This is a genomic window from Burkholderia sp. BKH01 (genome assembly GCF_025685725.1).
GTDB classification, from domain to species: domain Bacteria; phylum Pseudomonadota; class Gammaproteobacteria; order Burkholderiales; family Burkholderiaceae; genus Burkholderia; species Burkholderia pyrrocinia_C.
The window spans coordinates 57464-115134 of the sequence record NZ_JAOTQT010000023.1; the positions used below are offsets into that span (position 1 = coordinate 57464).

The window sequence follows — 57671 nt, forward strand, 5'->3', positions numbered from 1 at the left end:
AGGTACGCGGCCCACATCGGGCTCGAATCGGGCCGGCGGCCGGCGTCGAGGTGGCAGCTCGCGCAGGTCAGCTTGTTGCCGACGTACTTGCCCGCGAACTCGGGGGTGTGCAGGAAGATCTGCTCGCCCAGCTTCACGGTTTTGCCGAAGTCGTCGGCGGGCATCGCGGATTCGGCGGGCGGCGTGAATGGTTTGGCCGCTGTCGCCGCGGTTGTGGCCGGTGCCGGTGTGGCCACGGGTGCGGATGCGGTAGTCGGCGCGTCCTGCGGCGCCGCCGCGAACGCGAGCGCGGGCATCCAGGCCGCGCCGAGCAGCGTGGCGCGTGCGCGGCGGATCAGCGTCGTGCGGTCGATCATCGCTTGTCTCCTTGTGCGGCGCCGCCGCGCGCATAGTAAGCGGCCACCGCGTCGATGTCGGTATCGGACAGCTTGCCGGCGATCATCGGCATCAGCGCCATCGGCCCGGGCGGGCGCGTGCCGTGTTTCCAGCCGTTCAACTGGCCGGCGATATACGCGGCAGGCTGCCCCGCGAGTGGCGGAAACGCGGTGCCGACGCCGAGGCCGCCGGGGCCGTGGCACTGCGCGCATGCAGGCAGGCCCTGCGACCAGCGCCCGCGCGTCGCGAGCCACGCGCCGGTGTTCGCGGGATCGATCGACGCGTCGTCGGGGGTGAAGACGCCGGCCGGTGCGGGCAGGCTCGCGAAGTACGCGGATACCGCGTCGCGTTCGTGCGGCGTCAGCAGTTTCGACAGCGGCTGCATGACGGGATTCTGGCGGCTGCCGTCCGCGAACGCGGCAAGCTGCGCGGACAGATACGCGGCGTTCATGCCCGCGAGGCGCGGGAAGCCGGCCGCCGCATTGCCTTCGCCGTGGCTGCCGTGGCAGCCGATGCACGCGGCGACGCCCGTCGCCGAGCCCTGTGTTGCGAGCGTCTTGCCGAGCGTCGCGTCGTCCGCGTGTGCGTGGCCGGCCAGCAGTGCCGCTGCGGCAATCAGCAGCGGTGCGATCCGGTATCGCCGTGTGTCGACCGTATCGTTCACGTGTCCCCTCCTTGTTGTATGTCGCGTGCGCGCCGCCACGCGGTCGGGCCTTTGCCGTCAGCCTGCGTCGGGCCGGTCCTGCCCCGGCGCGAGGTGCTGCACCGGGGTTGTCGCATCGTATCGGCCGAACCCATAGCGCTGGAATATCCGGAACGCTTCCGGCGACCGGATGAACGCGAGCCACGCGCGCGCGGCTTCCGGATGCGGCGCGTCCTTCACCATCGCGCCCGCATAGATCGCCGTCGTATTCTGCGCGGCCGGAATGTCGATGTGCATCAGCGGATGCCCGACCTGCTCCTGGAACGCCGCTTCGGATTGCCACAGCACGCCGGCGTCCGCGCGCCCCTGCATCAGGAACAGCGCGGTTTCCCGATGGTGGATGTGCGTGAGCTCGGTCGTGCCAGCGCGCACCTTGTCGTCGTAGACGGTGCGCGCGAGCGCGTCGCCGCCGGCCTTCGCGAGCGACGCGCGGATCTGCCGCGCGACGCCCTCGAATTCCGGGTTCGGCATCGCAAGCTTCACGTCGGGCCGCGCGAGATCGTTCAGCGACGCGATGCGCTTCGGATTGCCGGCGCGCACCATGATCGTCAACTGGTTCGTCACGTACGGCACCGCGGGGCCCGCGAGCGTGCCGTCCGCGATCAACCCGTCGATCTTGCCGAGCCCCGCGAAATACGCATCGGGCTTGACCGTCCACGTCATGTTGCCGACCGTGATCGTGCCGCCCGCGTGGATCTGCTTCACGAGCAGGCCGGGCGGGATCGTTTCCCAGTAGATGCGGCCGCGGTATTCGGGATGGTCTTCCTCGAACTTCGCGACGAGCGGCGCCATCGCGAAGAAGTAGTTGCCGCCGACGAACAGCACGAGCTTCGGCGCGGTGAGGTCGCCGTGGAAATCGGCGAGCACGTCGACCTGCGGCACCGTGAATTCGAGGCCACGATGAATCGCGTCGTTGTTGCGGCCGTCCTGCCAGGGCGGAAAGATGGTCGTGGCGGTGGCTGCTGTTGCGGTGGCTGCGGGCGCGGTGGCGGGCGCGGCGAACGAAAGCGCGGACGCGCAGCACAGCCACGCGGCCAGTGCGGCCAGCGCGGCGCGCAGCGTGCGCCGCCGGCGGCGCGATGGCGATTGCGGGGGGATCGAGGTCATCGTGGAGCTCATTTCGCGTACGTGAAACCGGCCTGCTGCAGTTCGGGCAGCGTGCCGACCGCGCCCGGCGTGACGATCGCCGACGGGATCACGTGGTTGGTCAGGTCGGCCGCGAGCGCGTCGAGCGGCAGCTTGTCGGGATTCGCGTTCGCGCCGTCGAGCCGTTCCGCGAGCTCCCAGATCGCGTTGTGGCACGACAGGAACACGACGCCGCGCTGCCGCAGCGCGGCGATGCTGTTGTCGTGCGACGAGAAGGCGCCGTCGGGCAACGCGTGATCCTGCGCGCCTTTCGATTGCGCGGGCTTCGCGTCGAGCAGCGTGTTGGTCGGGAAGGCGGCGCCGGCCAGTTTCGCGAGGCCGTACTTGTCCCACGCGGCCTGGTCGAACAGCGCGAGATGCGCGCTGCCGTGCGTGGCCGACACGACGAGGAAATCCGGATGACCGTACGACCAGATCTGCGCATTCAGCGAATTGCGCATCAGGTTCAGCCACGGGCCGCCGAGCTCGGTGTTGTCCCACACCTGCTTCGGGCCGCCGCGATAGCCGATCACTTCGGCGAGCGCCTCGTGATCCCACTGGTCGGGGCGATCGAGGATCATCGGCACCGTCTTGAAGTCGCGCCGTCTCGGCACGGCCGCGAGGCGGCGCGTGAGGTCGGCGAGGCGCGCGGCGGCGCCGGGCAGCAGCGCGCCGGTTTCGGGCGCCGCCGCGTGAACGTGGCGCGTGGCGGCGAGCAGTGCGGTGCCGGCCGCGAGGCCGAGTGTCTTGAGCGCGCCTCGGCGCGCATGCCGGTCGGACATGGCTTATCTCCCGGGATCGTTTTTGTGGGGGCGTGTCGCGTTGCCGTACGGCCGCGCAGCGTCGCCATCGCGTAGCCAGTCTAGGGGCGCGCGATCGATCCCGGAAATCGCGATATCGGATGGGAGATATTCGGGGGTCCGATGATTGGGCGGGAGGGGGCGACGCCGGCTGAAGCGGCGTCGCGTTGCGAATGTCGCGCGGCGGGCGTCAGTGCGCCGCGCGTTCGCGCAGGACTTCCGACGGCCGGCTGTTGCGCACGAATACGCCGGCCAGCACGGCGCCCGTCAGCGCGATCGCGCCGGCCAGCACGAACGCGGCCGCGAACGAGCCGCTGCGTTCGACGATGAAGCCGGTCACGGCCGGCCCGATCACGCCCGACAAGCTGCCCATGCAGTGCAGGAAGCCGCTCACGCCGCCGACGCGCGTCGGGTGCACGACATCCTGCACGATCGCCCAGTAGATCGCGCCGGTGACGTACAGGAAGAACAGCGACACGGACATCAGCGCAACCGCGCCTTGCGTCGACTGCACGGTACCCGCGATCGCCACGCATGCGCCCGCGCCGAGCAGGCAGGTGACGAGCACGATCCGGCGCGACAGCAGCAGGTTGCCGGTGAGCCGGTAGAGCGCATCCGAGATGGCACCGCCGCACGCGAGGCCGACCGTGCCGACGAGCCAGGGCACGACGGTGGCGATGCTCATCTCCTTGATGTTGAGGTGATGCGCGCGCACGAGATAGCTCGGGAACCAGCTCAGGAAGAAGAACAGCACGTAGTTGTAGCTGAAGAACGCGGCCGCCGTGGCGAGGATGCGCGGCTGGCGCACGTAGTGCGACAGCGTGCGCGCGGGTGCCGATGCGTCGTCGTCGCTCGCGCGGGCGGCGGCGGGCATGTTCGGCGCCTCGTTTGCCGGCGTGGCCGGACGGTCCGACGTCGACACCATCCACAGCACGACCCACGCGAGCCCGATCGCGCAGACGATCCAGAATGCCGGCCGCCAGCCGAACTGCGCGGCCAGCAGGCCGACGATCGGCCCGGCGATCGCGCCGCCGAGCGGCGAGCCCGCGCTGAGCAGGCCCATCGCGGTCGCGGCGCCATCGCGCGGCAGCCAGTTGTTGACCATCTTGTTCGCGGCCGAGCACAGCGGGCCTTCGGCCATGCCGAACAGCAACCGCACGATCAGCAGGCTCACGAAGCCGACGGTCAGCGCGGTCATCCCGCAGAAGATCGACCAGAGCCCGACCGCCAGCACGTACACGAGCTTCGGCCCGAGCCGGTCGGATGCGAGCCCGCCGATGAAATTGAACAGCGCGTAGCCGACGAAGAACGTGCTGAACACGATGCCCATCTGCGCGGCGTCGATGCCGAGATCGGTCTGAACGATCGGCGCGACGATCGACAGCGCGACGCGGTCGAGATAGTTGATGCCGTACACGATGAACAGCAGGAATACCGTGAACCATGCCTGCGACTTCTGCTTCATGTCTGTCTCCTTCGTGCCGGTGGGCCGGCCGTCATGTCTTTTCCATCGTTCGCCGCGTCGACACTGGCATCGACGGGCAGGGGTGTCACGCGGTTCGCGTCGGCGGGGGCAAACCGGCCGTACGGTCGGTCAGCGTGCGTGCAGCGGCGCGAGCAGCGCATCGGTGCCGTGCGCGCGCAGCGTCGACAGATGCGCGCCGACGCGCGCGACCAGCGCGTCGGGCCACGCGGCCGGGCCGGCGAGCGCGGCACTGGCGAGCGCCGCGCGCACCGCGCCGTTCGCGTCGCCGGCCGCGCCGAGCGTCTCGGCAAGCGCAGCCGCGCCCGGGTCGCTGATCGTCAGCGGCCGGCCGCAAGCGTCGCGCGCGGTGGTCAGGTAGTACAGCCAGAGCGCAAGCGCCCGCTCCAGATACGGGCGCTCGACGCCCGCCGCCGCGCTGTCGGCGAGCGCGGGCAGCCAGCGCAGCGGCACCTTCTGCGTGCCGTCCATCGCGATCTGCTCGGTGCGATGCGCGAGCGTCGGATTCCGGAAGCGCCGCACGAGCGTCGCGCAATAGTCGTGCGCGTCGAAGCCGGACGGCACGTCGACGGTCGCGAGCAGGTCGTGCGTCATCACGCCGTCGACGAACGCCGCGATCGCCGGATCGGCCATTGCGTCCGACACGGTCGCGCGGCCGCGCAGTTGTCCCGCATACGCGATCGCCGAATGCGAGCCGTTCAGCAGCCGCAGCTTCATCGTTTCGTAGGGCCGCACGTCGGCGACGAGGCGCGCGCCGGCGTCTTCCCAGCGCGGGCGCGGGCCGGCGAAGCGATCCTCGATCACCCATTGCGAGAACGGTTCGCAGACGATCGCGGCCGCGTCGCGCGCACCGAGGTGCGCTTGCGCCCAGTCGAGCGATTCGGGCGTCGCGGCCGGCACGATCCGGTCGACCATGCTGTTCGGGAATGCGACGTCGTCGCGGATGCGCCGCGCGAGCGCGCCGTCGTCGACGCATGCCGCGTAGTCGAGCAGCAGCGCGCGCAGCGTGTCGCCGTTCGACGTCATGTTGTCGCAGCAGACGACGGTGAGCGGCGCGCCGGCCGGCCGCTGCCGGAGGCCGGCGGCAATCACGCCGAGTGCGGTACGCGGCGTGTCGGGCGCGGCGAGGTCAGCGCGGAGGGCGGCATCGTCGGTGTCGAGGCCGCCGCCGGGACGGCGGCAATAGCCTTTCTCGGTCACGGTCAGGCTGACGATCGACACGCGCGGATCGGCGATCAGCGCGAGCAGCGCGGGCAGCGATTCCGGTGCGAACAGCGCGCCGTGCACGGCCCCGACGATCCGGGTGCGCGCGCCGTCGCCGTCGCGTTCAGTCACCGTGTACAGGTTGTCCTGCGCGGCGAGCAGGTCGACGGTATGGCGCCGCCGCAGCTCGACGCCGACGATCCCCCAGCGGAGATCGCCCTGTTCGAGCACCGTTTCCGTATGGATCGCCTGATGCGCGCGGTGGAACGCGCCGAGGCCGAGATGGACGATGCCCGTGCGGACCGCGCGCCGGTCATAGCGGGGGCGGCGCGTGCCGGGCGGCGCGGTGTGCAGGAAGTCGGGTGCGGGTGGCATGACGATCGGAAATGGGTTGTACCATGGTAGATATCGGGGTGAGTGAAGGTTATTGCGGGTTTTTGCCGGAAGTTATTGGTGTAAACGCCAGTTCTATCAATTTCCTTGGGTTGTGTACCATGGTAGTTATCGAAATCGAGTCAGATGCATCGGCAAACATGAGCGAAACGGCAGCATTTGAGGAAGACGTCGTCGTCACGGCGTTGCAGGGGTTCTCGCTGGACGAGAGCCGGTCTTATACGGAGCAGGTGCACGTGCTGCTGCGCCACGCGATCGTGCGGGGCGCGCTGCCGCCGCACACCGCGCTGTCCGAGGCCGTGATCTCGACGACGATCAAGGTCAGCCGCACGCCGGTGCGCGAAGCGTTCGCGCAACTGGCCGACGAGCGGCTCGTGCAGATTCACCGGAAGGTCGGCACGTTCGTCGCGCCGATTCCGATGTCGATCCTCGAGGAAGGGCGGTTCGCGCGCAGCACGCTCGAATGCGCGAACCACGTCGAGCTCGCACAGAAAATCACGGCGGAACAACTCGCGGAGCTGTCGCGGATCATCGACGCGCAGCGCGCCGCGGTGGCCGCGCACGATGTCGAGGCGTTCTTCGAACTGGACGAAGCGATGCACGGCCGGATGTTCGCGTTCGCGGGCCGGCCGCACGTGTGGGAAATGCTGCAGCCGATGAAGCGCCAGTTCGACCGCGTGCGCTGGCTGCTGCTCGACCGCGTCGAGGATCATGCACGCCGCGCGCTGCAGGAGCACGAGCAGATCCTCGCGCATATCGCGTCGCGCAACATGGCGTTGCTCGGCGCATCGGTCGCGACGCACGTCGACCGGATCGGCTCGCATCTGCCCGATGTGCGCAGTCGCGCGCCGCACTACTTTGTCGACTGAATCGCCTGCTGGAGGAGCGCAGTGAAAATCGAACGCTTGCAGACCATCGTCACGTGTCCGGGCCGGAACTTCGTGACGGTGAAGATCGTGACCGACGAAGGCGTCTACGGCCTCGGCGACGCGACGCTCAACGGGCGCGAGCTCGCCGTGCGCGCGTACCTGGAAGAGCATGTATTTCCTTGTCTCGTCGGCCGCGACCCGCGCAACATCGAGGACATCTGGCAATACCTGTATCGCGGCGCGTACTGGCGGCGCGGGCCCGTGACGATGACGGCGATCGCCGCGATCGACATGGCGTTGTGGGACATCTTGGGCAAGCTCGCGGGCATGCCGGTTTACCAGCTGCTCGGCGGCAAGAGCCGCGACGGCCTGATGGTGTACGGCCACGCGAACGGGCGCGACCACGAGGAAGCGGTCGACGCGGTGCGCGCGCATATCGAGGCAGGCTTCCGTGCGATCCGCGTGCAGTCGGGCGTGCCGGGGCTCGACAAGGTGTACGGCGTCGGCAAGACCGCGGGCGCGTACGAACCCGCCGAAAAGGGCCTGCCGCCTGAAGAGCCGTGGGATACCGCGCTTTATCTGCGCCATACGCCGGACCTGTTTCGCAAGGTGCGCGACGCGGTCGGCGATGCGCCGCACCTGCTGCACGACGCGCATCACCGGCTCACGCCGATCGAGGCCGCGCGGCTCGGCCGCGATCTCGAGCCGCATCGCCTCTTCTGGCTGGAAGATGCGACGCCCGCCGAGAACCAGGACGCATTCCGCCTGATCCGCCAGCACACGACGACGCCGCTCGCGGTCGGCGAAGTGTTCAACTCGATCTGGGATTGCAAGGACCTGATCCGCGATCAGCTGATCGACTACATCCGCGCGACGATCGTGCATGCGGGCGGGATCACGCACGTGCGCCGGATCGCCGACTACGCGGCGATGTACCAGGTGCGCACGGGCTTTCATGGCGCGACCGACCTGTCGCCGGTCTGCATGGCGGCGGCGGTCAACTTCGGATTGTGGGCGCCGAACTTCGGCATCCAGGAACTGATGCCGCACAGCCCGCTGACCGACGAAGTGTTTCCGCACAGCTACCGCTTCGAGGACGGTTATCTGGTGATGGACGACGTGCCGGGCCTCGGTGTCGACATCGACGAGACGCTGGCCGCGAAGTATCCGTACGAGCGCGCGTACCTGCCGGTCGCGCGGCTGCGCGACGGCTCGATGTGGAACTGGTGAGCGGCAAGGAACCGAAGGAGAGAACCGAAATGTTGAGCGTCGTTGTCGATCGCCCGAACAGCATGGGCGTGCGCGAAGTGCCGCTGCCCGTGCCCGCCGCCGGCGAAGTGCGCGTGAAGGTCCGCTATGCGGGCATCTGCGGGTCGGACCTGCACATCTTTCACGGCAAGAATCCGTTCGTGTCGTATCCGCGCATCATCGGCCACGAATTCGTCGGGACGATCGAGTCGGTCGGCGAGGGCGTCGACGCGGCGCGGCTCGGCGAGACCGTCGCGGTCGATCCCGTGATCAGCTGCGGGCATTGTCATGCGTGCTCGATCGGCCGGCGCAACGTCTGCCGGCACTTGACCGTGCTCGGCGTGCATCGCGACGGCGGCTTCAGTCAGTACACCTGTGTGCCGGCCGGCAATGCCTACCGGATTCCGGCGGAGATCGCCGATACCTGCGCGGCGATCGTCGAGCCGTTCGCGGTGGCCGCGAACGCGACGTCGCGCACCGGCGTGCTGCCGGGCGACGTTGCGCTGATCTATGGCGCAGGCACCGTCGGGCTGACGATCCTGCAGGTGCTCAAGCGCGTATACGGCATCCGCGCGTTCATCACCGACCGGCTCGACGCGCGCCTGCAACTCGCGCGCAAGTGCGGCGCGGCGGAGGACGAGATCATCAACACGAGCGTCGAGTCGTTGCCGGACGCGCTGGCGCAGCGCGGCGTCGACGGCGGCCCGACGCTGATCTTCGATGCGGTCTGCCATCCGTCGATTCTCGAGGAAGCCGTGCGGATCGCTGCGCCGGCGGGCCGGATCGGCGTGCTCGGCTTCTCGTCGGAGCCGTCCGCGATCGTACAGGCGGAACTGACGAAGAAGGAACTGACGCTCGCCGCGTCGCGGCTGAATTGCGCAATGTTCCCGCAGGTCATCGACTGGATCGGCCGCGGGCTGATTCAGCCGGAGCACATCGTCACGCACAAGGTGGGTTTCCGCGACGTCGCGCAAGCGTTCGAGATGGCCGAGCAGAGGCCTGCCGAGAGCTGCAAGATCCTGCTCGATTTCGCGGGCGGCTGATACCGGTTCGGGTCGCGAGCCGGGGCGGCGGCATCCGGTTCCGGATCGAACCGCACCACACCACAAGAACTTCAGGAGACAGGCAGGATGATCCGAATTCCGTTCGAGGAGTTGCAGGGCGCCATTTATCTCGCGCTCCTGAATGCGGGCATGAACGAGCACGACGCGGGCGTCTGCGCACGGGTTCATGCGGAGGCGACCTGCGACGGCGTCAATTCGCACGGCATCAATCGCGTCGCGCGCTTCGTCGACTACGTCCGCAAGGGCTGGGTGAATCTGCAAGGCGCCCCCACGCCGGTCAAGCGCTTCGGCGCGATCGAGATCCTGGACGGCAATCGCGGCCCGGGCATTCTCAATGCGTTGTCCGCGACCGAGCGCGCGATGGCGATCGCGGCCGAGCAGGGCGTCGGCATCGTCGCGCTGCGCAACACGACGCACTGGATGCGCGGCGGGACGTATGGCTGGCACGCGGCGGATCGTGGCTATATCGCGATCTGCTGGACGAATACCGAATCCTGCATGCCGGGTTGGGGCGGCAAGAAACCGCGCGTCGGCAACAACCCGTTCGTGATGGCGGTGCCGCGGGACAAGGGCCCTATCGTGCTCGACATGGCAATGTCGCAGTATTCGTACGGAAAACTGCAGGCCACCCGCCTCAAAGGGAAAAACATGCCGTTTCCCGCCGGTTTCGACAGCGAAGGGAAGCTGACCGTCGAGCCCGGCCCGATCGAGGCGTCGATGCGGATCCTGCCGATGGGTTACTGGAAGGGCTCGGGATTCGCGATCATGCTCGACGTACTGGCCGCCGTGCTGTCGGAGGGGCTGGCGACGAACGGGATCGATGCCGTGCAGCAGGGAAGCTGCACCGGCTGCTCGCAGGTGTTCATCCTGATCGACCCGCGCAAGCTGGGCGGCGAGGCGTTCACGAACGAGGTCGCCGACGGCGTGGCCGATTACGTGAATACGTCGGAAGTCGCTGAAGACAGCGACGAGGTGCTGTATCCCGGGCAAAGCGCGCTGCGAACCCGCATCGAACAGCGGCGGCACGGCGTTTCCGTCGACGACGGAATCTGGGCCGACGTGCTCGCGCTCGCGGAGCGATGAGGTCGGCGCATTCGTGACGCGGCGCCGGCAGGCGGCCCGGCCCGCCACGAGCATACGAAACGTACCAGCGTATGGATCGATACCGTCGCCGTCGAGGTTCTTGTATTAATCTGGAGAACTGATCATGAAGGCGGACGTCACGCTTGTGCTCGGCGCAAGCACCGAAGCACTGCACGAAGATGCGTTGTACCGGAAGGTGATACTGAGGATCGTCCCGCTGTTTTTCCTCGGGTTCATCATGTCCTATCTGGACCGCGTGAACATCGGTTTTGCCAAACTGCAGATGGCGGCCGATTTCGGCCTGACGAATGCGTCCTTCGCACTCGGCGCGAGCGTGTTCTTCTGGGGCTACATGCTGTTCGAGATTCCGAGCAACCTGATCCTCCGGCGAGTCGGCGCACGCGCATGGATTGCGCGGATCATGATCACGTGGGGGATCGTGTCGACCCTGATGATCTTCTCGAGGAACGAGGCCGCGTTCTATTCGCTTCGTTTCCTGCTTGGCGTATGCGAGGCCGGTTTCGTTCCGGGCGTGATGTATTACACGAACACGTGGCTGCCCGCCCGGCGCCAGAGCGGCATGTATTCGCTGTTCCTGATGGCGTTGCCGATTGCCGTCGTGTTCGGTGCGCCGCTATCCGGCGCGATCCTGGAGACGATGAACGGCGTGGCCGGCATCAAGGGATGGCAGTGGCTGTTCCTGCTCGAAGGGCTGCCGTCCGCGGTGCTGGGCGTCGTGATCCTGGCGCTGCTGCGGAACCGGCCGGCCGACGTCGATTGGCTGACGCCGCGCGAGAAGCAGATCATCGAGGCGAATGTCGCGAAGGAGGCGGCGTTCAAGTCACATCGCGTCGCGGATGCGTTCCGGACGCCGAAGATCTATGCGCTGATCGTCGTGATGATCCTCTTCAACACCGCCTTCTACGGGCTGACGTTCTGGATGCCGACGCTGTTTCATGACGCCGGCGTCGCGAACAGCCTGGATGTCGGGCTGTTCACGGCCATCCCGTTCGGCGTCGCGGCGATCTGCATGTACGTGAACGCGAAGGTCGCGGAGAAGTCCGGGCGGCTGCGCCGGCACGGCGTGGTGCCGGTCGCGCTGGCCGCCGTCGGCCTGTTCGTCGCGACCGTGGCGCACGACAGCTTCTGGCTCGCGCTGATCATGCTGACCGTCGCGACGTCGGGCATCCTGTCGCTGATGCCGATCTACTGGACGCTACCGGGACGCGTGCTGTCCGGTGCGGCCGCGGCGGCCGGCCTCGCGCTGATCAACGCGTGCGGGAGCCTGTCGGGGATTCTCGGCGCGATGATCATCGGCTTTGCGGGCATCCGCACCGGCATGGCGATCCTTGCCGGCTTCCTGTTGCTATGCAGCGTCGTGTTCTACCGGGTCTGTCCGCCGACGGCGGAATGACGCCGAACCGGGCCCGGCTTCCGGCCGCCCTGGCCGTCAGAACGACACCGTCGTCGTCAGCATGACGAGCCGCGGCTCGCCGACCGCGACGATCAGATTGTTGTTGCTCGACGGGTAGTAGATCTTGTCGAGCAGGTTCTTCACGTTGAGCTGGAAGCGCGTCGGGAACTTGCCGATCGTCGTTTCGTAGGCCGCGAACGCGTCGACGGTCACGTAGCCGGGCAGCGTGAAGCTGTTCGCGGTGTCGCCGGAGCGTGCGCCGACGAGGCGCGCGCCGCCGCCGAAGCGCCAGCGACCGGGCAGGTTCGCGATCGCCGTGTCGTACACCGCGAACAGGCTGCCCGTGTGGCGCGCGACGTTGACGAGCGGCGTATTGCTGTCGCGATCGGTCGCGTTCGTATACGCATAGCTGCCGATCACGCTCAGGTGGCGCGTGATCTGCCCCGCGACGTCGAGCTCGATCCCGCGCGAGCGCGCGGTGCCGATCGTCGACGTGACGTCGTCCACCGTGACCGCGACGTTGCGCTTGTCGATCTGGTAGACCGCGAGCGTGCCCGTGATCGCGGGCTTCAGGCTGAACTTCAGGCCGGCCTCGAGCACGCGGCCGTATTCCGGCGCGAGCGGCGCGGCGACGTTCGTTGCGACATTCGGCTTGAACGAGCGGCTCACGTTCGCATACGCGGTCAGCGCCGGCGTGAGCGCATACGCGAGCCCGAACTGCGGCAGCCAGACATTGCCGCGCGAGCGGTCGGCGAACACGAACGGCCGGCCCATCCCCGATTCCTGCTGCCAGTTTTCCCAGCGCAGCCCGCCGACCGCAGTGAGGCGCTCGGTGAGCTTCACCGAGTCCTGCACGACCATCGAATACGCATGCACCACCGAGCGCGAATCGCTTTGCTTCGGGTTGGGCATGCCGCCCGGCGCGAGCAGGCCGTACACGGGGTCGTAGAGATTGAAGCCCGTCGTTGCCTTGCCGCGGATCGTATCGCCGCGGAAGCTGCGCTGCCGCTCGTATTCGCCGCCGATGTAGAGCGCGTGGTTCATTCCGGCAAGCGTCACGTTGCCGAGCAGGCCGAGCGTCGCGATCTGGTCGGAGTCGTTGCGCCCGAGGTTCGCATCGGACGAGCGCGTCAGTGCGCCGGTCCCGCTGTTGAACGCGGTGGCGCGGGTGATGGTCTGGTCGTAGCGGTCGCGGCCCCAGCCGTAGGTCGCGCGCACGCGCCACGCGTCGGAGAAGCGGTGCTCGATGCGCGCACGCAGCGTTTCCTGGATGCCGCTGCTTTGCGACCACGCTTCTTCGTAGCGGCGGTAGCGCAGCGCATCGTCGAGCTGGCCGTTCACGAGCACGGTGCCGCGATCGAACGGCGTCGTGTAGTCGACGTACTGGTAGCTGACGTCGATCGACGTGTTCGCGTCGTGCCACGACAGCGCGGGCGCGATCAGCGCGTCGCGCTGGCGGCCGAAGCTGCGCCAGTAGCGGCTCGTGCCGTATTCGCCGGTCAGCCGGAACGCGAGCGTGCCGCCCGCGACCTGGCCCGGCTTGCCGAGCGGGCCGGTGAGATCGAATAGCGCGCTGCCGCCGCCGTGGTTCGTGCGCGACGCGGAGATCGAGCCGCCGAACGTGTCTTCCGGCTTGCGCGTGACGAGGTTGATCACGCCGCCCGGATCCTGCATCCCGTAGAGCAGCGAAGCAGGGCCCTTCAGCACTTCGACGCGGTCGATCGTCGCGAGATAGCTGTGCAGTACCGGCGTGCGCACGCCGTCGACGAGCACGGAGCCGTCGTTGTTCGATCCGAAGCCGCGCTTGGTGAACGCGTCGCGCGTGCCGCCGAGCGTGTTCGTCTGCGTGACGCCGCTGATGTTGCCGAGCACGTCGTCGAGCGAGCGCGCCTGCTGGTCCTGCATCACGCTGCTGCTGACCACCGCGACCGATTGCGGAATCTCCTTGAGCGGGCGGTCGCTGCCGCCCGCGATGCTGGTGGTGCGCGGTTGATAACCGATCGTCGGATCGATGGCCGCCGATGCGGTGACGCTGATGGCCGGGAGTTCGCGTTCGGCGGGCGTCGCGGGTGTCGATGCGGGCGTGAGAGCGGATGCGGGCGCAACGGGTTTGGCGTCGGCGCGTTCGGCGGCGTCGGCATGCGCGCCGCTTGCGACGCAAAGGGTGATCAGGGCAGGCAGGCTGGTGCGCCACGGACGAAGGGGTCGGGTGCGGCGGGTCGTTCGACGGGATGGCATGAATCGATGCAGGGCGGAGTGCTAAGGATCGTGTCGCGGGTCGCAGCACTTTGCTGCAACCGGGATGCGCATGATATATGTAATGAGAATCATTTTCAATTGTAATGAGGCGATCGGCAGCGGGCGGGCGTTGGTTGCCGGGCCTTCGGCCGTCTGCTACCGTAGCGGCCAAAATCAGACGCAGTGAAATTCAATGAGAGAGCCGGGGGCCGCACCATGTCATCTTCCCGTCGCGTCGCGTTCAGCGCGACGCACCGCACTCGACCATGCGGGTGGTGAAGTGATCGCAGCCGTGTTCCGCCATTCGAGCGACTGAAGCAACGGAAGCGAATTCAGTTGGCGTTGTGCCGCGCAGCCGGCGCAGCGCCGCCTTCAATCACTTCAACCACCACGCTAGACGCGAGACCACCCATGAAAAAGATTTCCGTGCCGTTCGCGGCGGCCGCGCTTGCGGCGTGCGCGATGCTGGCGGGCGTTCACCGGAACGCCTGCGCCGCACCGGCGGACGAGCCCGCGATCGATGCGCACTACAGCGTCGTGATCGAGGCCTATACGCAGGACATGGCTGCCGCGAAGACGAAATACGACGGCAAGCGCCTCGCGTTCGTCGGCGCCGTGATCCGGATGGGCAGCGACCCGGGCGGCACGTACTTCGGCGCGCTGACGACCGACGGCGGGCAGTTCGACACGCATTTCGACGTGGCCGACCAGGATGCGTTGAAACCGAAATTCCCCGGCGGCGAGATCAAGCCGTTCACCGCGTCCGCGGATTTCCGGTTCAGTTGCGTGAACGAAGGTTATATCGATGCGTCCGTGTTGCCGGGGCTGAAGTTGACGCACTGCCGACTCGCCAACTGACCGGCGTGCCGCGCGGCGCGGCAACTCCGCCGCCGCGCATCACGCGCGCGTGTTTTCCCCTTCCAGCCGCCGCACGGCTTCCGCGACTTCGTTCCTGAAGCGCACGAGCGCCGCCTGTTCCGGCGCGGGCGGCTGCACGGCGGCCCACAGCATGTCGACCAGCTGCGTGGCCGTCGTTTCCGTATCGAGCTTGCGGTGCCCGAGGATCGCATCCCACAGCACGTGCTCGATCGGCCCGAACACCATCGAGCGCAGCAGGCTCAGCGGCAGGTCCGCGCGGACCTGCCCGGCCGCCTGGCCGCGCGCGAGCACGTCCATCAGCGGCGCGGTATAGCGGCGCTGCAGCGCGGTGAGCTCGTCGCTCAGCGCATGCTGCTTCGCGCGGCCTTCCGACAGCACCAGCGCGCACAGCCCCGTGCCGTTCACGAGCATCAGCCGCAGGTGGGTGCGTACGATGAACGCGAACTGCTGCTGCACCGACGCATCCCGCGGCATCCCGTGCTCGAACGCGGCGATGATTTCGTCGTACCAATCCGCGATGACGCGCGCGCACAGCTCGCGCTTGCCGCGGAAGTAGCTGAACACCGTCGCCTCGGATACCCCGACGCGCTGCGCGATCTCGGCGGCCGTCGCATGCTCGTAGCCTTTTTCGGCAAACACTTCACGACCGGCGCGCAGGATGTCCTGCACGCGCTGCTGGGATTTGCGCCCGGCGGGCGCGCGCGACGTGTCGGCGCGGTCGGCTTTGACGGTGGCGGTCATGGTGTCGGCGGTAGCGGCTGTCATGTCGGCATGATATCTGAGTGTCACTCAAAAAACTATTGACGCCGAACCGGACGAGGCGCGAAACTGTGCAAAATTTCCGCTGTATTGGTCAATGAATCGGCGCATTCATTCGATTTGAGCGAAACTCAGAAATCGGTGCATGCGACACACTTTCTGGAGACGGAGGAGACATGATCAACCTGCCCGGCGTGCAATTCATGCTCGGTGAAGACATCGAGATGCTGCGCGATGCCGTCGCGACGTTCGCGGCGAAGGAAATCACGCCGCGCGCGGCGGAGGTCGACCGCACCGACCAGTTTCCGATGGATCTGTGGAAGAAGTTCGGCGATCTTGGCGTGCTCGGCATGACGGTTGCCGAGGAGTACGGCGGCGCGAACATGGGCTACACCGCGCACATGGTCGCGATGGAAGAGATCTCGCGCGCATCGGCGTCGATCGGCCTGTCGTACGGCGCGCACTCGAACCTGTGCGTGAACCAGATCCACCGCAACGGCACCGAAGCGCAAAAGCAGAAATACCTGCCGAAGCTCGTGTCGGGCGAACACATCGGCGCGCTCGCGATGAGCGAACCGAATGCCGGCTCCGACGTCGTCAGCATGAAGCTGCGCGCCGACAAGCGCGGCGATCGCTACGTGCTGAACGGCACGAAGATGTGGATCACCAACGGCCCCGATTGCGACACGCTCGTCGTCTATGCGAAGACGGACGTCGAAGCGAATGCGCGCGGCATCACCGCGTTCATCGTCGAGAAGGGGATGAAGGGCTTCTCGGTTGCGCAGAAGCTCGACAAGCTCGGCATGCGCGGCTCGCACACGGGCGAGCTGGTGTTCCAGGACGTCGAGGTGCCGGAAGAGAACATCCTCGGCCAGCTCAACGGCGGCGTGAAGGTGCTGATGAGCGGCCTCGACTACGAGCGCGCGGTGCTGTCGGGCGGCCCGACGGGCATCATGGCCGCATGCCTCGACGCGGTCGTGCCGTATATCCACGACCGCAAGCAGTTCGGCCAGGCGATCGGCGAATTCCAGCTGATCCAGGGCAAGGTCGCCGACATGTACACCACGTTCCAGGCATGCCGCGCGTATCTGTACGCGGTCGGCCGCCATCTCGACTCGGCGGGCAGCGACCACATTCGCCAGGTGCGCAAGGACTGCGCGGGCGTGATCCTCTATACGGCCGAGAAGGCGACGTGGATGGCCGGCGAGGCGATCCAGATCCTCGGCGGCAACGGCTACATCAACGAATACCCGGTCGGCCGCTTGTGGCGCGATGCGAAGCTCTATGAAATCGGCGCCGGCACGAGCGAGATCCGCCGGATGCTGATCGGCCGCGAGCTGTTCGCGGAAACGATGTAACGCCCCACGTCACGCGAACGGAGCTCCGTCGATGCCGATCATCGAATCAAAAATGAACCCGCGTTCGGAAGACTTCCGCGCGAACGCCGCGGCGCTCGAGGCGGTCGTCGCCGACCTGCGCGCGAAGATCGAACAGCTCGCGCAGGGCGGCGGCCAGGCCGCGCGCGACAAGCACCTGTCGCGCGGCAAGCTGCTGCCGCGCGATCGCATCGCGCAACTGCTCGATCCGGGCGCGCCGTTCCTCGAGCTGTCGCAGCTCGCGGCGAACGGCATGTACAACGACGACGCGCCGGGCGCAGGCGTCATCACCGGGATCGGCCGGATCGCGGGCCGCGAGTGCGTGATCGTGTGCAACGACGCGACGGTCAAGGGCGGCACCTACTACCCGGTCACCGTGAAGAAGCACGTGCGCGCGCAGGAAATCGCCGCGGAAAACCGGCTGCCGTGCGTGTACCTCGTCGATTCGGGCGGCGCGAACCTGCCGAACCAGGACGACGTGTTTCCCGATCGCGACCACTTCGGCCGCATCTTCTTCAACCAGGCGACGATGTCGGCGGCGGGTATCGCGCAGATCGCGGTCGTGATGGGCTCGTGCACGGCGGGTGGCGCGTATGTGCCCGCGATGAGCGACGAGTCGATCATCGTGAAGAACCAGGGCACGATTTTCCTCGGCGGGCCGCCGCTCGTGAAGGCCGCGACCGGCGAGGAAGTGAGCGCCGAGGATCTCGGCGGCGGCGACGTGCACACGCGCCTGTCGGGCGTGGTCGACCATCTCGCGCAGAACGACGCGCATGCGCTGTCGATCGCGCGCAACATCGTCGATCATCTCGCGCCGAAGATCGCATCGCCGGTGGCGCTACGCGAGCCGAAGCCGCCGCGCTACGACGCGAAGAGCCTGTACGGCGTGATTCCCGTCGATACGCGCAAGCCGTTCGATGTGCGCGAGGTGATCGCGCGCATCGTCGACGATTCCGAGTTCGACGAATTCAAGGCGCGCTTCGGCACGACGCTCGTCACGGGCTTCGCGCACATCTGGGGCCATCCGGTCGGGATCGTCGCGAACAACGGCATCCTGTTTTCCGAATCGGCGGTGAAGGGCGCGCATTTCATCGAGCTGTGCTGCCAGCGCAAGATCCCGCTCGTGTTCCTGCAGAACATCACGGGCTTCATGGTCGGGCGCAAGTACGAGAACGAAGGCATCGCGCGGCATGGCGCGAAGATGGTCACGGCCGTGTCGAACGCGAAGGTGCCGAAGTTCACGGTGATCATCGGCGGCTCGTTCGGCGCCGGAAACTACGGGATGTGCGGCCGCGCATTCGGGCCGCGTTTCCTGTGGATGTGGCCGAACGCGCGCATCTCGGTGATGGGCGGCGAGCAGGCCGCGTCGGTACTCGCGACCGTGCGTCGCGACGGTATCGAGGCGAAGGGCGGTTCGTGGTCGACCGACGAAGAAGAGGCATTCAAGCAGCCGATTCGCGACCAGTACGAGCGCCAGGGCCATCCGTATTACGCGAGCGCGCGGCTGTGGGACGACGGCGTGATCGATCCCGCGCAGACGCGCGACGTGCTCGGGCTCGGCCTTGCGGCGTCGATGAACGCGCCGATCGACGATACGCGCTTCGGCGTGTTCCGGATGTAACGAGGAGAGCGGACGATGCGATACGAAACCATCAAGGTCAACGAAGCAAGCCGCGTCGCGACCGTCACGCTCGCGCGTCCCGACGTGCGCAACGCGTTCAACGAGACGACAATCGCCGAGCTGACCACCGCGTTCGAATGGCTCGACGCGCACGAAGGCGTGCGCGCGATCGTGCTCGCGGCGGAAGGCACCGCGTTCTGCGCGGGCGCGGACCTGAACTGGATGAAGAAGATGGCCGGTTACTCGGACGACGAGAACCGTGCCGATGCGCGCAAGCTCGCGCGGATGCTCGAGGCGATCCATCGCTGCGGCAAGCCGGTGATCGCGCGCGTGCATGGCGACGCGTATGCGGGCGGCGTGGGCCTCGTCGCGGCGGCCGATATCGCGATCGCCGCCGACGGCGTGAAGTTCTGCCTGTCTGAAGCGCGGCTCGGGCTGATTCCCGCGACGATCGCGCCGTACGTCGTGCGCGCGATGGGCGAGCGTGCGGCACGCCGCTACTTCACGACGGCCGAGGTGTTCGACAGCGCGCGCGCCGCATCGCTCGGCTTCATTCACGACGCGGTGCCGGCCGATGCGCTCGACGAAACGGTCGCGAAGCTGGCCGCGACGCTCGTCGCGAACGGCCCCGACGCGGTGCGTGCGTGCAAGCGGCTCGTCGCCGATGTCGCCGGCCGCGCGCTCGACGCGACGCTGATCGAGCAGACCGCCGACTGGATCGCGCGCACCCGCGCAGGCGCGGAAGCGCGCGAAGGGATCGCGGCCTTCCTCGAGAAACGCACGCCGTCGTGGCGTGAATGACGTCGTCGTGACCCACTCTTTCCGGACGAAACCGAAGCCATGTTCGACAAGATTCTGATCGCCAACCGCGGCGAAATCGCGTGCCGCGTCGCCGCGACGTGCAAACGTCTCGGGATCGCGAGCGTCGCCGTCTATTCCGACGCCGACGCGAACGCGAAGCACGTGGCCGCATGCGACGAAGCCGTGCACATCGGCGGCTCGGCGGCCGCGGACAGCTATCTGCGCATCGAGCGTATCATCGAAGCCGCGCGCGCGACCGGCGCGCAGGCAATTCACCCCGGCTACGGCTTCCTGTCGGAGAACGAAGATTTCGCGCATGCGTGCGAAGCGGCCGGCATCGCGTTCATCGGGCCGCCCGTCGACGCGATCGCGGCGATGGGGTCGAAGGCCGCCGCGAAGGCGCTGATGCACGCGGCCGCCGTGCCGCTCGTGCCCGGCTATCACGGCGACGACCAGGACACGGGCAACCTGCATCGCGAAGCCGATGCGATCGGCTACCCGGTGCTGCTGAAGGCCAGCGCGGGCGGCGGCGGCAAGGGGATGCGCGTGGTCGAGCGCTCCGACGATTTCCCGGCGGCGCTCGCGTCGTGCCAGCGCGAAGCCGCGAGCAGCTTCGGCAACGACCGCGTGCTGATCGAGAAATACCTGACGCGCCCGCGCCACGTCGAGGTGCAGGTGTTCGGCGACACGTACGGCAATACCGTGTACCTGTTCGACCGCGATTGCTCGGTGCAGCGCCGTCACCAGAAGGTGCTCGAGGAAGCGCCGGCGCCTGGCCTGCCCGACGAGTTGCGCCGCGCGATGGGCGAGGCGGCCGTCGCGGCCGCGCGCGCGGTCGGTTATGTCGGCGCGGGCACCGTCGAATTCATCATGACGGGCGACGCGTTCTACTTCATGGAAATGAACACGCGCCTGCAGGTCGAGCATCCGGTCACCGAGATGGTCACCGGGCTCGATCTCGTCGAGTGGCAACTGCGCGTCGCGTTCGGCGAGACGCTGCCGCTGAAGCAGGACGAGCTGCGCGTGCAGGGCCACGCGCTCGAGGCGCGCCTTTACGCGGAGAACCCCGCGCGCGGCTTCCTGCCGTCCACCGGCACGCTGAAGCACCTGCGGCTGCCGGACGGCGTCGAGTTCGACATCGGCGCAGCGGTACGCGTCGACAGCGGCGTGCGCGAAGGCGATGCGATCACGCCGTTCTACGATCCGATGATCGCGAAGCTGATCGTCCGTGGCGCGGACCGCACGGAAGCGCTGGGCCTGATGCTGCGTGCGCTGCGCGCGTGCGAGGTGGTCGGCCTGCATACGAACGCCGCATTCCTGCAGCGGATCGTCGCGTGCGAGCCGTTCGCGACGGCCGATCTCGATACGGGCCTGATCGAGCGCAACAATGACGCGCTGTTCGCACCGCAACAGCCGTCGCGCGCGACGCTCGCGCTCGCTTGCGCGGCACTGCTCGCGCGCGAACGCGGTGCGGTCGCGCAGGGGGCATCGCCGTGGGGTGCGCTGCCGGACTGGCGGCTGAACGGCGGTTATCGCCGCACGCTCGAATGGCACGCGGTCGACCGCGAAGCGGACGTGACGGTCGCGTACGAAGACGATGGCGCCGTTGCACGCATCGCGGCCGGCGACGCGGCCGCGCAGCCGTTCGTTTGGACGCGCGGCGCAACGCCGCTCGATTTCGACGTGACGCTCGGCGGCATGCGCAGCAGCGGCCGCGTGTATGCGGACGGCGACACGTTCCATGTGTTCACGCAGGGCGCGGCCGAGACGTTCGAATGGCGCAACCTGCTTGCGCATGCAGGTGACACGGAGCAGGGCGGCGGGCGTTTGACCGCGCCGATGCCCGGCAAGGTGATCGCGGTGCTGGTCGAACCGGGCCAGAAGGTCGAAGCCGGCACGCCGCTGATCGTGATGGAAGCGATGAAGATGGAGCACACGATCGGCGCGCCGGGTGCGGGCGTCGTCGCGGAAGTGCTGTACGGCGTCGGCGACCAGGTCGCGGATGGCGCGCAGTTGCTGATGATGGCGGAAGGCTGATCGACGCTTTCGCTGTGCGCGGGCCGGCAGCTGCCGGCCCGTGAAAACCGCTTCGCGAATCGCCGCACGCAGGTGGTTGCGACCGGTGCCGCTTCGATTGAAGCGACGCGCCGGCGCCGCGCCAATCTTTCGTTCGCATTACGTATTTCATGCGAAATCCATACTTTCGTCGAACGCACGGCCTGCTGCGCTACACCTTCCCACCGCGCGTCCATCGTCACTCGACACCGTCGTGTAACAAGTCGAACATAGCATCTCGCCGTCGATATGACCGACGCGGGTTCGCGTCCGTGTCACGTCGTCACATCCACGGAGATACGTTATGCGAACGTCGGCCCTACGGCCTTTCGCGGTCGTCGGCCTGGTCGCGCTGATCGCACTCCTCAGCGCCTGCGGCGACGACCTGAATGCAGACCCCGCGCCCGTCGCGCAGCAGAAGGCCGCCTGCGGCGGCGCCGCCGTCGCCACCGCGCAGATGCGCTGCCCGCCGGGTTTCACCGCGCCCGCATCGTCGCCCGCTTCCTGATACCGGTCGTTTCAACCAGAAATCCAATCAAGAGCAACCAGCATGGCCACTCATTCGCGACGCGATTTTCTGAAGTTCTCCGCCGGCCTCGTCGGCGCGACCGCCGCCACCGCACTGCTTCCCGAATCGATCCGCAAGGCACTTGCGATCGAGCCGAATACCGTGACGGGCACGATCCAGGATGTTCAGCACATCGTCGTGTTCATGCAGGAAAACCGCTCGTTCGACCACTACCTCGGTCACCTGAGCGGCGTGCGCGGCTACAACGACCGCTTCCCGGTCACGCTGCCGAACGGCAAGCCGGTGTGGTTCCAGCCGCGGCAGGAGGACAATACGAGCGTGATCGCGCCGTTCCGCTACGACACGACCAACCCGGGCGTCAACGCGCAGTGCATCGGCGGCCTGCCGCATACGTGGGCGACGACGCACGGCGCGATCGACAACGGCCGCGCGGACCAATGGGCGGTGCAGAAGTCCAACATGACGATGGGCTACCACGTCCGCGACGACATCCCGTTCCACTACGCGCTCGCGGATGCGTTCACGGTGTGCGACAACTACTTTTGCTCGATCCCGGGCAACACGCACCCGAACCGCATGTACCTGATGACGGGCATGGTCGATCCGCTCGGCACGGGCGGCGGCCCGCTGCTCGACAACACCGACTATATCGACAACCAGTTCGACAAGATCAAGTTGCCGCCCTTCAGCTGGACGACCTACCCGGAGCGGCTCGAACAGGCCGGCATCTCGTGGCAGGTCTACCAGCAGGGCACCGGGTTCGACAACTTCACCGGCAACTACGGCACGAACATGCTGGCGTGCTTCAACAACTTCGTGAATGCGCCGGCCGGTTCGTCGCTGCAGACGCGCGGGATGAGCACGCGCCCGATCACGCAACTGAAAGCCGACGTGCAGGCGAATGCGCTGCCGCAGGTATCGTGGCTGCTGCCGCCTGCCGCGTATTCGGAACATCCGAAGTTCACGCCGCTGTACGGCGCCTACTACCTGTCGACGATCCTCGACGCGCTGACGTCCAATCCGGACGTGTGGAGCAAAACCGTCCTGCTCGTCATGTACGACGAGAACGACGGCTTCTTCGACCATGTCGTGCCGCCGCAGGCGCCGACGCTGCCGGGATCCGGCATGAGCACCGTGGACGTGTCGCTCGAGCGGCACAACGTCGTGACCTCGACGCAGACCGGCACGTATACCGCCGACAACCTGCCGTACGGCCTCGGCCCGCGCGTGCCGATGTTCGTCGTGTCGCCGTGGTCGAAGGGCGGCTTCGTCTGCTCGCAGGTCTTCGATCACACGTCGGTGCTGCAATTCATCGAGAAGCGCTTCGGCGTGATGGAAACGAACATCTCGCCGTGGCGCCGCGCGATCTGCGGCGACCTGACGTCGGCGCTCGACTTCTCGAAATCGGATGCGACGCTGCCGACCTTGCCGAGCACGCAGGCGTATGTCGCGCAGGCGGACCTGCAATGCTCGCGTGCGTCGTCGCAGACCGCGCCGGCCAGCACCGCGCAGCAGGTCGTGACCGCGCAGGAGCCCGGCACGCGGCCGGCGCGCGCGCTGCCGTACGAACTGCACGTCACCGGCCAGCTCGGCGCGCAAGGCTACGCGCTGACGTTCGCGAATACCGGCACGCAAGGTGCGCACTTCTGGGTCTATACGGGCGACGCCACCGCGATGCCGCGCCGCTATACGGTCGAAGCGGGCAAGCAGTTGACCGATACGTGGGCGCTCGACGCGAACGGCAGCTATCTGGTGAGCGTCTGGGGCCCGCACGGCTATTTCCGGCGCTTTGCGGGGTCCGCCGCCGCGGACGCCGCCGCGAAGCCTGAAATCACCGCGTGCTATGACGCCGCGAACGGCGACGTCTACGTGACGTTCGCCAATGCGGGCAGCAGCGCGCTGACGGTCACGGCGACCGATGTCGCGTACGGCGGGGCGGCGCGCACGCTGACGATTCCGGCGGGGCAGCGCGTCGAGGCGCACTGGGATCTGTCGTGCAGCAGCCGCTGGTACGACCTGCAGTTCGCGGTTGCGGGCAATGCGGGCTGGATGCGCCGCATCGCGGGGCACGTCGAAACCGGCAAGGCCAGCATCACCGATCCGGCTGCCGTCGCGCCGACGACTACGGCGATCTGACGGCAAGCGGCGTGCGCCGCCGGCTGGTTGAATCCGGCCGGCGCATGCGCTTGCGATGTTGATGTCGCGGTGGCGGCGTCAGGGCAGCAGCCCGTCGTCGTGCGCCATCATCGGCGCGCAGCATCGCGGACCACATCCCGTAGTAATGCACGATGTAGCTGTCCGCGCTGCGAAACAGCCAGGGCGTGTTGAAGCTGACGAGATCGGCCACGCCTTCGCCGTGCAACTGCCCGTCGCGCTCCATCGCGCGAATGAAATGCAGCTGGTCGCCATCGCTGGCATAGACGCTCGACCTGTCCTGCAGCGCGGCGATCGTGGCCATCATCTCGCGCAGCATCGCGTCGTTGCGTTCGGTGCGGCGGAACGCCATCACGCCCGAGTTGAACGCCCACTGGCCGATATCCTGCGCGAGCAGCCAGTCGCGCCCTTCGAGCAGCGGCTCCAGCGCCTTCTGCTGGTCCGCGATCAGCACGTCGGCGTCGAGCCACACGACCCATTCATGGTGCTGCAGGTACGCATGCAGCAGCCAGGGCTTGAACCAGTTGCCGGTCGCGTTCAGTCCGATCTCGGCGGGGATGTCGCGATGCACGTAGAGCGTGTAGCCGTGCGCGTCGCAGTAGCGCCGTAAATTCCGTTCGGCGATGCGCGCATAGCTGCCGATGTTCGGCGTATAGAGCGTCATCAGCGCAATCGGGCGGCCGGGATTGTAGGTGCTGCGCTCGGCGGATTCGTCCGGCGCATCGGCTGCGTCGTGATCAAACGAGAACATCGGCTGGCCGGCGGCGCGGCATCGATTGACGTATGCGACGAGCGTGTCGCGGAACCGGGGCGTCGCGCCTTTTCGTTCGGGATCGTGCGGCGTGTCGTCGATGCTGATCGCGAACGTCGGTTCGCGGCTCCACATCGGATCGAGGTTGGGGCTGGCCGGCATGACCGGATACAGCCCGTCGATCCGCGTCATGTAGCGATGTGTGTCGAGATCCGCGAACAGCGCGGCCTCCGACGTCAGCCGCGGCTCGCTACCGAGCTTGCACCGCTGCACGAGCCGCATCACGATCACACGCACGGCCGCCGTGTTGCGCCACATCTGCACGTCGACTTGCGGCAGCGGGGGCGCGAACGCGTCGACGAACAGCATGTCGCGCCCCGTCATCAGGCGATCCAGCGCGACGGGTTCGACGATCGCCGCGTCTTCGCTGAGCAGCAGCGCGAGTTCGTCGGGCTGCGCACCGCGCAGCACATGGAGCAGCGATTCGTAGCGATGCAGCGGCCGTAGCGGTAGCGTCTGCGGCATCGCGGAGGCGTCGACGAATTCGTGACGGTACCCATGCGTGTGCGCCTACTGCCGGTGATTCTCGAGGCTGGCGGGCGCGTCGTGACTGAAATGGCTGAGGACGATCATCGTGTGCTCCGACGCTCGGGACGTGGATGACGACGAGTGATACACGGGGTGTTTTTCAGCACCGAATCGTGGCCGGGCACGCTTTTCCGTGCGTGCAGCCTCGGTTCGTCAAGAATTGCCCGGAAGGCTTGCGCGGCGTCGCGTTCCATTCTGTCAGCCTCTTTTCCAATAGCGTTGCGGCGAGGTCGTTTCTTGTCCGTCTGAGTGCCGACATCCCGGACAACTCCGATGGCATAGCTGGTCGCCGGAGTATCGCATAATCGGTTCGTGGATTTAATTTTCATTATTGAAAATTTCGTATTCGTCTCATGGATTTTGTTGTGGCGATTTGATTAACTCGGGAAAATCTGACGGCATCGTATTCCTGAGGTTATAGCGAATGGGCGTGCCGATGTATGTAACTCATCATGCAACGGTGATCATGCAAACCATTCAGGATGTGCTCGAACACCCGAGCGCGATCGTTACCCAGTCTCTTCATCTCGAAATCGCGACGCTCGCCTCTGCGCTCTCCGTGTTCGAACAAAGGCGATGGTGGCCAGCGGCGGTGCGTCGATGACCATCGAGAACGGCAGCGTTGTCTTCAATTGTCCCGGCGAATTCCGCATCAGGGCAGCCTCATTCACGTTCGAGGGGCCCCGCCATACGTCCGTCAATCTTCCGCAACTGCCGGTGAGCGACTACCAGCCCAACACCAGATATAGCCACACACAGCAACGATCATGATCATCAGCCCGCCATTTTTGCCCGAAGCAGGTCTCGCGGCCCCGACCTGGACGAATCCCGATCCGATGATGGACGCAGTAGACAAGTTCGAATGCGCTCACGGCATCTATCCGATCGCCTTCGACCGGCGCTGGCATTGCGGCGTGCATCTTCAGCCCGACTCGAAGGGCGAGGTGTATGCGATCGCCGATGGCGAGGTCGTTGCCTACCGGGTGTGTCAGCATGGGGTTGACAGCGGCAAGAGCCATACGGGCTTTGTGTTGCTCAAACATACAACCGAGACTGGCGAAGGCCGAGCGCTGACGTTCTATTCGCTCTACATGCATCTGTTGCCGTTGGTGGAGTACCAGGAGCACGGTGCGGATTCTAAGGATTTGCCTTACGAGTTCCTGCGCATGCCGACTGGCCCGGTGAGCAAGGGACAGGTGACGCCGGCGGTCTCCGGGGAGGGCAAGAAGGTCCGGCGCAAGGACGTACTGGGGTGGCTTGGAAAATATGAAGGTATGCCGCATTTGCATTTCGAAATCTTTATGTTGCCGGCCGATTTCGATGCTTATTTCGGGCATACGCAACTGGGTAACAGCACGCCTACCCCTCCAGCTCCTACTGAAACGGACTGGTGGGGGCATGCGTACTTCGTTATTCCAGCAGGCAGCCAGTTTCGCCGCCTGCCTGAAAAGGCCGACGCCGATAACAAGTTACACGGAATCGCATTCAAGCCAGGTCATGAGGGCTCGAACACCCTGCCGTTGCTTGTCGAGACGTACTTCAGCCTCGGTTCGAAATACACCAATGTCTGGAGTGTTGCGCAAGACGGCACACGCACGCTGCTCACGCCACGGCCCGTCGAGGAAAAGGACTACGAATACGATCTGTACAAGCGTGCTACGGCGTTTTATTCGTCATGTCCGAGCGACGGTTACGAGTTGCTTCGGTTTGGACGCATCTTGTCTCCGTCCCAAACCCTGGCGGCCGATGCCCGCGTGACCTGGATGCGGGTCAACTGGGCAGCAGACAAGGCAGGCTACGTTGATATCAATGATTCAAGTATCCAGAAATTCTCCGATGCGGACTTCCTGTCTTTTATGGGTTGGCAGAAGATCAGCGAGGGCAATACCCCGTTCGGCAGCGATGGGTTGTGCGACGTAGACGCGCTGAAGAAGCTGCTGAAGGATGGCGCGGACCATGCAACGCCCGCGGCGGAAGGGGAAACGCCGGAGGCCCACAAAACGAATGCACTCTCGGCCTATGTAAAAGGTAACGCGCTGGTGCGCCAGCAATTGCGTGGCCTTGTCTGCAATGCGCCGAGTGAATGGGACAGTACAGGCAATGAGGAACGTTTTGCGAGACTGCTCGACGAAGGCGGCTACTACCACGGCAATGACAAGGGCTACAACGATTTCATGAAGTATCTGAAGGAAGTTCAGTTTTGGAACAAAACGGGGCTTCCGACAGGGCAGAATCTGTGGTTTTTCCATCCGCTGGCGTTTATTCGGCACTTCAGGAGGTGCAATTGGTTGACTTTACGAGAGCATATTCAATTGCTACCTCGTAATTCAATATCTGATGCCGGTGGATATATCTCATGGGCGGAGAGCAAAAGGCGATTTGCGGAAGGGAATGACGATGCTCGAGGGCAATTGCCTCAGCAGATGTGGCTGGCGTTGAATCATACATATCGTAAATATGGATTTAGAGGCAGTCTTCGGAAAGCACACCTCCTCGGGCAGGTATTCAAAGAAACAGGCGCTCTATGCTCGACAAGAGAAAATGGCGATGCGAGTTATTTTCGTAAAATGTATGAGAGCTATTCTGCGAGTGATGCTGCCTACGATTTTGATCATAAGAACGCGTGGCTGGATAGGCTTGGTTTTTTAAAGGGCCGGGATCGCGCAACATACATAGCTCAGCGGCCAGGAGAGGTTCATAATAAGGCGGTTGCTGGTGAGAATATACAGTTAGGCGATGGTCCTCGTTTCTGTGGTCGCGGGTTAATTCATCTAACTTGGAGAAAAGGTTATCGCCAGTATGGCGAGTACCGCGCCAGGGATTTTACGAATGATCCTAATCCATTTCTTCTTCAAAGCGATGCGGAAGTGGCTGCGGATTCTGCTGGCTATTTCTGGGCCAAGACCCGCATTGACAAAAAAGATGACAAAGGGGCGAGTGATCTTGATGTCAAGGCTTGCTATGGCTTGGTGGGAGGTGCTGGTGGATTGCCCGCACGCCAGCAGTTCTTTCGCTATACCTATTTTATCCTTAATGACGCATCGGATTTTCCAATAGAGAATTCATTAAAGCGTCAAGAAGGTGGGTAATTTTTATTTTATCTGATTTAATGTATTGAGGTGGGTCGATATTTAAAATTTCCGGGTGTTGGGGCGTGGGTTTTGCGAGGGTTGACTGTTATGGCTGATCAACGGTTTTTTTCTTTCGGTATATCGCTGGCGTTATTTTTTTTGTTCTCGGTGCCTCTGTCATACGCGATCGGCGTTCCGGTCGCCATCCAAGATGCAATAAAGGCTCGCGCTGACGAGAATCATAAATTACAGGCGCCAATCATCGATGCTGGTCCTGTGATGCAAGGGGTGTATATTTATTTTTTGCTGAACACGTCTGATGTGCCGGGGTATGCTAAAGGCAACAGACCCTACATGCTTGATGCTCATCTGCTATTTGTTGACGAAAATCGAATTTGGCATGATGTGCTATTTGATCGTTATGTGAAAGATGATGGGGTTCCGGAAGTTTCCGATGTATTTTTCGTGAATGCGGATCGTGATCGAAAAGATAAAGAGGTTGTTGTCTTGGTAAGAACGCCTTTGAATCATTATGATTATGGTGGGGAATATTACGATGGCTATGTCTATAAGTTGACTGGCGATCCTAAAACCGGAGTTGTCTTTGCGGGATTGCAAAGTGATGCTAGCGCACCTTTCTTGGATCAATGTGAGTGTGGTTTCCGCGATGGGCGCTCAACACATGCGCGTTATAAGGATGTTGAATCGATTCGAAAGGCGCTTGAGAAGAAATATCCAAATTCCCTGCTGCGAAGTAAATGATCGTTGTGAGGGGAATTGTTTTTATTGTGCCAAATGTTACCGGCGATGATGATTGCTAGTTCCCATTTTCTACTCGATTCTGGTCTCGCAACCCCGACCGGCAAGAAGTCCGATCCGATGGTGGACGCGGTGGGCAAGTTCGAATGTGCTCGCGGCCTCTACCCGATCGCCTTTGATCGGCGAGCCACACAGTAACGATCATGATCATCAGCTCGCCATTTTTGCCCGAAGCAGATCTCGTGGCCCCGACCGGGACGAATCCCGATCCGATGACGGACGCAGTAGACAAGTTGGAATGCGCTCACGACATCCAGGCGCCGCAAGCAATAAGTACATTGCGATTAATTCATCGATCCAAGAAGTAGATGTCTCCGCTCAAGCTATTTTCTCCGCATCTCGATCTATCAGCGAAATAAACAAAAAGACGCGCAAGCCAAATGGGCTTGAAGATCACATCAACCACATTCAATGTATTTCAAAAATACTAATGGATTTGACATGAAAAATATAGTCGTCATCACGCTTCTCATCTCAACCGGCTTGCCTTGGTTTGTATCGCCTTTGTATGCGCAAAATCTTACATTTAACAACAAAACAAAGATTTATCTCCCTGCGTACGAAAACAAGCGGACCAACCCGGATGGGTCCGATTCAGTATGCGTAGATGTTAATCGAACGGAAGTGGTAGCCACTATATGTTTATACAACAAAACTTCTGACAAAACTGCCCAAGACAACGGATTCATTAAATATAGAGAACTTGCTTCGGAGGGTAGAAATCGAATTTCCCCATTGTCTGATGATGCTCTTGTATATGTTGATGGGAATTATGGCACGCTCTACGAAACAAGAATGGAAAAAATTGGTGATTTTATCGCATATGAGGCTGACAACACGCTCTGCGATATTTCTGATACTGCAGAAAGACGTCCCTCAGTCTGTTACGTGGCAGCATTAATTCCATCAAAAAAATCCAATGTGCCTCCAGCAATTTTTGTCTCCGCCGTCATTGAGCAGCCGCCCACTCCCGGCGGAGAGCTTAGCAAAAAAGCGGCAGATAAAGTAAATTCAATAAGAAAAATTATAAAATCTATAAAGATCGGAAAATAGTCGTAAAGCGCAAACCAAAATGCAATCTCCCATCCGCAAAGGCGACAGACTCGAACACGACGGCGAAGTCACCGGCGGCTCGCCCTGGGCAGAATTCATGGGCAGCCCGCTTGCACGCAAGGGCGACGAGGCGACCTGCGACCTGCACGGCCAGACCGTAATTGACGAGGGCGCCGACAAGTTTCCCGATCGCGACCACAAGCGGTTACATGGAGCAGCGGCTATGAAGCCCTTGAAGCGATATGGGATGAATGGTTTAGTTATACTAAATTCATAATTTGTTTCGGTGGCTTGGGTCGGAGTGATCTATGAGAGTTATCAGAATATTGGTGACTGTAGTGATGTTCGCGATACCTTTCTTGGCGTATGCTGCAGGTTTTTCAAAAATTTTTACTCCGTCTCCGGGGGTTACGGCTGTGGTGGACGTTAGAGACCTAAATTTAGTTTGGAGGCTATCCGGAAGGAATGGAATTAATCAGGGGGAGGTAGCCTTCAATGCAGAAACCCCCCTGAGTATCGAAGTTGGTAGTTATGATTTTAGCGGGAGACTTGGTTTTTTGGTGTCGCATACAGACGATGGAAAGGGGGCATACGAAGTCGATAGGGTTTTCACATTTTCCCCATTGTTTAATGAGTTTGTGGAGAGATTTCCGTCATGCGGGGACGAGTTTGCTAACCTTAGGGTAGATAAAAAGAGGAGATACCTGGTTAGTACTTATTGGGACAAAAATGTTCCTAAGAGGTGCATCACTAGGTTGTCGATAGAAAGATGATAGGTGGGTTATTTTAATCGACGACACGAATGCGAAATCGCCGATTCACAAAGGCGAAAAACTCGAATACGGCGGCGAAGTCACAAGTGGCTCGCCCTGGACTGAATTCATGGGCAGGCCGCTTGCCCGCAGGGGCGACGACGCGACCTGCGACCTGCACGACCAGACCGTCATTGACGGGGGCGCCGACAAGTTTCCCCATCGCGACCACAAGCTGTTACATGGAGCAGCGACTCGTAGCGATGCAGCGGCCGCAACGGCAGCGCCTGCGGCATTGCGGACGAGTCGACGAACTCGTGACGATACCCGTGTGCCTGCGCGTACTGCCGGTGATTCTCGAGGCTGGCGGGCGCGTCGTGACTGAAATGGCTAAGGACGATCATCGTTCGCTCCGAAGAGCGGGACGTGGGTGACGACGAGTGATACACGGGGTGTTTTTCAGCGCTGAATCGCGGCCGGGCATGTTTTTCCGTGCGTGTCACCTCGGTGCGTCATGGATTGACCGGAAGGCGTGCGCGGCATCGAGTTCCATTCTGTCAGCCTCTTTTCCAATAGCGTTGCGGCGAGGCCGTTTCTTGTCCGTTTGAGTGCCGACACCCCCCGACAACTCCGGTGGCGTAGCTGGTCGCCGGAGTATCGCATAAGCGTTTCGCGGACTTAATTTTTGTTATCGACAATTTCGTATTCGTCTCATGGATTTTATTGTGATGATTTGCTTAACTCAGGGAAATCTGCCGGCATCGTATTCCTGAGGTTGTAGCGAATGGGCGTGCCGATGTATGTAACCCATCATGCAACGGTGACCATGCAAACCATTCAGGATGTGCTCAAACACCCGAGCGCAGTCGTTACCCAGTCTCTTCATCTCGAAATCGCGACGCTTGCCTCCGCGCTCTCCGTGTTCGAATTCACGCTCACGGAGGCGATGAACACGCCATTTCTAGCCGACATCACGGTCACGTCTTCGGACAAGCATATCGAGGGCGCGGCCTGCGTCGGGCGGCCGGCGATCTTAATGATCGACGAGCATGCATCGGTGCCGTCCCTGCCGGGATTGATCGACCCCGTGCGTCACACCGCACGCACCGTGCACGGTATCGTCACGCAATGGACGCGGATCAAGACCACGCGTGACGAGGCAACCTACCGACTGCATCTGAAGCCGCGTTTCGCGCTGCTCGAGTCGGTGCATGACTCGGCCGTGTTTCTCGACTGCTCCTTGCGCGAGTTGCTCTCCGACATGATCGTCGATCGCAATCTGTTCGAGTCCTTCGATGTCGAGTTCGAACTGGAAGGGCTTGATGGAAAGTTCGAACAAACCGTGATGTACGAAGAGACGGTCGCGAACTTTATCGACCGGCATTGCAGGCGCGCCGGGGTCTATTACTACTTCAAACAGGCGAGGAAAGAAGACGGCCCGCAACGCGATACGCTGGTGTTCGGCAATACGGCGCGAGGCTACGTGCGTGCGCTCGAAGTGCCGTTGCTGCCGCACTCGGGTCTGATGGGGTGGCACGAGGCGATCCTGACGTTGGAAACCACGCGTGTGCTGGTGCCGCAGACGGTACGCGAATGGGATCGCAACTATCGCACTCCAGACGATCCGTTGCAGGTCGAATCGGTCGTGGCCGAAGACGACTGCTCGGTCTATGGGAGCGTGAACCGCAGCATCGAGCACTTCCATTCGGTCGAAGAGGGGCGGGCGCTGGCTGACGCGCGGCGTGATGAACTGCTCACGCGGCAGATGCGGCTCGCGGGCACGAGTAACGTGATTGGCATGATGCCCGGCATGGTGGTGCGGATCGCCAATGACGTGGTGCCCGAGGCGCCACACGGGATCGTGATCACGAAGCTCGTCACGACCGGCAGTCGAAGCCAGTCGGTGACCAACGCGTTCGAAGCGATCCCCGCGCACCAGGCCTACCGTCCGGAGTATGTGCCCGAGAAACACTGGCGATGGATCACCGGCATGCTGATCGGTGTGATCGAGTCGGGCGACGATGAACCGTACGCGTGGATGGACGAATACGGCCGCTATCGCGTCAAGTTCCTGTTCTCCCGGCACAGCGGCAAGCGTGGTGCGAACAGCATGCCGTTGCGCCAACTGCGCACGTCTGCGTCGTATCAGGGCGGCCTGCACATACCCCTATTGCCCGGAACGGAGGTGCGCATCGTGCCGACACAAGGCAATTGCGATCGATTACTGATTGCCGGGGCGGTTCATGACTACGCCCGCCGGGATCCGGTGCATGGCAAGGAGGGCTGGTATAGCCGCGCCGTGTTCCGTTCACCGTTGCTTGGCAACAAGCTGCGCTTCGAAGACTTGAAGAATCACGAGGGAATTCGGTTGGCGACGGTGTTCGGGCGGTCGTCGCTCAACCTCGGCTTTCTGGTCGACAGGGAGAAGAACAAGCGCGGCGAGGGCTTCGAACTGACCACGCAGCATTGGGGTGCGGTGCGTGCGCCGAAGGGGCTGTTTTTCTCGGCGGACGCAGCAGCCGGGTCCGAGACGCCGCACCTTGATATGCCTGCTGCTATCGCGCAGCTCAAGGCAGCTTTGCAGCGCGTAACGGACCTCGCGGCAGCGACGACGCAAGCCAAGGCCGACCCTGCGGACCGTGCGGCGCAGGCGGTACTGCTCGATGGCCTGAATCAGCTTCGCGATGCGGGGTTACTGGCGAGCGCTCCTGGCGGCATGGCTTTCGTCACACCGAAATCGACGCAGCACTCGGCGGGCGAGAACGTGATCGTCACCGCAGGGCAGGACATGGACGTGAGCATCGTCAAGCGACTGCGGATGGTGGCGGGTGACCTGATCTCGGTGTGCGCGCACAGGCTGGGCGTCAAGATTTTCTCGAAAGGGAAAATCGAGTTGCAGGCACAAGGCGCACCCATGGATCTCTTTTCCGACCAGCAATTGCATCTGTCGAGTGCCAGCGCGAACGTGCTCGTGAACGCGAAAACAAGGGCGATGGTGGCCAGCGGCGGTGCGTCGATGACCATCGAGAACGGCAGCGTTGTCTTCAATTGTCCCGGCGAATTCCGCATCAGGGCAGCCTCATTCAAGTTCGAGGGGCCCGGCCATACGTCCGTCAATCTTCCGCAACTGCCGGTGAGCGACTACCAGCCCAACGCCAGATACAGCCACACACAGTAACGATCATGATCATCAGCCCGCCATTTTTGCCCGAAGCAGGTCTCGTGGCCCTGACCGGGAAGAATTCCGATCCGATGATGGACGCAGTAGACAAGTTCGAGTGTGCTCACGGCATCTATCCGATCGCCTTTGATCGACGCTGGCATTGTGGCGTGCACCTTCAGCCCGATACGAAGGGCGAGGTGTATGCGATCGCCGATGGTGAGGTCGTTGCCTACCGGGTGTGTCAGCATGGGGTTGACAGCGGCAAGAGCCATACGGGCTTTGTGTTGCTCAAACATACAACCGAGACTGGCGAAGGCCGAGCGCTGACGTTCTATTCGCTCTACATGCATCTGTTGCCGTTGGTGGAGTACCAGGAGCACGGTGCGGATTCTAAGGATTTGCCTTACGAGTTCCTGCGCATGCCGACTGGCCCGGTGAGCAAGGGACAGGTGACGCCGGCGGTCTCCGGGGAGGGCAAGAAGGTCCGGCGCAAGGACGTACTGGGGTGGCTTGGAAAATATGAAGGTATGCCGCATTTGCATTTCGAAATCTTTATGTTGCCGGCCGATTTCGATGCTTATTTCGGGCATACGCAACTGGGTAACAGCACGCCTACCCCTCCAGCTCCTACTGAAACGGACTGGTGGGGGCATGCGTACTTCGTTATTCCAGCAGGCAGCCAGTTTCGCCGCCTGCCTGAAAAGGCCGACGCTCACAACAAGTTACACGGAATCGCATTCGAGCCAGGTCATGAGGGCTCGAATGCCCTGCCGTTGCTTGTCGAGACGTACTTCAGCCTTGGCTCGAAATACACCAATGTCTGGAGTGTTGCGCAAGACGGCACGCGCACGCTGCTCACGCCGCGGGCCGTCGAGGAAAAGGACTACGAATACAGTCTGTACAAGCGTGCTAAGGCGCTTTATTCCCCATGCCCAAGTGACGGGTATGAACTTCTACGCTTTGGGCGCATTCTCTCGACTCCTACTATGTTGACGGATCCCGCGGTTGGTTCACCCTCTGCAGTCCAAAGAGAATCGTCTAGCAACACACAAGTTGCAAACATACCTAATCAACGCGTGACCTGGATGAAAGTCACCTGGGCTACCGGTCTGATGGGCTACATCGACATCAACGACTCAAACATTCACAAGTTCTCGGATGCAGATTTTCTGCGCTCCATGGGATGGCAGAAGATTAGCGACGACAACACCCCATTCGACAGCGGCGGTCTATGTGATGTAGGCGCGTTAAAAAAAATTCTCAAAGCCGCTGTGGATAGTGAACAAGCAACGGTAGTGTTAGAAACCACCGAAGTCCAGAAAGCAAACGTGCTTTCACGCTATGTGAAATACGATGATCAGGTGCGCCAGCAGTTACGTGGATTTGTCTGTAACGCGCCCAGCGAATGGGATAGTACGCACAATGAGGAACGTTATGCGAAGCTGCTTGACGAGGGAGGGTTCTACCACGGTAACGACAAGGGTTACAACGATTTTCTTAAGTATCTGAAGGAAGTTCAGTTTTGGAGCAAGACCGGCTTGCCTGCGGGGCGGAAGCTCTGGTTCTTTCATCCGCTGGCGTTTATCCGGCACTTTAGGAAATGTGGTTGGTTGAGCAAGACCGAGATTTCGCAAATCTATTCTGAATCGAATTACGCGAAAGTGCAGAAGAATGGTGATCAATACCGAGAAAAATATCGTGTTGCGATCAACCGTGTTTTTAGAAAATATGGTATCTGCGATCCGGTGCGTGTCTCCCATTTTTTGGGGCAAATTGCAGTTGAGTCGTATTACATGATGGCGGTTCGCGAGGCGAATGTTGCAGTCCCCATTGCGATTCGAACTAATCATGCCTCAATAATGCCGGAATCGAACGGCTATCTGCGCACGCCACTGAGTTTTGTCTCATATTTTCATAATTATGAAAATAATGTTCGACTTGGCAATACAAGTGCCGGCGATGGGGTGAAATTTCGTGGCCGAGGGTTCAAGCAGCTTACTGGGCGGTATAACTATTCCGAGTACTGGGTCTTTAGAGGTTGGCTTGATGGCAACTCATACAATCATGCTTGGTTCAGCAGACGCCCGCCCGGTGATGGTCCAGTTATAAATAATCCAGAGTTGGTGGGGGATGATACCTATTCTTGTGCTGATACTGCAGGCTTCTTTTGTGTTCGGTATCCGGTAAAAAAGGCTGCGGATGCCGGAATCTCAGAATCAGCATCGCGTGCTGTAAGCAAGATTATTAACCCGTACGACGTGAACAGTCCGCCATTGCGTTGGGAAGAAACGCAAAAAGCGTATCAAATATTGGGGGATAAGGCGTGAGGAAGTATATTTCATTTATTTTATTGGTTATTTTTCTGTCGGATGCGCGCGCACAGGTTGTTAGATCTTGTGATGGTAGGTATTCAGCGCAGGCAACTGGTCGAGCTGAAATGCTCGTTAGGCGAGATGGGAAAAAAATAGGAGTGACTAAAATTGATCATGGCATTGATGCTGGTGCTTTTTCTTTGGATGGAAAGAGTCTCATTGTTTATGGGATGCCAATCAAGATAGATCTTCGCAGTCCTCAGGCCGAGTTTATTTCAATTTATTCCTTAAGGCCTAAGTTGCGTATGATTATGAAAAGAACGTATGGTGGCGGTATATATGATGCTGCGATTGGTTCTGATCAAAAGTCGATATTCGTTTCTAGTCGTTTTGGGTTTGATGTCGTCGATATAAAAGATATGAAAATTGAGTCGTTCGACCCAGTGTCGGAGCCGCGGTTCTCGAGGCAAAAATGTAAGAATTAACAATTGATTTTGAGGCGGTTATGCAATCTCCCATCCGAAAAGGCGACAAACTCGAACATGGCGGCGAAGTCACCAGCGGCTCGCCCTGGACAGAATTCATGGGCAGCCCGCTTGCCCGCAAGGGCGACGACGCGACCTGCGACCTGCACGGCCAGACCGTCATTGACGAGGGCGCCGGCAAGTTTCCCGATCGCGACCACAAGCTGTTCGCGCTGGATGGTCATCGCTGCGCATGTGGTTGTCGGCTGATCTCGTCGTTGCCGAACGTCCACTTCGAGTAATGCCCATCGACCTTTCTCGGGCCGGCCGCCCGAGCGCCTATACGTGCCGCCCACGCTTCTGGCCGTGGTGGTTCTGTATCTGGCTGGCCTGCGCAATGGCAGGCGTGGCCGTTGTCCTGCTGATATGGCCGAAGGGTGAACGCGCGGGCGGCCCTTGGTTTTGGTTCTGTGTCGTCGGTGTCCCGAACGGTCTTTTCGGCTTGCTCTTCACGATCGAGCGCGCTCGTTACGAGGCCATGTGGTATCGCGCATATCACCGCAACCTCCATCGCGACCGATGGCTGGCGGAGCGCATCCGTATTGCGCAGCAGCCGCTTCGGGTGCTTGGCGTCGGTTACTGCTTGCCTTTGAACGACCAGACGCTTGCACAGGCGATCCGTGCTGGCGCGCGTCTGCCGCGGCAGCAGCAGCCCCGCTCGGGCTCGGGTGTCATCGAGCATTGCCGCTTTGACGATCCTCCGGAAACATTCGACGAACCCGGCGTGGCCGATCCGGCTGAGGAGAGCGGGGCCGGTGCCGTAAAGGATGCGGCTCCAAAGCAACCCGTTACTCAGCTTGCGCTCAGGATTGCCGAAGCGCTTGAACCGCTCATTGCGAGTCTCCACGCGCTCACGCAATATGAATCGGCTTACTGGCCAACGGTGCGCGTGCTGGCCGAACCCGGCGCCGAAGTTTTGCGTGAACAGGAAGTGCGTGACGCGTTGCAATTGGCCGGTTTATCACCGCTTATCGTGTTGGCGGTACCAGCTTCGCACGGACTGCAGGTGGCTGACGCATGGCTCGACGCTGGCGACGCATGCCCGCTGCTCGTGATTGCAACGGCATGGCACGAAGAACAGCCTCCGGCCGGCAGCACGGAGGGATGTGTCGCGATGCTGCTCGATGCCGGCTTCTACCGTCTACCCGAAGGTGTGCCCGTGATGGGAACCCTACATCGGCCCGTCGAGGGCAAGACCGACGAGATCGAGTACGGATTCGCGAATGCCGTGATTTGGGGTAAGGCGGATTTCGCTGCCGTGACGCGAGCATGGGTCACGCGCCCCGTCAAACGCTGCAATCAAGGGCTGCGCATCGCGAACCTGGATGCGGTTGCGAATAGCGACGCCCAATGCGATCTCACCTACATCGTCGGCGATTTTGGCAGCGCCAGCGGCTGGCTGTCCGTTGCAGCCGCTACCGACTATGGTGCGGCGGACACGCCGCAACTGATCATCGATGGCGTGCAGTCTGCCATTGTTCACGTTCTTCCCGGTGCATGCGGGAACGAACCTTCGTTGCCTGGACACGCTCAGCATGACCGATCCGAAACTGACCTTGCGACCGCTTGACTCTGCTCCCGCTGCGCAGTCTCCGCCCTCTGGACGCATCACGCTCTGGGGGACGATTGTTGCGGCGCTGATCGTCGCCGCATTCGCGATCGGCCTCGTGTGGGGCCGGGGCGACCTGTTCGATCTCGCCCCCGGTGTGGCGCGTATGCAGGTGGTGGTGATCATCGTCATCGCTCTGGTTATCTTCACCGCTACTCACCTTTGTCTGTTTTTCATCGGTGCATACGCCGTCGCTGGACGGATGTTTCGCAAGGAGACCGGCGACACGGCGGAGGCGCAGACACCGCTCAAACGCGACGTACGTCTGCAACGTATGGTCGATGACCTACGTGCGTCGCAGGGCCGGCGCTGGCGATACCGATCACCGTGGCTGCTGGTGAGCGGGACGGACGCGTTGATCGACAAAGTCGCGCCGGGCCTCAAGCGCGCGGGTGCGATGTCAGTCGGCAACGCGATCCTCGTACACGTGGCACCGGACGGCATCGACGCGAGCGAGTGGCGCCGTCAAATCCGGAAGCTGCGGCGTCGGCGGCCGATCGATAGCGTTGTGGTGGTCACGAATGTGGACGAGCGCGACACTGAGCTGCCGCGTGCGCTCGCCGCATTTGCGAGCGATCTTGGTTGGGCCGCGCCCGTTACCTTCCTGCATGCGGTGCCCGCGCAGGGCGGGAGCCCCGAGACGTTCGAGGCGATCGGGGCATTTCCAGGGCCGGCGTGCAAGGAGGCGCCGGCGGCGATAGCTGTACACGACCAGCTTGCTGCCATCGAGCGTGGCACGGCGGATGCTGGCGTGCGGCTGTGTGCCACTTCCGCGCACGTCACCTATCTCGCCGAAATCTCGCGATACATCGGCGAACAGCGCGAACATATCGTCACGAACTGGCACGCGCTGCTTGCTTCGCACTGGCTCCGAGCGCCGTTGGCGGGTGTGATGTTCGCGCCCGCATTCGCAACGACGATACCCATGCCGACGCCTGCGCCGGTCGCCGAGGGCGGGAGCGCGGTGCCAAATGCTGCAATTGTTCCCAACGGAACGGTCGAGTGCCCGACGCAGCCCCCCGCGTTGTTGCCGACGTGGCTCGAAATCGCCACTCGGCGATGCAACGGTCGGCGCGTGGGGTTCTACTGGGCCAACGCGCTGGCGACGTGCGCGACCCTTGCCGCGATGGCATGGTGCGTATGGATGTCCGCATCGTTCATCGGCAACCGGCAACTCATGCGCGAGGCGCGGGTGACGGCGAACGCTGCCGTCGGCGCCCCGCCACAGACGGCAGTTGCCTGGCGCAGGCAGCTCGCGCTACAGCAGTTGATGGAAAAGCTTGAATACCGGCAGCAGCATGGCGCACCGTGGTACCTGCGCGCGGGCCTGTCGCGCAATGACGATATCCTGGATGGTCTCTGGCAACCGTACCGAATCGCGGCGACCCGTAACTTGCAGATACCCGTCGTGCAAGCGATCGACGGACTGCTGAAAGCCGCAGACCAGGCGCGTGCGGACAGCCTTCAATCGCAGGATATACGCAGCAGTACCTACAATGCGCTCAAGACTTACCTGATGCTCGGCGATCCGTCGCGCGCCGAGCCGGCGTTTCTAAAGCGCTTGCTGGTCGCGTTGTGGTCGCGACCCGTCGAGATGCCGCTAGGCGAGCGCGACGATACCGGCCGGCGGCTCGCGGCGTTTTACGCCGATCACCTCAAAGCGCATCCCGAATGGCGGATTGCGATGGACGACGGTGTTGTGACCTCGACTCGTAACATGCTGATTACCCAAATGGGACTCGCATCGGCCGACGACACGGTGTATCAAAGTATTCTGGACGACGTTAAGAACAAATACGCCGACGCGTCGCTCGAGACCCTTTTGAATGGTGCCGATGCCTCCGGGATGTTCACGGCGTCGCAGGCTGTCCCGGGAATCTATACACGCGCGGCATGGGACGGGATGATCGCCACGGCGATCGACAACGCATCCCGCGAGCGCCGGGTGAGCAGTGACTGGGTGTTGTCCGGTTCGCAGGCGTCGCAGACGAAAACCACCGCGATCGTTGACGAGAAGCGCGCAGCCGAGGAACTGAAGCAGCGGCTGACGGCGCGCTATTTTGGCGAGTACACGGCCGCTTGGCAGCGCATGCTCAACAGTATGCAGTGGCAGCCGGCATCCAATCTCGACGGCGCTGTCGAACAGCTTTCCCGACTCGCGGACGCACAGACCTCTCCTTTGATCGCGTTGATGAAATCCGTGCAATATCAGGCGCACGCGGGTCGCCCGTCGCAGGCGCTGGCCGACACGCTGGTGCGCAAGGCGCAAGACCTGATCGGCACGGACGTGCAGGCGGAGGCGGCCGTCGTCAACCCGCTCGACAAGCCGTTTGGTCCGCTGCTCGTGCTGTTGGGCGACACGGGCGCGTCGCCTGCCGCTGCACATGGGAAGAGCGCTGCGCCGGCCAGTATCGCGCTGACCGGCGTGAGCCTGTCGCGCTACCTGACGGCAGTCACGACGATGCGGCTGAAGTTGCAGCAGATTTCCGGCAGTCCCGATGCGCAGGCGATGGCTCGTTCGCTTGCGCAGGCGGTGTTCCAGGGGAAGTTGTCGGAGTTGTCGCTGGCGCGCGATGACGCGGCGCTGACGGCCGCAAGCCTCGGAACGGCGTGGGCGGGCTTTGGCGACGCAGTGTTTAAGCAGCCGCTCGAGTCCGCGTGGCAGACGATCCTGCAACCGGCCGCAGCGAGCTTGAACGACGCATGGCGAGCCAGTGTTGCCGCGCCCTTCAACGCGGCGATTAGCGGCCGCTATCCGTTCTTCGATACGCAGGCCGATGCGTCCTTCGCCGAGCTTGGCCGCTATGCGCGGCCCGATACCGGATTGATTTCGCGTTTCGTCACTACACAACTGGCCGGCGTGATGAAGCTGGAGGGCGATCACTGGAAGCCGAACGAGTTTGCGCCGCAGGCGCTGCAGTTCGATCCGAAATTCCTGAGCGCCGTCCGGCAGTTGTCGACGGTCGGCGCGCAGCTCTACTTGCAGGGCGACGCAGGAGAGAAATTCGAAATGATGGCGCTGCCGACGCCGAAGGTAACGCGCTCGGAACTGTCGGTCGACGGCAAGCAGATCGTCTATTTCAATCAGCAGGAGCGCTGGACGCCGCTGGCGTGGCCGGGCAATGGCCTGAACGGACATGCGGGGCTCACGTGGCAGACGCTCGACGCGGGCCTGCGGCAGGCGTTCGATTCGACCGGCGATTGGGCGTTCCTGCGTCTGCTGAGCAAGGCGGACGTCAAGCAGCTTGACAGCACGCGCTATCGGCTTACGTGGAACACCGGGAACGGCGAGCCGCTTTCGTACGTGCTGCGCGCACAGGTCGGAGCCGGGCCGATCGACCTGCTGAAACTGCGCGGATTCAGAATGCCTGATCGCATTTTCATCGTTGGCAAGACGGGTGTCGTGTCCACCATGTCGCTCCTGCCGCCGCTGCCACCGGATCTCGAGCCATGAGTGAAGACAAAAACAAACGGTTGATGCCCGAAGGGGGCAGCTTCGACGCGGAGGACGATCCGTACCTGCGTTACTTCGACGCCGAAATGCGCTATCTGCGCGAAGCAGGGCGGGAATTCGCGAAGAACCACCCGCAAGGCGCCCGCCGTGTGGGAATGACGATGATGCCCGGCGCGCGCCACGACAGTGTCGAGCAGACTTACGAGGGCTTCGCTTTCCTCACGGGCCGGCTGCGCATGAAGCTCGACGACGCGTTTCCGGAAATCACCGATCCGCTGATCGACCACCTGTGGCCGCATGCAGGTCGCACGATTCCGTCGCTGGCGATCCTCGAATGCGTGCCCCGCATCGGCGAGGCGCGGATTCTCGATACGTTGCCGTCAGGGTTGCAGGTGCGTTCGACACCGGTCGGCCGGGACGGGACGATATGCGTTTATCGAACCACTCAGGCGGTAAGCCTGTTGCCGCTCAACGTGCGCGAGGCGGGCGCATGCATGCGCGAGGACGGTCGCACGGTGATTCGGCTCGCGTTCGACCTGCTGCACCGCGAGCAGCGGTTGCTGGATGACCTGTCGCGTATCCGGCTTTACCTGCATGGCGACCGGCCGACTGCATCCGCGCTGTACGCGGTGTTCACGCGCCAGGTCGAGTCGATCGGCGTGCGCATGCCGCGCATACTCGACGGTCAGCTACAGCCGCGTCAGGCGATGAGGTTCGAGGCGGCTGGCTTTGGCGCACAGGCGCGACTGTGGCCGGTCGATCACGACGCACGCGACGCCGATCTCGATTGCGAGCAGACGATGCTCGAATATTTCGCGTTCCCCGAGAAGTTCCACTTCGTCGACTTGTGCGGTTTCGACGCGGCGAGCGTGCCGCCGGGGGAAACGCGTGTCGAATTCGAAATCGTGATCCGGGATCGGCTACCCGGTGACGCCACGTTCGGCGCGGACAATATCCGGTTGTTCTGCACGCCGGTGATCAACCTGTTCGAGCTGGACGCGCAGGCAATTCGACCCAACGGACACGATCGCGACTATCCGGTGTTTCCTCCCGCGTCAGCCGGCGAGCACGTCGAGCCCTACGACGCGCTGTCGGTCGTGGCGACCGATCCGCGCACCGCCAATCGATACGCGTATCAGTCGACCAAGGAATTCCGTCACCGCGGCGGAATGATGCGGCACGAGTCGCCGGATCGCTACTACCACGCGTCGATTCGGCAGGGCGTGACCGGCCAGCGCGAGATGGTCGTGACGTTAGGGGGGCATCTATGGGATGAACCGGGCAGCTTTCCGGACCGGCATGTGGCGGTCCGAGTGCTGGCAAACAATGGCCGGTTGCCGCGCATGGCGCTGCGTGAATCGATGATTACCACGCCTGCTTCGACCTTTAACGGTGTCGAGCGCGTACGCAACGTGACGGCCCCGACGATGCCGCTGTATCCCCCGCGCGGTGGCGACTATGGCTGGCAGGTGATCTCTCACTTCAATGCGGCCGGTGCGAGCGAACTGAACATGATGGACGCGAAGGTGCTGCGCGGCGCGCTGTCGTTGTACGACTGGACGCGACAGGACGATAACCGGCGACGTATCGAGGCGATCCATTACGTGTGGCTCGACGAGGAAACGGAACTGGTGGGGGCGCGCGTCGATCGCATCGTGAATGTGAACGTGGGTATCGAGCCGTCGGGTTTCGCGGGACCGGGCGACGTCGCGCTGTTCGGCGACGTACTCAGCCGCTTCGCAGGCCGCTACGCGTGTTGCCACTTTGCGGTGCGGCTCGTTCTGTACGAAGGCGTGGGCGGCCCGATCCGGCGCTATCCGTGCATGGGCAAGACGGGAGACTGGTTGTGATACCGGGAACACATCGGATGATGCGAAGCATTCGACTGATAGCGGTCGGTGCGCTGACGGTCGCGTCGATGTCTGGCTGCGGCATGTGGCAGTCGGTGAAGGATACGACGGTCGATACGACGCGCGCGGTATTCATCGCGAAGGTCAAGCAGATGAATCTGGCGATCGAGAGCCGTTCCGCCCTCAACGAAAACGAGCGAGGCCAATCGTTACCGGTTGTGGTGCGCGTCTACCAGTTGAAGGACGCGATGGTCTTCGAAAAAGCGGGTTACGCCCAACTGCTCGATGACGATAGAGCCTTACTGAAGGCCGATTTGCTCGGCAGTATGGAAACCACGCTCGGACCTGACGCCACGGTGAAGCTGTCTGCGCCCATGGCGGATGATGCGCAAGTTGTCGGTGTTGCGGGATTCTTTCGCGATCAAGCGGGTGCCGAGTGGCAACTGGTGATTCCGAAATCGCAATGGAAGAAGACTGATCCCGTCAAGCTGATCGTGACGGGCAATCGGATGGAGTTGGCGCCGTGAGCGAGGTGCCGTTTCGGGAACTTGATCGTCGGCGACGGAATTTCCGATGGCGGTCGACTCGCCAGCGGAAACCAGTGGGCAGTGCAAATTGCGTGCACCAGCCCGGTGCTAACCATCCATGACAGTGTTCCCGCCGGCGATTCTCTAGAATGCCCGGTTGCCGCCGCTTGACGCGGGCGGCGCTTCGCGCGCTACACTGCGTTCATTCCATTTCCATCCAACCTCCCATCCCGTCGACGATGACGTCTCCTGTCCTGAACGGCCTGCGCATCGGTATCACGATCGGTTTGCGTGCCCCCGACGAAAGCCTGTGGATCAACGGCATCAAGCAGAACGCGCTGTTTCTCGCGAAGCTGCTGATGGCGTCGCCGCACGGCTACCGTGTGACGCTGGTCAACACGACCGACGTGCCGCTCACCGACGCGCTGCCGTGGGATCGCGCCGTGTACGACACGCGCGCGTTCGCCGACATGAAGGATTCGCTCGACGTGGTGATCGAGCTCGGCGGGCAGATCGACGGCGAGCAGACGGCCTGCCTGAAAGCGCGCGGCGCGAAGCTCGTCAGCTACTGCTGCGGTGTCGAGTACATCAACGCGATGGAGTCGATGCTGTTCGGCCGCCGGCTGTGGGATTCGCTGTTCATCAACCGCGGCTTCGACGAGGTGTGGGCGATCCCGCAGATCGCGCCGTCGTCGCTGCCGTTCCTGCAGTCGCTGCGCCGCTGCCCGGGGCGCGTCGTGCCGTTCGTGTGGGATCCGATGTTCCTGAGCGCACGCGCGCAATCGCTGCCGGAGCACGGCGAATACCGGCCGCGCGGCGAACCGGCCAAGCGGTTGACGGTGATGGAGCCGAACCACAACGTCGTGAAGTTCTGCGTGTATCCGATGCTGATCATCGACGAGGCGTTTCGCCGCGATCCCGATGCGATCTGCTTCACGCACGTGACGAACGCCGATCGCCTCGCGCACGACAGCCCCGAGTTCGTGATGCTGATGAATTACCTGGACATCGTGCGCGCAGGCAAGGCGAGCTTCGTCGGGCGCTTCGATACGCCGCTGTTCCTGGCCGACATGACCGATATCGTCGTGTCGCATCAATGGTCGAACCCGCTCAACTATTTCTATTTCGACGTGTGCTGGCAGGGCTATCCGCTCGTGCACAACGCGAGCCTCGCGCCCGATCTCGGCTACTACTATCCGGACAACGACGTGCAGCAGGGCGCCGACGCGCTGCTGCGCGCGCTGCATACGCATGACGACGACTGGGAAGCGTACACGCGGCGCCAGCGCGACATCCTCGGCCGCTATACGTCGGCGAATCCCGCACTCGTCGCCGAATACGACGCGCTGCTCGCGAACCTGGTCGGCGCGACGGCCGCATAAGCCCGTTTTCCCGCGACGCACTCCCGCTGCGCCGCGGGCCGCCATCGGGGTTGCCCCGCCATAATATCTGAAGAAAGAATGCCGTTAAAAAAAGAAACCGTCGAACCCGTTCGGGTCGACGGTTTTTGAAGGCACGAATTTGACGGCTCCGAGGGAAGTCCGTCGGAAACAAGTTTATAGGTTAACGAATTGGAAAGATTGTTAAACTTGGTTCAATCTATAATCATCATATAATTAAACTTGATATTATTGATTCAAGGCTGGTTGATTCCGCTTTGAAATTCAACAATATCGTTCGAAGCGTGAAAATTGAATGCTGCGATGATCGAATGGCGCAGCGGCAGGTTTTCAACGGACGGTAAGCCCGGGCAGCCGGCCACGGCGGCGAGCTTGGCATCGAATGCGGACGGCGCTTCACGGGCGGGCATTTATCCTATCAATTGAAAAAATCCCGATTCATGGGGTTGGCATGTCGCCGGAAAATCGATTCGGACAAATTCGTTCGGGCGAAAAAGACAAGCGACTTCTGGATCGGGGTTCCGTAATTCGTGTTGTGTAACCTGTCGCACTGTCGGTGTCGTGCGTACATGGTGTATTCCCGGTAATTGAATATCGTTGACAATATCGAATTTGACGGCGCGCCGAAGCGATAAGTACGCTCCCGGAAAAGATCGACATAACAGAATGGGCCGGGTAGGCGGCGGAGCGCGTCATGGTCGGTTCGCTCCGCATGTTTGTTGAGGTCGAGCCGTCTTCGGCGGCTCGCCATTTGCCGGAGCGCCGGATGAATGCGGTCGAAGCTCGCCTGGAGGCGAATCGGGAAGCGAATCGTGACGAAATCGATCGCGTGTTCGGCGCCCCCGACGATCATCCCGACCTCGCGTCGGTACGCAGTTTTGTGGAAAGCCGGCTCGGGTTCGCTCACGAGCCGGTGTGCCGATCCGACCTGTCGGGCGGCGTGCTGTACCAGGAGTGCCTGGCGCGGTTGCGCTGGGGCGAGCGCGACGCGTTGTCGCCGGCCGCGTTCCTGCCGCGCCTCGAGTCGCTCGGGCTGATGTGCTGGTTCGACCGGCTCGTGGTGAGCCGGACGATCGACGGGCTGCGCGCCGATCCGGGCGCCGTCTTCGGTTGCAACGTCGCGGCGGCGAGCGCGGTCGTAGACAACGCGTGGCTGGCCATTTTCAGGCGGCTCGAGCGCGAGCCGTCGGTTGCGGCGCGGCTGGTGGTCGAGATCACGGAGACGGGGCCGCTGAACCCCGTCGCGGGCCGGTCGTTCGTGAACCGCTTCCGGCAGGCCGGATGCCGGATCGCGATCGACGATTTCGGCGTCGGCTTCAGTGCTTTGAACAATCTGGTGGTCGGCAATCCCGACATCGTGAAGCTCGACCGGTCGGTCCTGTCGATGATCAAGCGCAATGCGGTCGGGCGCTACCAGTTCCGCAGGCTGATCGCGTTCGCGCATGAAGGCGCGCGGCACGTCGTCGTCGAAGGCGTGGAGAACGAGCTCGACCGGCAGATCATCGTGGATGCCGGCGTCGCATGGGCGCAGGGCATCCGCTTTTCATTGAGGTCGCCGGCCGCCGCGTAACGGCGCGGGAACAGGCGGGTGGCGTGCGTGATGCGCGCCGGAGTCGGGCGGGTCCGGCGCGTGGCCGGGACGAATCGCAAAGGGGCGTGGGCATGGCGGAGACGAAGACCGGACGCGGAACGGGCACGCAGGCGGCCGATGCGCGCGACTTGGTCGCGATCGCCGAGCTGGCCGACATGCTGCGGCAACTGGGCGCCGAACCGACCGATATGCCGATCGACGTCGCGCCGTATCTCGACGGCCTGAAGGCCGTCGCGCGCCGCATTCAGCGGATGACGCCGCTCGACGCCAACGGCCGCGAGCTGGCGGCGCGGCACTATTACGCAGGCGTCATCGCGGGCGCGTGCGGCGACGATTCGGCAATCGCGCGCGGCGTATCCGACAGCCTCGTGAAGCAAACCGGCGGCGCAAGCCGGCCGGCGGCTCGTTGCTTCGCCGTGCTTGCGCGCACGGGGCGGCGGCATGGCCGCGCATTCGCCGCGCACAGCGGCGCTCGGGTGCTGGTGTAGGTCACGTTCCCCTGTTTGGAAAAATCATTCGCGTGGACAGGCCCTGGCGCATCCGGTGCGCGCGCGGTCCGGCATGCGGCCGGCTTCGTCATCGTGCAGGCGCGGTGGCCCGGAGGCCCGGACGCACGGCCAATCGATCAATCCTTCCCGAAACCGCCAAGCACCAGCGCCATCGCGCGGTCGATCGCGTCGTCCCATTGGCCGACGTGCGCGGCGCGCACGATCCGGATGCCGGGGTAGAGCGCGGTGCGTGAGCCGGTTTCCCAGCGCGCATCGGCCTTCGGGCTGAGCAGCAGCACGGCTGGTACGCCGAGCGTGCCGGCGAGGTGGATGTGCGCGGTGCAGGTGGTCACGATGGCGTCCATCGCGAGCATCAACGCCGCGAGATCGCTGAAATCGCCGATCGCGTGATGCGGGAACGTGACCGGCAGGTCCGATTGCTCGGACTGCGCGGACAGGTCGCGGTTGATGCAGTACGCGGCGTGGCCCTGCATCCGTGCGAGCGGTGCGAAATCACGCAGGCTCGCCGTGCGATGGTAGCGCGCGTCGCTTTCGTCGCGGCCGCGCCAGTTGAGCCCGATGCGGCGCGTGCCGGGCGCGTGGCCGTCGCGCGACACGCGCTCGCGCCACGCGGCCGCATGCGCGGGCGGGCACGACAGGTACGCGGCCGGTGCGCCTTCCGGCGCCGGCGTGTAGCCGAACCGGGCGGCAAGCATCAGGAACGAACACCAGTAGTCGTGCGCGATCTGCGGCGTGTCGGCCCATGCGCCGTGCACGCCGATGAAATCGATGCGCGGGAACGTATGGCGCAGCAGCCCCGTCAGCGCATCGGGGACGACGACGGTCACGCCCGCGCAGCCGAGCGCGTCCAGCGCATGCAGGTAGCGCGCGTACTGGAACTGATCGCCGGCGCCGCCGTAGCTGAGCACGAGCAGCCGCTTGCCTTGCAGCGGCTGGCCCAGGTAGAGCCGCTCGGTCGGCAGCCCGAACCGCGCGGCCGTCAGCACGTTTTCGCTGGCGATGGTGGCGCGGGCGGCTTCTTCGCGCCGGCCGGCGCGCAGCAGCAGCGCCGAGCGCGCCAGTTCGATGCGCCCGCGCGCCGCGTCGGGCAGCGCGGCCGGATCGCCGAAGCGGTCGAGCGCCGCGAGCCCGGCGTCGGGCGCGCCGGCGAAGCCGTAGCACGACGCGAGCTGCAGCGCGATCGCATCGTCGTCGAGCCCGCGGCCGCGCGCGCGTTGCCAGCGGTCGATCGCATGGCCCCACTCGCAGCGCGATTCGTGGTCGAGCGCGCGGTTCCAGTTCGTTTCGGGCGCTTCGGCGTCGGCGGCGCCGGCGGTCGCATGATTCGCGTTGCTTTCAGCCGCCGATGCGGTGGCGAGCGGCTCGCCCGAGATGAACAGCCGCTGCCGGTCCCAGCGCGGGTTCGGCACGCAAAGCATGTTCAGCCCGTCGATCCGGTAGAACGTGTAGTCGAGGCCGGCGAACGTATCGATGATCGGCGCCTCGCCGACCTTCCAGTATTCGATCCAGCACCACGGCAGATGCGTCTCGATCAGCCGGCGCGCGCCGCGCAGTGCGTCGATCTCCATCCCTTCGATATCGAGCTTCAGGAAATCCAGCCGCGGCAGGCCGAGCGAATCGAGCCTGACGACCGGCGTCGGCGTGCCGCTCGCCGATTGGCCGTCGACGAGCGACACCGAACCGAAGTCGGCGTCCTGCCCGTAGTCGATGTCGGGCACTTTCATCGTGCCGTTGGCGCTGGCGAGTCCCATGTTCAGCAGATGGAGATTGTCGAGCTGGTTGAGCGCGACGGTGCCGCCGAGCGCATGGAACAGCGTGCGCTGCGGCTCGAATGCGTACACGCGGCCGCCGCGCGCGTGCAGCCGGTGCGCGATCGGCACGCACACGAGCCCCGCATTCGCGCCGCCGTCCACCGCGATCGCGCCGTCGGGCAACTGGTCGATCACTTGCAGGATCGTGTCGAGCTCGGCCTGGATATGCGGCCGGCCGGTCTTGATCAGCGCCTCTGCTTGCAGCGCGCAGTGCCGGTTGATGACGAACGGGCCGTGGATCGAATCGATCACGACGAAATTGCGGACGGTCTGATTCATGGGCGGGAACGCGTGCGAAGGAGGTCAGCCGAGCGCGCGGCCGGCGAACAGCTGCTGGATCTGCGCGGAATATGCGCGGACGTTGTGTTCGGCGAGCGTGTCGACCTGGTGCAGGCAGCGGCGGGCGGCCGCCGCATAGTCGTCGAGCCGCGCGTCGTGCGTCTGCGCGGCGGTCGCGATCGCGCGCGCCGCGTCGAAGATCTCGAAGTCCGGATAGTAGTAGCCGACGTCGCGCAGGAACGGCGAGTTGTGCACGAGCGGGTAGTTGCCGTACAGCGCGTCGTACAGCAGGTAGTTGAGGCCGTTTTCCCAGTGGTGCGACACGACGATGTCGGTGTGATGCGCGGCCCACGCGACGAACGGCGCGCGCACGTCGGCCGTCGCCTTGCCGTCGCGCACCATCTCGAGCCCGAGCGCGAGATGCTTGAAGGCGACGTTCTCCTTCTTGTCGAACGTGTTGGTCATGTACACGTGCTCGACGAGCTCCGGGTGCTCGACGTAGCACGCGTTCGCGGCGAGCATCGGCACGATCGAACTCTTCACGACGTTCAGGTTCGGTTCGAAGAACGCGATACGCTTTGCCGGGCCGTGGTTCCGGTAGCCGAAGCGGGCCTTCAGTTCGGGGTCCGCGTCGAGGCTGCGCTCGATGAAATACGGCGACCAGATGTGCGGCAGCTCGATCACCGGCGCGCGATACACGGCCTGGAAATACGCCGCGCACGTATGCATGTGCTGCGGGTTGGTCCAGATCTCGTCGAACTGCACGCGGTGCGGGTTCGGCCGCCAGTCGTTCTTCTCGAAGTTGATCGTCTCGACCGCGATCACGTAGTCGTTGCCGAAGCGGTACGACACGCACTTGCCGCGGCGCCGGCGCACGGCATCCGTGTGCGACGGGTCGACGAACGCGTTCATCTCGATCAGCAGGTCGGTCTGGTGGACGACGGCCGACAGCGGCCGCAGCGCGTCGCCGAACGCGTCCATCATCAGCGCCTGCGGATAGCCGGTGACGCCGTCGTCGTGCGCGAGCCAGACCTCGCCGATCAGCGGCGACTGCTTCAGCAGCATGTACAGGTACACGCAATGCTGGTTCGCGCCGTTGTACCAGATCGACTGCGTCGCGTCGCGCTGCACGTTCATCGTTATCGCGACATTGAGTTTCATATCGGCTCCGGTGAGGCGGGCGGTGCGCGGCTTACTGCACTGCGCCTTGCGACTGGCGCGGCACGTAGCCCGTCAGGTGCCAGCGGCCGTCGTCGTCGAGGCGAAAGCTCAGCTTCTCGTACACGGTTGCGCCGCTCGTCAGCGTGGTTGCATAGTCGACGTTCGCGTAGAGCCCATCGGGCATCGCCGATGCATCTTTGTAGCGGATGCGCGTGATCTGCGCCCAGCCGCGATGGCTGACCGCACCGACCGACTGGCGGGCCTGCTGCATGTCCGCCGCGAACTGGTCCTGCTTGATGCGCGCCTTCACGAACGCGGCGGCATCGCTCCACACCGCGCCGTACTGGCCGGCGTCGAGCTGATTGAACACCGCGTTCGAATCGCGGAGCAACGGGTCGGCCGATTCGCCGGCCGATTGCGCGTACGCGCCGATCGCGATCGAAGCGACGGCGCAGCCGATCAGCCATTTCGCGCGGTTGAGGGGCGTGCGTGCGTTCATGTCGGGGTCCGGAAAGGGCGGCGCGTCACGCGTCGTGATAGAGGGTGGCGATCGCGTCCGTATAGGCGGCGACGTTCTCGGGGTTATAGATGCTGACCGAGTCGAGCACGTGCTTCGACTGCTCGCGGTACGCGTCGAGATTCGCGTCGTGCTCGGCGAACGCGTGCAGCAGCGCGCGGCCGCCGGCCTGGCAGTCGAAGTCCGGATAGAAATACCCGGCCTTGCCGAGGAACGGCGAGTTGTGGATCAGCGGATAGTCGCCGTACAGCAGCTCGTAATACAGGTAGTTCTGCGCGTTTTCCCACGTGTGCGACACCACCGCATCGCCGTACGCGGCCATGAACTCGTACACCGCATAGCGGCTTTCGAACGACGTGATGCCGTGCTCGACGATGTCGAGACTCTTCGCGAAGTGGACGAACGTGGCGTGCTCCTTGATGTGGATCGTGTTGCACACGCGCACGAACTCCAGGAATTTCGGATCGGCGCGGTATGCCTCTTCCGTGACCAGCATCGGGATGATGCTCGTCTTCACCATGCAGATGTTCGGCTCGAACATCGTCACGCGCCAGCGCGGCTTGCCGGGCTGATAGCCGTACGACAAGCCGGCGCCGAGTGTCGCGCGCGCCTTGTCGAACAGCATCGGGTGCCAGATGTGCGGGACGATCGTGACCGGCGCGCGCAGGCCCGTCTGGTAATAGTGCAGGCACGAGCGCTCGAATTCGGGAATCGTCCACACCGCGTCGTACGGCGCGCCCGAGAACAGGAATCCCGACGGCTTGTTGAACATCGCGCGTTCGATGTCGATCACGTAGTCGTTGCCGACCCGCATCGTGACGACCTTGCCGCCGCGCTCGCGAAACGCGCGCAGGTAGTCCGCGCCGAACTGCGCGCTCATTTCGATCAGCACGTCGCAGCGTTGCAGCGCTTCGTCCATCGACAGCAGCGGCACGTCCCATTCGCCGAGCATCATCTGCGGATCGGCGACCTGTTCGCCGCCGTTCACCATCACCGCTTCCGCGACGAGCGGCGACTGGCGCAGCAGCAGGATCAGCAGCAGGCAGTTCTGGAAGATGCCGTTTTCCCACAGCGACTGGCCGGCGCCGCGCACGAACAGCGACACGCCGACGACGAGACGCTTGCCCTCGCCGGGCGCTTGACGGGCATTGGAGTCCGACATGCGTATGCTCCGGTTCAGGCGACCAGACGCGAGACGAACGCGTCGAGGTTCGCGGGGTTGTCGATCGAGACCGACTGCAGCAGCCGGCCGGCCTTCGCACGATAGTCGTCGAGGCGTTCGTCGTGATGCAGCCACGCGTCGAGCAGCGCGCGGCCGCCCGCGGCCGAGTCGAAGTCCGGGTAGTAATAGCCGGCGTCGCCGAGCAGCGTCGAGTTGTGGAGCAGCGGATAGCCGCCGTGCAGCACGTCGTAATACAGGTAGTTCTGCCCGTTTTCCCAGTGATGCGACACGACCGCATCCGCGTGGCGCGCCATGAAGCCCGGCAGGTCGATGCGCGGCTCGAAGGTCGCCTTGTGCTGGCGCACGAGATCGAGGCTGTTCGCGAAGTGCACGAAGGTCGGATGTTCCTTCATGTGCATCGCGTTGACGACGAACATATGTTGCACCGCGTCCGGCCGCGCGCGGTAGAACTCGTCGCACGCGAGCATCGGGTAGTGGCAGGACTTGACGACCGAGATGTTCGGCTCGAGCATCGCCAGGCGCCACGGGCGGCGGCCGGGCCGATAGCCGAACGTTTCACCTTCGGCGGCGAGCGCGGCGATGCGGCGATCGAGGAAGTACGGCGACCAGATATGCGGCATCAGGTGCACCGGCGCGCGCAGGATGGTCTGCAGCATCGGCGCCGCGGTCTTGTCGTATTGCGGCAGCAGCCACACTTCGTCGAACGGCGCGCCGTTGAAGATGTGCCCCGACGGTTTTTCGAAGATCGGGGTTTCGCACAGGCCGGCATACACGTGCCCGCAGAAGAACGCGGCGATCTTCTTGCCGAGCGCCTTCATGTGCCTGAGCCATTCGACCGGCAACTGCGCGCCCATTTCGATCACGACGTCGAGTTCGTGCGTGACGTCGGCGGGCTTCACGAGCGGGATGTCGAGGCCGTCGAGTTCGAGGCCGGCCGGCAGTGCGTTGGCGTCGCCGCCGTTCAGGAAATAGACGGCGCCGACGCGATCCGAGCGCTTGAGCATCATCGCGAGGAACGCGATGTTCTGGTGAATGCCGTTTTCCCAGATCGCCTGGCCGTCCCGCGCAAACAGCGAGATGCCGACTGCCGGCCGTTGCTTGCGGGTGCCGCCCGCGGCGGCTTCATTGATGTCCGTCACCGGTTGGTTTCCTCTGCGGCGTCGTGCGTCCGGGCATGGCGTCGAGCGTCTGGCCTGGAAGCGGCGCACCGTGGATTGTCATGGTTGCATTCGCGCCGTTGCGCCGCGGCAGGCGAATCGGGCGACGTGATTCGCGGGGGCGGCAGCCGGGTTCCGGCGTGTCGTCGGGCACGCCTGGCACGGCGCGCGATTCGGGCAGGCTGCCCCGGCGACTGTCTGCGGCGATTGTGGCACGGAAATCGCCGGTTTGTGGAGGCACGTGACGAACTTTGACATAGCCGCCGGTCAGCGGAAACGGGGCGCCGGTACAGCGGCGCCCACGTTGATCGGCGGATGTCCGGCGCGGCGCTGGCGGCCTGCCGGATCGGCCGCCGCGCGCGACGGTCGCTCGCTCAGTGCTGCAGCGTGATTTCGACGCGGCGGTTGCTGGCGCGGCCTTCGGCCGTCGCGTTGGATGCGACCGGATCGGCCTTGCCGCGGCCCGTGACCGTCAGCGTGCCGGCCTTCAGCCCGTGCGCTTTCAGGTACGCGGCGACGGACTCGGCGCGGCGCTTCGACAGCGCGAGGTTGTAGTCGTCGCTGCCCACCGTATCCGTAAAGCCGGTGACTGTCACCTGCGAGTACGTGCGGTCCGCGCGCTCGCTCAGCAGCCGGTCGAGCGATTCGCGCGCGGTCGGCGCGAGCGTCGCGTGGTCGGTTGCGAACAGCGCGTCGCCCGACAGGTTCACGTGTTCGACGGTGGCAGGCGCCGGCTCGGCGGCCGAGGCCGCTTCGGCCGGCGCGGCGCCGCACTGGAAGACCAGCGTCGCGGGATCGGATTTGTCGCGCAGCGCGCGGGCCGAGTCGACGGCACGCACCAGCTGGTCGCCGCAGATCTTGCGGGCGGCCTTCATGCAGGTCTGCGGGCCGGACAGCAGGCCGTGGCAGTCCACCTGGAACGTGCGCACGCCGTCGCGCGGCTGCAGTTCGGAGGCGCTGAAGGTCGGGCCGGATGCGGTCGAGCACGCGGCGAGGGCCATTGCGGAAAGCGCGAGCGCAAGAGCAAGAGCGAGTTTGTTCACGGTTACGTCCTCAAAGCTTGGGTTGACAGAAGCCGGCCGCGGGCTGCGCGGCCGGCTCGTCCTGCCGTCGGGGCCGCCGCGGGCCGGCCGGCTGGCGAGCCGGGCGGCCTGGCGGCGCGACGTGTTACTTCCACTGGTACAGCATGCCGGCGCCGATCACCTTCTGACCGCCGCTGAAGCCGCCGTTGATCGACGCTTTCAGGTTCTCCGTGATACGGGCCTGCATGTTGACCGCCATCGCCTTCTGGCCGAGGAAGGTCGACGTGCCGACGCCCATGCCGAAGTTGGCGTCGCGATCGAGTTGCGGGATCGACGCCATCGCGCCGACGGCCGCGATACCCTGCTTCGCCATCTGGTCGGTCTGCTGCAGTTGCGAACCCAGCGAGTTGATCTGCGTCTGCTGGCCCGACAGTGCCGTCGACAGCGTCGTCTGCACCTGCGTCAGCTGGTTCACGTTCACCGCGTCGGTGCCTTGCGTACCGGGCGCGACGTTCACGATCTGACGCTGCTGCGTGTCGCTGCCGACCGACACCACGTTCGAGCGGCCGCCGTCCGTCGAATTCGCGCCGATCGCCACCGAGTTCGAGCCGGCGGTAACGGTCGGATGATCGCTGCCGGTGCCGTTCATGTCGGCGGCGATGCCGTTGGAATTGAGCGAGCGCGTCGTGTTGTTGTTGATCGTCGTCGACAGCTGGTTCAACTGGTTGTTGATGTTCGTCACGCCGGTCGACAGCGAGGCGACCGTGCTGTTCGTCGTGCTCAGGCCGGTGGACAGCGAACCGATGCCGGTCGACGTCGACGTCGACAGCGAGTTGACGTTGCTGTTCGTCGAGCTCAGGCCCGTCGACAGCGAGTTGATCGCGGTCGAGGTCGACGTGGACAGCGATGCCACGTTGCTGTTCGTGGTGCTCAGGCCGGTGGACAGCGAGTTGATGCCGGTCGACAGCGACGAGATGTTCGACGCGGTCGACGTGGACAGGCTCGTGATTGCCTGGTTCGTCGCGTTGAGCTGGCTGCCGTTGATCGCGTCCGTGCTGCTGGCCGAGATCCGGCCGGCGGCGACGTTCGTGATCTGGCGTTCCTGGCCCGGCGCGCCGACGCTCACCACGCCTGCCGGCGAGCTGCCCGCGAAGAAGTACGTGGCGCCGCCGATCGTGGCGCTCGACGTCGGGTTCGCGGCACTCGTGACCGAGTTTGCACCGAGCGCGATCGAGTTGGCGACGTTGGCTTGCGCGTTCGTGCCGAAAGCGAGCGCGTCGGCGGCCGTGGCCTTGGCACCCGAGCCGTAGGCTTGTGCGCCGATGGCGCTGGCCGTGGACTGGTTGCCCAGCGCGATCGTGTTGTCCGCGGTGGCCTGGTTCGAGCTGCCGAGTGCGAGTGCGCTGGCGCCGTTTGCGGTGTTCGCGTTGCCGAGCGCCACTGCGCCGTTGCCGGTTGCCGTGTCGTTCGCGCCCATCGCTACCGCGCCGGTGCCCGTCGCGACGCTCGGGTCGCCGATCGCGACTGCGCCGTCGCCGCTCGCGGTGTTGCCGGAGCCGATCGACACGGCCTTGCCGCCCGTTGCCGATGCGTTCTGGCCGATCGCGACCGCGCCGGCCGACTGCGCGTTCGAGCCGTCGCCGACTGCGACGCTGCTTGTGCCTGCTGCGCTGGCGTTCACGCCGGCGGCGAGGGCGTTGGTGCCCGTTGCGCCGTCGTTGGCGTAGTTGCTTTGCTGCGTGCCGTTGTCGTTGACGCTGTAGTAGTGCGTCTTCGCGGCGTTGATCGCGGTCGAGGTCGACGTGGACAGCGACGCCACCGAGCTGTTCGTCGACGAGAGGCCGGTGGACAGCGAGCCGATGCCGGTCGACGTGGAGGTGGACAGCGACAGGATCGTGCTGTCGGTCGAGCTCAGGCCGGTGGACAGCGAGCTGATGCCGGTCGAGGTGGACGTGGACAGGGAGGTGATCGAGCTATTCGCGGACGACAGGCCCGTCGACGTCGAAGTCGACAGCGACGATACCGAGCTGTTGGTCGAGCTGAGGCCGGTGGACAGCGAGTTGATGCCAGTCGAGGTCGAGGTCGACAGCGAGGTGATCGAGCTATTCGCCGAGGACAAGCCCGTCGACGTGGAAGTCGACAGCGACGACACCGAGCTGTTGGTCGAGCTCAGGCCCGTGGACAGCGAGCTGATACCGGTCGAGGTCGAGGTCGAGAGCGACGTGATCGTGCTGTTGGCCGACGAGAGGCCCGTCGACGTGGAAGTCGACAGTGAGGTGATGGAGCTGTTGGCGGACGACAGACCAGTCGACGTGGAGGTCGACAGTGAAGCCACCGAGCTATCGGTCGAGCTGAGGCCGGTGGACAGCGAGCTGATGCCGGTCGAGGTCGACGTG

45 protein-coding genes and 2 pseudogenes (2 of these 47 running past the window's edge) are annotated in these 57671 nt (G+C 63.8%); 29 read left to right on the forward strand and 18 right to left on the reverse strand.

The annotated features are described in order from the left end of the window. The 6 genes from OEJ37_RS26740 to OEJ37_RS26765 form a co-directional block, all read right to left on the reverse strand. Positions 1-356, reverse strand: the start of a protein-coding gene (locus OEJ37_RS26740; RefSeq protein ID WP_263347174.1) for a c-type cytochrome. 595 nt of this gene lie to the left of the window's left edge; 356 of the gene's 951 nt are visible here — the first part of the coding sequence; its start codon is at positions 354-356; its stop codon lies beyond the left edge, outside the window. Further along, positions 353-1039, reverse strand: a complete 687-nt coding sequence (locus tag OEJ37_RS26745; protein WP_175918599.1) for a c-type cytochrome — start codon at positions 1037-1039, stop codon at positions 353-355. The genes OEJ37_RS26740 and OEJ37_RS26745 overlap by 4 nt, the downstream gene beginning before the upstream one ends. Before the next feature lie 57 nt (positions 1040-1096). Continuing rightward, positions 1097-2185 (reverse strand): molybdate ABC transporter substrate-binding protein, encoded by a 1089-nt coding sequence (locus tag OEJ37_RS26750; protein ID WP_263347178.1) that lies wholly within the window; start codon positions 2183-2185, stop codon positions 1097-1099. Positions 2186-2193: 8 nt separating this feature from the next. Next, positions 2194-2985, reverse strand: a complete 792-nt coding sequence (locus OEJ37_RS26755; protein WP_175918597.1) for a transcriptional initiation protein Tat — start codon at positions 2983-2985, stop codon at positions 2194-2196. A gap of 208 nt (positions 2986-3193) precedes the next feature. Next, the gene (locus tag OEJ37_RS26760) at positions 3194-4468 is read right to left on the reverse strand and encodes an MFS transporter (protein WP_263347181.1); all 1275 of its coding nucleotides are present in this window, start codon (positions 4466-4468) and stop codon (positions 3194-3196) included. A 129-nt stretch (positions 4469-4597) separates the two neighbouring features. Beyond that, complete coding sequence (locus OEJ37_RS26765; RefSeq protein ID WP_263347184.1) at positions 4598-6064, reverse strand: mannitol dehydrogenase family protein; 1467 nt, start codon at positions 6062-6064, stop codon at positions 4598-4600. Positions 6065-6222: 158 nt separating this feature from the next. Between OEJ37_RS26765 and OEJ37_RS26770 the strand changes: the two genes are divergently transcribed. From OEJ37_RS26770 to OEJ37_RS26790, 5 genes are all read left to right on the forward strand, one after another. Further along, complete coding sequence (locus OEJ37_RS26770) at positions 6223-6951, forward strand: GntR family transcriptional regulator (protein WP_175918595.1); 729 nt, start codon at positions 6223-6225, stop codon at positions 6949-6951. A 21-nt stretch (positions 6952-6972) separates the two neighbouring features. After that, on the forward strand, positions 6973-8181 hold the full coding sequence (manD, locus tag OEJ37_RS26775; RefSeq protein ID WP_174421025.1) for a D-mannonate dehydratase ManD: 1209 nt from the start codon (positions 6973-6975) through the stop codon (positions 8179-8181). Positions 8182-8210: 29 nt separating this feature from the next. Further along, complete coding sequence (locus OEJ37_RS26780; protein WP_174421026.1) at positions 8211-9242, forward strand: Zn-dependent oxidoreductase; 1032 nt, start codon at positions 8211-8213, stop codon at positions 9240-9242. Between the two features lie 87 nt (positions 9243-9329). Beyond that, positions 9330-10346 (forward strand): 3-dehydro-L-gulonate 2-dehydrogenase, encoded by a 1017-nt coding sequence (yiaK, locus tag OEJ37_RS26785; RefSeq protein ID WP_263347188.1) that lies wholly within the window; start codon positions 9330-9332, stop codon positions 10344-10346. A 124-nt stretch (positions 10347-10470) separates the two neighbouring features. After that, positions 10471-11760: an MFS transporter gene (locus tag OEJ37_RS26790; protein ID WP_263347189.1), complete on the forward strand. Its 1290-nt coding sequence runs from the start codon at positions 10471-10473 to the stop codon at positions 11758-11760. Positions 11761-11796: 36 nt separating this feature from the next. On the opposite strand, the gene OEJ37_RS26795 is transcribed toward OEJ37_RS26790, so the two are convergent. Continuing rightward, entirely contained in the window at positions 11797-13998 is a 2202-nt protein-coding gene (locus tag OEJ37_RS26795; protein WP_263347192.1) for a TonB-dependent siderophore receptor, read from the reverse strand. A gap of 411 nt (positions 13999-14409) precedes the next feature. Between OEJ37_RS26795 and OEJ37_RS26800 the strand changes: the two genes are divergently transcribed. Next, positions 14410-14856: a hypothetical protein gene (locus OEJ37_RS26800; protein WP_175918592.1), complete on the forward strand. Its 447-nt coding sequence runs from the start codon at positions 14410-14412 to the stop codon at positions 14854-14856. 39 nt (positions 14857-14895) lie between these two features. Here the strand turns inward: OEJ37_RS26800 and OEJ37_RS26805 are convergent, their stop codons facing one another. Further along, positions 14896-15642 carry a TetR/AcrR family transcriptional regulator gene (locus tag OEJ37_RS26805; protein WP_174421031.1) on the reverse strand — a complete coding sequence of 249 codons (747 nt, stop codon included), beginning with the start codon at positions 15640-15642 and terminating at the stop codon, positions 14896-14898. Between the two features lie 170 nt (positions 15643-15812). On the opposite strand from OEJ37_RS26805, the gene OEJ37_RS26810 reads away from it, so the two are divergent. From OEJ37_RS26810 to OEJ37_RS26835, 6 genes are all read left to right on the forward strand, one after another. After that, complete coding sequence (locus OEJ37_RS26810; protein ID WP_034180867.1) at positions 15813-16994, forward strand: isovaleryl-CoA dehydrogenase; 1182 nt, start codon at positions 15813-15815, stop codon at positions 16992-16994. A gap of 31 nt (positions 16995-17025) precedes the next feature. Next, on the forward strand, positions 17026-18633 hold the full coding sequence (locus OEJ37_RS26815) for a carboxyl transferase domain-containing protein (protein ID WP_174421032.1): 1608 nt from the start codon (positions 17026-17028) through the stop codon (positions 18631-18633). A gap of 15 nt (positions 18634-18648) precedes the next feature. After that, on the forward strand, positions 18649-19434 hold the full coding sequence (locus OEJ37_RS26820) for an enoyl-CoA hydratase/isomerase family protein (RefSeq protein ID WP_263347197.1): 786 nt from the start codon (positions 18649-18651) through the stop codon (positions 19432-19434). A gap of 39 nt (positions 19435-19473) precedes the next feature. Then, a complete protein-coding gene (locus OEJ37_RS26825; RefSeq protein ID WP_263347200.1) occupies positions 19474-21471 on the forward strand; it encodes an acetyl/propionyl/methylcrotonyl-CoA carboxylase subunit alpha in 1998 nt (665 codons plus the stop codon). Positions 21472-21793: 322 nt separating this feature from the next. After that, on the forward strand, positions 21794-21997 hold the full coding sequence (locus tag OEJ37_RS26830) for a lipase chaperone (RefSeq protein ID WP_047902437.1): 204 nt from the start codon (positions 21794-21796) through the stop codon (positions 21995-21997). A 42-nt stretch (positions 21998-22039) separates the two neighbouring features. After that, complete coding sequence (locus OEJ37_RS26835; protein WP_263347204.1) at positions 22040-24154, forward strand: phosphocholine-specific phospholipase C; 2115 nt, start codon at positions 22040-22042, stop codon at positions 24152-24154. Positions 24155-24232: 78 nt separating this feature from the next. On the opposite strand, the pseudogene OEJ37_RS26840 reads toward OEJ37_RS26835, so the two are convergent. Then, positions 24233-25556 (reverse strand): annotated as a pseudogene (locus OEJ37_RS26840) (galactosyl transferase GMA12/MNN10 domain protein). A 379-nt stretch (positions 25557-25935) separates the two neighbouring features. Between OEJ37_RS26840 and OEJ37_RS26845 the strand changes: the two are divergent. From OEJ37_RS26845 to OEJ37_RS26870, 6 genes are all read left to right on the forward strand, one after another. After that, positions 25936-26115 (forward strand): hypothetical protein, encoded by a 180-nt coding sequence (locus OEJ37_RS26845; protein WP_263347207.1) that lies wholly within the window; start codon positions 25936-25938, stop codon positions 26113-26115. 163 nt (positions 26116-26278) lie between these two features. Continuing rightward, entirely contained in the window at positions 26279-28600 is a 2322-nt protein-coding gene (locus tag OEJ37_RS26850; protein WP_263347208.1) for a M23 family metallopeptidase, read from the forward strand. A 90-nt stretch (positions 28601-28690) separates the two neighbouring features. Then, positions 28691-29344, forward strand: coding sequence for a hypothetical protein (locus tag OEJ37_RS26855; RefSeq protein ID WP_263347209.1), 654 nt, complete (start codon positions 28691-28693; stop codon positions 29342-29344). 498 nt (positions 29345-29842) lie between these two features. Then, entirely contained in the window at positions 29843-30454 is a 612-nt protein-coding gene (locus OEJ37_RS26860; RefSeq protein ID WP_263347211.1) for a hypothetical protein, read from the forward strand. A gap of 19 nt (positions 30455-30473) precedes the next feature. Next, the gene (locus tag OEJ37_RS26865; RefSeq protein WP_263347214.1) at positions 30474-30731 is read left to right on the forward strand and encodes a PAAR domain-containing protein; all 258 of its coding nucleotides are present in this window, start codon (positions 30474-30476) and stop codon (positions 30729-30731) included. 31 nt (positions 30732-30762) lie between these two features. Beyond that, positions 30763-31227 (forward strand): hypothetical protein, encoded by a 465-nt coding sequence (locus OEJ37_RS26870; RefSeq protein ID WP_263347217.1) that lies wholly within the window; start codon positions 30763-30765, stop codon positions 31225-31227. Positions 31228-31421: 194 nt separating this feature from the next. On the opposite strand, the pseudogene OEJ37_RS34955 reads toward OEJ37_RS26870, so the two are convergent. Then, positions 31422-31610: pseudogene (locus tag OEJ37_RS34955) on the reverse strand (galactosyl transferase GMA12/MNN10 domain protein); the annotation flags it as partial. Between the two features lie 422 nt (positions 31611-32032). Here OEJ37_RS34955 and OEJ37_RS26880 point away from each other — a divergent pair. The 9 genes from OEJ37_RS26880 to OEJ37_RS26920 all read left to right on the forward strand — a co-directional run bounded on the left by OEJ37_RS26880 (position 32033) and on the right by OEJ37_RS26920 (position 46027). After that, the gene (locus OEJ37_RS26880; RefSeq protein ID WP_263347219.1) at positions 32033-34384 is read left to right on the forward strand and encodes a type VI secretion system Vgr family protein; all 2352 of its coding nucleotides are present in this window, start codon (positions 32033-32035) and stop codon (positions 34382-34384) included. A gap of 5 nt (positions 34385-34389) precedes the next feature. Next, positions 34390-36696, forward strand: coding sequence for a M23 family metallopeptidase (locus OEJ37_RS26885; RefSeq protein ID WP_263347221.1), 2307 nt, complete (start codon positions 34390-34392; stop codon positions 36694-36696). Continuing rightward, positions 36693-37166 carry a hypothetical protein gene (locus tag OEJ37_RS26890; RefSeq protein WP_263347223.1) on the forward strand — a complete coding sequence of 158 codons (474 nt, stop codon included), beginning with the start codon at positions 36693-36695 and terminating at the stop codon, positions 37164-37166. Before OEJ37_RS26885 ends, OEJ37_RS26890 begins: the two co-directional genes overlap by 4 nt. Positions 37167-37186: 20 nt before the next feature. Next, positions 37187-37447, forward strand: a complete 261-nt coding sequence (locus OEJ37_RS26895; RefSeq protein ID WP_263347227.1) for a PAAR domain-containing protein — start codon at positions 37187-37189, stop codon at positions 37445-37447. Between the two features lie 95 nt (positions 37448-37542). Then, a complete protein-coding gene (locus tag OEJ37_RS26900) occupies positions 37543-38775 on the forward strand; it encodes a hypothetical protein (RefSeq protein ID WP_263347230.1) in 1233 nt (410 codons plus the stop codon). Beyond that, positions 38741-42268 (forward strand): ImcF-related family protein, encoded by a 3528-nt coding sequence (locus OEJ37_RS26905; protein ID WP_263347231.1) that lies wholly within the window; start codon positions 38741-38743, stop codon positions 42266-42268. The genes OEJ37_RS26900 and OEJ37_RS26905 overlap by 35 nt, the downstream gene beginning before the upstream one ends. After that, a complete protein-coding gene (tssF, locus tag OEJ37_RS26910) occupies positions 42265-44118 on the forward strand; it encodes a type VI secretion system baseplate subunit TssF (RefSeq protein WP_263347233.1) in 1854 nt (617 codons plus the stop codon). Before OEJ37_RS26905 ends, tssF begins: the two co-directional genes overlap by 4 nt. Before the next feature lie 17 nt (positions 44119-44135). Beyond that, a complete protein-coding gene (tssJ, locus tag OEJ37_RS26915; RefSeq protein WP_263347235.1) occupies positions 44136-44645 on the forward strand; it encodes a type VI secretion system lipoprotein TssJ in 510 nt (169 codons plus the stop codon). Between the two features lie 239 nt (positions 44646-44884). After that, positions 44885-46027, forward strand: a complete 1143-nt coding sequence (locus tag OEJ37_RS26920) for a DUF2827 domain-containing protein (protein WP_263347237.1) — start codon at positions 44885-44887, stop codon at positions 46025-46027. Between the two features lie 254 nt (positions 46028-46281). On the opposite strand, the gene OEJ37_RS26925 is transcribed toward OEJ37_RS26920, so the two are convergent. Further along, on the reverse strand, positions 46282-46455 hold the full coding sequence (locus tag OEJ37_RS26925; protein ID WP_263347241.1) for a hypothetical protein: 174 nt from the start codon (positions 46453-46455) through the stop codon (positions 46282-46284). Between the two features lie 356 nt (positions 46456-46811). On the opposite strand from OEJ37_RS26925, the gene OEJ37_RS26930 reads away from it, so the two are divergent. Both OEJ37_RS26930 and OEJ37_RS26935 read left to right on the forward strand, forming a co-directional pair. After that, the gene (locus tag OEJ37_RS26930) at positions 46812-47615 is read left to right on the forward strand and encodes an EAL domain-containing protein (RefSeq protein ID WP_263347243.1); all 804 of its coding nucleotides are present in this window, start codon (positions 46812-46814) and stop codon (positions 47613-47615) included. A gap of 92 nt (positions 47616-47707) precedes the next feature. Then, a complete protein-coding gene (locus OEJ37_RS26935) occupies positions 47708-48124 on the forward strand; it encodes a hypothetical protein (protein WP_263347265.1) in 417 nt (138 codons plus the stop codon). 137 nt (positions 48125-48261) lie between these two features. Here the strand turns inward: OEJ37_RS26935 and OEJ37_RS26940 are convergent, their stop codons facing one another. From OEJ37_RS26940 to OEJ37_RS26970, 7 genes are all read right to left on the reverse strand, one after another. After that, positions 48262-50235 carry an FkbM family methyltransferase gene (locus OEJ37_RS26940; protein ID WP_263347245.1) on the reverse strand — a complete coding sequence of 658 codons (1974 nt, stop codon included), beginning with the start codon at positions 50233-50235 and terminating at the stop codon, positions 48262-48264. A 24-nt stretch (positions 50236-50259) separates the two neighbouring features. Then, positions 50260-51396 (reverse strand): DUF2827 domain-containing protein, encoded by a 1137-nt coding sequence (locus OEJ37_RS26945; protein ID WP_263347247.1) that lies wholly within the window; start codon positions 51394-51396, stop codon positions 50260-50262. 31 nt (positions 51397-51427) lie between these two features. After that, positions 51428-51895: a DUF4019 domain-containing protein gene (locus OEJ37_RS26950; protein ID WP_263347250.1), complete on the reverse strand. Its 468-nt coding sequence runs from the start codon at positions 51893-51895 to the stop codon at positions 51428-51430. 25 nt (positions 51896-51920) lie between these two features. Further along, complete coding sequence (locus OEJ37_RS26955) at positions 51921-53075, reverse strand: DUF2827 domain-containing protein (protein ID WP_263347252.1); 1155 nt, start codon at positions 53073-53075, stop codon at positions 51921-51923. Between the two features lie 14 nt (positions 53076-53089). After that, a complete protein-coding gene (locus OEJ37_RS26960; protein WP_263347255.1) occupies positions 53090-54235 on the reverse strand; it encodes a DUF2827 domain-containing protein in 1146 nt (381 codons plus the stop codon). Positions 54236-54627: 392 nt separating this feature from the next. Continuing rightward, on the reverse strand, positions 54628-55296 hold the full coding sequence (locus OEJ37_RS26965) for an OmpA family protein (RefSeq protein WP_263347257.1): 669 nt from the start codon (positions 55294-55296) through the stop codon (positions 54628-54630). A gap of 124 nt (positions 55297-55420) precedes the next feature. Continuing rightward, positions 55421-57671 carry part of the coding region annotated (locus OEJ37_RS26970) for a YadA family autotransporter adhesin (protein ID WP_263347259.1) on the reverse strand (this coding region is incomplete at its 5' end). The annotated region continues 331 nt past the right edge of the window, so 2251 of the 2582 annotated nt are shown.

What these genes read in the sequence shown, in the direction of transcription:
- OEJ37_RS26750 (WP_263347178.1), bottom strand. Translation starts at nt 2,185, where the DNA reads ATGACCTCGATCCCCCCGCAATCGCCATCGCGCCGCCGGCGGCGCACG.
- OEJ37_RS26755 (WP_175918597.1), bottom strand. Translation starts at nt 2,985, where the DNA reads ATGTCCGACCGGCATGCGCGCCGAGGCGCGCTCAAGACACTCGGCCTC.
- OEJ37_RS26760 (WP_263347181.1), bottom strand. Translation starts at nt 4,468, where the DNA reads ATGAAGCAGAAGTCGCAGGCATGGTTCACGGTATTCCTGCTGTTCATC.
- OEJ37_RS26765 (WP_263347184.1), bottom strand. Translation starts at nt 6,064, where the DNA reads ATGCCACCCGCACCCGACTTCCTGCACACCGCGCCGCCCGGCACGCGC.
- OEJ37_RS26770 (WP_175918595.1), top strand. Translation starts at nt 6,223, where the DNA reads ATGAGCGAAACGGCAGCATTTGAGGAAGACGTCGTCGTCACGGCGTTG.
- OEJ37_RS26780 (WP_174421026.1), top strand. Translation starts at nt 8,211, where the DNA reads ATGTTGAGCGTCGTTGTCGATCGCCCGAACAGCATGGGCGTGCGCGAA.
- yiaK (WP_263347188.1), top strand. Translation starts at nt 9,330, where the DNA reads ATGATCCGAATTCCGTTCGAGGAGTTGCAGGGCGCCATTTATCTCGCG.
- OEJ37_RS26790 (WP_263347189.1), top strand. Translation starts at nt 10,471, where the DNA reads ATGAAGGCGGACGTCACGCTTGTGCTCGGCGCAAGCACCGAAGCACTG.
- OEJ37_RS26795 (WP_263347192.1), bottom strand. Translation starts at nt 13,998, where the DNA reads ATGCCATCCCGTCGAACGACCCGCCGCACCCGACCCCTTCGTCCGTGG.
- OEJ37_RS26800 (WP_175918592.1), top strand. Translation starts at nt 14,410, where the DNA reads ATGAAAAAGATTTCCGTGCCGTTCGCGGCGGCCGCGCTTGCGGCGTGC.
- OEJ37_RS26805 (WP_174421031.1), bottom strand. Translation starts at nt 15,642, where the DNA reads ATGACAGCCGCTACCGCCGACACCATGACCGCCACCGTCAAAGCCGAC.
- OEJ37_RS26810 (WP_034180867.1), top strand. Translation starts at nt 15,813, where the DNA reads ATGATCAACCTGCCCGGCGTGCAATTCATGCTCGGTGAAGACATCGAG.
- OEJ37_RS26815 (WP_174421032.1), top strand. Translation starts at nt 17,026, where the DNA reads ATGCCGATCATCGAATCAAAAATGAACCCGCGTTCGGAAGACTTCCGC.
- OEJ37_RS26820 (WP_263347197.1), top strand. Translation starts at nt 18,649, where the DNA reads ATGCGATACGAAACCATCAAGGTCAACGAAGCAAGCCGCGTCGCGACC.
- OEJ37_RS26825 (WP_263347200.1), top strand. Translation starts at nt 19,474, where the DNA reads ATGTTCGACAAGATTCTGATCGCCAACCGCGGCGAAATCGCGTGCCGC.
- OEJ37_RS26830 (WP_047902437.1), top strand. Translation starts at nt 21,794, where the DNA reads ATGCGAACGTCGGCCCTACGGCCTTTCGCGGTCGTCGGCCTGGTCGCG.
- OEJ37_RS26835 (WP_263347204.1), top strand. Translation starts at nt 22,040, where the DNA reads ATGGCCACTCATTCGCGACGCGATTTTCTGAAGTTCTCCGCCGGCCTC.
- OEJ37_RS26845 (WP_263347207.1), top strand. Translation starts at nt 25,936, where the DNA reads ATGGGCGTGCCGATGTATGTAACTCATCATGCAACGGTGATCATGCAA.
- OEJ37_RS26850 (WP_263347208.1), top strand. Translation starts at nt 26,279, where the DNA reads ATGATCATCAGCCCGCCATTTTTGCCCGAAGCAGGTCTCGCGGCCCCG.
- OEJ37_RS26855 (WP_263347209.1), top strand. Translation starts at nt 28,691, where the DNA reads ATGGCTGATCAACGGTTTTTTTCTTTCGGTATATCGCTGGCGTTATTT.
- OEJ37_RS26860 (WP_263347211.1), top strand. Translation starts at nt 29,843, where the DNA reads ATGAAAAATATAGTCGTCATCACGCTTCTCATCTCAACCGGCTTGCCT.
- OEJ37_RS26865 (WP_263347214.1), top strand. Translation starts at nt 30,474, where the DNA reads ATGCAATCTCCCATCCGCAAAGGCGACAGACTCGAACACGACGGCGAA.
- OEJ37_RS26870 (WP_263347217.1), top strand. Translation starts at nt 30,763, where the DNA reads ATGAGAGTTATCAGAATATTGGTGACTGTAGTGATGTTCGCGATACCT.
- OEJ37_RS26880 (WP_263347219.1), top strand. Translation starts at nt 32,033, where the DNA reads ATGCAAACCATTCAGGATGTGCTCAAACACCCGAGCGCAGTCGTTACC.
- OEJ37_RS26885 (WP_263347221.1), top strand. Translation starts at nt 34,390, where the DNA reads ATGATCATCAGCCCGCCATTTTTGCCCGAAGCAGGTCTCGTGGCCCTG.
- OEJ37_RS26895 (WP_263347227.1), top strand. Translation starts at nt 37,187, where the DNA reads ATGCAATCTCCCATCCGAAAAGGCGACAAACTCGAACATGGCGGCGAA.
- OEJ37_RS26900 (WP_263347230.1), top strand. Translation starts at nt 37,543, where the DNA reads ATGGCAGGCGTGGCCGTTGTCCTGCTGATATGGCCGAAGGGTGAACGC.
- OEJ37_RS26905 (WP_263347231.1), top strand. Translation starts at nt 38,741, where the DNA reads ATGACCGATCCGAAACTGACCTTGCGACCGCTTGACTCTGCTCCCGCT.
- tssF (WP_263347233.1), top strand. Translation starts at nt 42,265, where the DNA reads ATGAGTGAAGACAAAAACAAACGGTTGATGCCCGAAGGGGGCAGCTTC.
- tssJ (WP_263347235.1), top strand. Translation starts at nt 44,136, where the DNA reads ATGATGCGAAGCATTCGACTGATAGCGGTCGGTGCGCTGACGGTCGCG.
- OEJ37_RS26920 (WP_263347237.1), top strand. Translation starts at nt 44,885, where the DNA reads ATGACGTCTCCTGTCCTGAACGGCCTGCGCATCGGTATCACGATCGGT.
- OEJ37_RS26925 (WP_263347241.1), bottom strand. Translation starts at nt 46,455, where the DNA reads ATGCCCGCCCGTGAAGCGCCGTCCGCATTCGATGCCAAGCTCGCCGCC.
- OEJ37_RS26930 (WP_263347243.1), top strand. Translation starts at nt 46,812, where the DNA reads ATGAATGCGGTCGAAGCTCGCCTGGAGGCGAATCGGGAAGCGAATCGT.
- OEJ37_RS26935 (WP_263347265.1), top strand. Translation starts at nt 47,708, where the DNA reads ATGGCGGAGACGAAGACCGGACGCGGAACGGGCACGCAGGCGGCCGAT.
- OEJ37_RS26940 (WP_263347245.1), bottom strand. Translation starts at nt 50,235, where the DNA reads ATGAATCAGACCGTCCGCAATTTCGTCGTGATCGATTCGATCCACGGC.
- OEJ37_RS26945 (WP_263347247.1), bottom strand. Translation starts at nt 51,396, where the DNA reads ATGAAACTCAATGTCGCGATAACGATGAACGTGCAGCGCGACGCGACG.
- OEJ37_RS26950 (WP_263347250.1), bottom strand. Translation starts at nt 51,895, where the DNA reads ATGAACGCACGCACGCCCCTCAACCGCGCGAAATGGCTGATCGGCTGC.
- OEJ37_RS26955 (WP_263347252.1), bottom strand. Translation starts at nt 53,075, where the DNA reads ATGTCGGACTCCAATGCCCGTCAAGCGCCCGGCGAGGGCAAGCGTCTC.